Here is a 56807-nt window from a genome sequence, read left to right as displayed (position 1 = left end):
GCGACCGGCTCAGGCATCGGTCGACTCCCGGGCGGCTCCGTCCCCGGCGTCGTTCCCCGCGGTGTCCGCACCGTCCTCGGCGAGGACGAGGCTGATCGAGTTGATGCAGTAGCGCTGATCGGTGGGGGTGTCGTAGCCCTCGCCCTCGAACACGTGCCCCAGGTGGGAGTCGCAGGCCGCGCAGCGCACCTCGATGCGCTGCATGCCGAGCGAGTCGTCGCGGATGTAGCGCACCCGGTCCTCGGCGAGCGGGGCGTAGAAGCTCGGCCAGCCGCAGTGGGAGCCGAACTTCGTCTCGCTGCGGAACAGCTCGGCGCCGCAGGCCCGGCACCGGTAGGAGCCGGCGGTCGTGGTGTCGGTGTACTCCCCGGTGAACGGGCGCTCGGTGCCGGCCTGCCGGAGCACCGCGTACTCCTCCGGGCTGAGGATCTCACGCCATTCGGCGTCGGTCCGCTGCACGGTGGGTGCTGCGTTCTGTTCGCTGCTCATGAGCCTTCTCCTCCGCTGTCGGTTCGCTGCGCCCCATGCTACTCCGGTGACCCGGACAGTAGACTGTCCGCATGACACCCCTGGTGATGAGGAGGTTCCCGTGACGTCGTCCCCTGATCCTGTCGCGCACCCCAAGCGGCGCGCCGTGCGCATCGCCGCCGCCGGCCTCGGCGTCGGGGCCGGGATCGGCCTGCTCGCCTCCGTCGCGACCTCCGGTCTCGCGGCCTATTTCGCCCGCCGGGTCGTGATCCCCGAGCAGGCGCCGGAGGAGCTCGAGATCCTCCACGTCGACGGCTTCGACGACGACATGCACGTCCACCTCGCCGCCGACGACGAGACGCTCGTCAACGGCCGGTACGGCCTGCACTTCGATTCGGGGGCCGGGCACGCGCAGATCGGCGACATCGTCGAGTACGACCCGGTGTCGCGCACCGTGTCCCGCGAGGTGCTCGCCGTGACCGCGGGAGACCTCCGCACCGCCCGCCGCGGCCGCTGGACGGGCGTGTTCTACCCTCACCCGGACGCCACCGGCCTGCCGTACGAGGACGTCACCCTCGAATCCGACGTCGGCGACCTGCCGGCCTGGTTCTTCCCGACCACCGCCGACACCCCGCTCGACACCTGGGCGATCCTCGTCCACGGTCGCGGCGGCTCCCGGGCCGAGGGCCTCAAGGCGGCCCCGGTGCTCAACGACCTGCGGATCCCCGCGCTCGCGATCTCCTACCGCAACGACCCCGAGGTGCCGGTCGGCTCGACGGCCCGCTACGGTCTCGGCGACACCGAGTGGATCGACGTCGACGTCGCGATCGACCACGCGCTCGCCCAGGGGGCGAAGAAGGTGGTGGTGTTCGGCTGGTCGATGGGTGCCGCGATCGCCTTCCAGGCCGCCTCCCGCGGCCGCAATCGGGAGCACATCGCGGCACTCGTCCTCGACGGCCCGGTCGTCGACTGGTACGACGTGCTCGACCATCAGGCGCGCATCAACTTCCTGCCCACCCCGGTCGCCCGGCTCGCGCTCGACATGCTCACCCGCCCGTGGGCGCGGCGCATCACCGGCCTGGAGACCCCGCTCGACCTCAACCGGATGGACTGGGTGCGCCGGGCCGCCGAGCTCGACACGCGCGTCCTCCTCATCCATTCCGACGACGACGACTTCGTGCCCTCGGGTCCCTCGCACGCGCTCGCCAACGTGCGCCGCGACCTCGTGACGATGCCGCACTACGAGAAGGCGCGCCACACCAAGGAGTGGAACGTCGACCCCGACCGCTGGAACGACGACGTCGCGAACTTCATCGAGACGCACGTCCTCGACCTCGCCGAGATCACCCGCTGAGACCGATCACCCGCTGATCGGAGCGGGCCGGCGCCCGGTGTCAGGCCGGTTCAGAGCAGTCCGAGCGCGCGGGTGGCCTCGCGCTCCTCGGCGAGCTCCCGGACCGAGGCGTCGATCCGCGCACGGGAGAACGCGTCGATCTCGAGTCCCTCGACGATCCGGTGCTCCCCGCCGTCCACCGTGCACGGGAACGAGCTGATGAGGCCCTCGGGCACGCCGTACTCGCCGTTCGAGGGCACCGCCATCGACACCCACTGCCCGCTGGTGCCGTGCACCCAGTCGCGCAGGTGCTCGATCGTCGCGTTCGCCGCCGAGGCCGCCGAGGACGATCCGCGGGCGGCGATGATCGCCGCCCCGCGCTGCGCGACCGTCGGGATGAAGTCCTCGCGCACCCACGCCTCGTCGTCGATGATGTCGAGGACGCGGCGGCCGTCCGCAGTGGCGCGGGTGGCATCCGGGTACTGGCTGGCGGAGTGGTTGCCCCAGATCGCCAGGTGCTCGATGGTGCTCACCGGCACCTGCGCGCGGGCCGCGAGCTGCGCGAGCGCCCGGTTGTGGTCGAGCCGGGTGAGCGCGGTGAACCGCGCGGCGGGGATGTCCGGGGCGTGCGTGGAGGCGATGAGGGCGTTCGTGTTCGCCGGGTTGCCGGTGACGACGACCCGGATGTCGGAGCCTGCGACCTCGCCCAGCGCCTTCCCCTGGGCGGAGAAGATCGCGCCGTTGGCCTCGAGGAGGTCCGCACGCTCCATGCCCTTCGCCCGCGGGCGGGCGCCGACGAGCAGCGCCGCGTCCGCACCGTCGAAGGCGGTACGCGGGTCGTCGGTGATGTCGACTGCGGCGAGCGTGTTGAAGGCGCAGTCGTCGAGCTCCATGACCACACCCTCGAGCGCCGGCAGCGCCGGCGGGATCTCGAGCAGGCGCAGCCGCACGGGCTCGTCACCGTACACCGCGCCGGCGGCGAGCCGGAACAGCAGCGCATAGCCGATCTGTCCGGCGGCTCCGGTGACTGCGATCGTCTTCGTCATGGGGATTCTCCTTCTGCGGCCGCAGCGGCCGCGGGTCCGGCCGGCAGGGCCAGGCGGTGGATGTACGTCGATGAATCGGTGAGCAGGCTGAGCGGGGTCGCGGGCACCGGCGCGGGCAGGCGCACCGTCCCGAGCAGACCGGGATGATCCTCGGTACCGCTGCCGGCGAGCAGCGGGGAGACGGTGAGGCACAGCTCGTCGACGAGCCCGGCCGACACCCAGCTGCCGAGCAGCGTCGGCCCGCCCTCGCACAGCACCCGGCGCGCGCCCCGGACGGCGAGGTCGGCGAGCACCGCCTGCGGGGTGATGTCCCCGTGGACGACGACGTTGTCGGTGCCGCAGAACCCACGGAGCCCGGCGAGCGTCTCCGGGTCGTCCGTCGCGGTGTGGACCACGATCGGGGAGGTGCCCTGCTCGGCGAGTCGGGCGGTGTCGATGCTGCCCGTCCCGGATACGATGACGAGGAGCGGGACGGGCTCCTGGCCGCGGGCCGCCCGCTGTGCCCGGTAGGCGGTCTTCTCCGTGAGCCGGGTGTAGCGCTCGATGCGGGTGGTCTGCGCCCCGACGACGACGGCGTCGGCGAGCGAGCGGAGCACGGAGAACACCCGCATGTCCGCAGGGGTCGAGATCGTCGACGAGCGGCCGTCGGCACCGGCGATCGCCCCGTCCACGGTGGTCACCATGTTCGCCTGCACGCGCATCCCGGGGGTGTGCCCGGACAGCGGGCCGGAGTCGTAGAGCTCGACGAGCCGCGGTTCGGGCCCGGCGGGGTCGGCGCTCGATTCCGCGGTGGCCCGCCGCGGCGGCAGCACCTCGGGGGAGGGGAGGAGGACGCGGAGCTCAGCGGGCCCGGCCGCCGCCGCGGACGCGTCAGCGGGCGAGGTCATCGGCGGGTCCCATGATGATGTGCGGATGCGCGGCGGGGTCGAGGGTCCGCAGCAGGTGCACCATGTCCTCGGCGTCGACGGTGATGCGGCCCCGGGTGGGGGAGTCGTGGTCGACGTGGAGCCAGATCTTGCCGCCGGCGTCCCAGCCGAGCGGGCGGGTGTCGTCGTTCGGCGGGGTGCCCGGCTGCCGGTTGTAGTCGATGGCGATGACGCGGTCGAACACCGCCGCGTAGTCCTCGCCGTAGGCGGCCGCCGCACCGGTGCGCAGCGCCGGCTCGTGCGTGTAGGGCAGGAGCGAGCCCGGGTCCGGGAGGGAGCCGCCGGCATCGCTGAGCGAGAACACCCCGATCGGCGAGGTGCGGTCGCCCTCGCGCCGGTCGCGCTTCCAGCCCGCGCCCCCGTTGTGGCCGGCGTACTCGCCGGTGCGCTCCCAGCCGTCGCCGGCGCGCTCGAACAGCACCGTCGTCGCGGTCGTGTCCGCGGGCCCCGGGGTCGAGGAGATGAGCACCTGGCGGGTGTCGGCCGGGACCTCGGCGAGCGTCTCCGGCCCGATGCCGGGCAGCGGGGGCAGCGAGGGACCGGCGGGCGCCTCGGCCCCGGCGGGTGTGCGCAGGGCGGGGCGGGGAGGTCGCGCGGTGCGCTCTGGGCCGGTGCACGGAGACCCGATGCGGCGGCGGCCACGGCGTCGCCACCGGCAGGACGCGCACAGCCGGTGGCGAGCAGCGCCACGAGCAGGAGCGGTGCGGCGGACCGGACGGCGGGATGGACCATGCGTCCATCGTGCCATGGGCGCTCCCCGCCGGGCCCGACGACACGGCCCGGGTCCGGCCGACGCCACGGCCCAGGACCGGCCGGGGCCGCCTGACCGACGGCTGACCGCGCGCTCCGGGGCGGGTGTCTACACTGGATTCCCATGAGCATTCCTCCTCCGCCCGACCGTCGTCCGCCGCGCCGGCGGCCGACCCCCGGGACGCCGCCGGAAGACTCCCTGACCACGCAGCTGTTCGTGGGCCAGGCGAAGCCCGCCGCCCCGACGGACGACACCCAGGCACTCAGCGCCGAGGAGGTCGCGCAGCTCCGTGCCGCGGATGCCGCGCCGGAGGGCGAATCGACCCGCGTGCTCAGCCTCGAGGAGCTCCAGCAGATCGCGGCGGAGACCCATGACGACCGCCTCGACGGCCCGCGTGAACGGCCCGAGGCGCACGACGGCCCCAGGGCGACCGCCGCCCACTCCGCATGGGCCGAGCGCCAGGCCCCGCCGAGCCGCTGGCCCGGCCGCGATCCGGCCCCCGTCGCCGCCCCGACCGTGGGCGGTGCCCCGGTCCCGCCCCGCCTCCCGTGCCCCCCCGATGGTCGGAGGCGGCGCGGGTGCGTCGCAGCCGCCGCACGGTGCCCAGCACTACGGTGCCGGGCGGCCGGCGCAGCGGAAGCGGGGCATGCCGGGAGCGGCGATCGCCGTCATCGTCATCGCCGTGCTGCTCGTCCTCGGCATCATCGGCTACATCCTGTTCGACATGTTCAGCGGGCAGGACCGGGGCGACGACGCCGCGATGCCCGCCCCGCCGCCGCCCGCTGGGGCACCGGAATCGCCCGGGGAGGAGGACTCGGAGGCACCGAGCACCCCGGCCTCCGAGGTCCGCTCCTTCGCTGCCCCCTCGGGCAACATCAGCTGCACGATCGACGCCGAGCGCGCCCGCTGCACGATCGCGAGCTTCGACTACGAGCCGCCGGAGAAGCCGGCCGACTGCGAGATCGACAACTGGGGCGGGATCGTCGTCGCCAACGACGACGGCTCCGGGTTCTCCTGCGCCCCGGCCCCGGAGGCCCCGGAGGCCGAGCCGCTCGACTACGGCGAGTCGATCGAGGCGCACGGGATGACGTGCACCTCCGCCCGCGACGGCATGTCGTGCACCTCGGACGCCACCGGCAAGGGCTTCACCGTCGCCCGCGCCGGCGTGGACTTCGTCAACTGAGACCACGGCATCGTCGTCCCACATGGTGGGCGCGCCGGGTGACCTCGACGGCGGTTGCGCATACAGTGAGGAGCATGAATAGGCAGGCGCTCCTTCTTCTTCTTCAGTGCCGCGGCGAGGCCTGACTCAGGCCGCATCCTCGCTGCGGAGTCGATGCTGTCGGTCGAAACCCGTCGAGATCAAGGACCCTGAAGTGACCCACCTGCAGAAGCCCAGCCCCATGCCGTTCGCCAAGTACAAGTCGTTCTTCGACCGCATCCGGATCGACATGCACGACCGGACCTGGCCCGACCAACGCATCACCCGCGCTCCCCGCTGGCTCAGCACCGACCTGCGCGACGGCAACCAGGCGCTCATCGACCCGATGACCCCGGGTCGCAAGCGCCGCATGTTCGATCTCCTCGTCAAGCTCGGCTTCAAGGAGATCGAGGTCGGCTTCCCGGCGGCCAGCCAGCCCGACTTCGACTTCGTCCGGCAGATCATCGAAGAGGACGCGATCCCCGACGACGTGCGGATCTCCGTCCTCACCCAGGCCCGCGAGGACCTCATCGAGCGCACCGTGGAGAGTCTCGTCGGCGCGAAGATGCCGACCGTCCACCTCTACAACGCGACCGCACCGGTGTTCCGCAAGGTCGTGTTCGGCTTCGACGGCGACGGCTTCGACGAGACCCGCGACATCGCGATGCGCGGCACCCAGGCCGTGATGAAGCACGCCGAGAGCCTGCTCGGCGACGCCGACTTCGGCTACGAGTACTCCCCGGAGATCTTCGTCGACACCGAACCGGAGTTCGCGCTCGACGTCGTCGGCAACGTCCTCGACATGTGGCAGCCGGCCGCCGGCCGGGAGACCGTCGTCAACCTGCCGGCCACGGTGGAGCGCGGCACCCCGAACACCTATGCCGACCAGATCGAGTGGTTCTGCCGCCACATGCCCTACCGCGAGGACGTCGCCGTCTCCCTCCACCCGCACAACGACCGCGGCACCGGCGTGGCCGCCGCGGAGCTGGGCATCATGGCCGGCGCGGACCGCATCGAGGGCTGCCTGTTCGGCAACGGCGAGCGGACCGGCAACCTCGACCTCGTCACCGTCGCCCTCAACCTGTACTCGCAGGGCATCGACCCGGAGCTCGACTTCTCCGACATCGACGAGGTCATCCGCACCGTCACCCACTGCAACCAGATCGGCGTGCACGAGCGCCATCCCTACGGCGGCGACCTCGTCTTCACCTCCTTCTCCGGCTCCCACCAGGACGCGATCAACAAGGCGTTCGTCGACCGGGAGAAGCGGGCGCAGGCCGCCGGCGTACCCATCGAGCAGATGGAATGGGACATGCCCTACCTGCCGGTCGACCCCAAGGACCTGGGCCGCTCCTACGAGGCGGTCATCCGCGTGAACTCGCAGTCCGGCAAGGGCGGAGTGTCCTACCTGCTCAAGACCGAGCACGGACTCGACCTGCCGCGCCGCCTCCAGGTCGAGTTCTCGCAGGTCGTGCAGGGCCGCTCGGAGTCCGGCGGCGAGGTCTCCGCACCGGAGATCTGGCGGATCTTCAACGACGAGTACCTGCCGTCGGACGGCGACGCCGAGGCCTGGGGCCGGTTCAAGATCATGGGCCTGCGCACCGCGTCGGCGAACATCGCCGACGAGCCGACGACGAAGAACTCCGAGACCATCGAGGTCGACCTCCTCGTCGACGGCCAGGAGCGCACCTACGAGAGCCGCGGCAACGGCCCGATCAACGCCCTCGTCAACCTCCTCACCGAGCAGTTCGACCTCGACATCCGGCTGCAGGACTACACCGAGCACGCAGTGGGCACCGGTGCGGACACCGTCGCGGCGTCCTACGTCGAGCTCGCCGTCGGCGACCGGGTGCTGTGGGGTGCGGGTCTCCACCCGAACATCACCAAGTCCTCGCTCAAGGCCGTGATCAGCGCCGTCAACCGCGCCGTGCGCCAGGGCTGAGCCGCCGGCCCGAGCTCCCGCCCCGCCGTCAGGTGGTCGCAGATCCACGATTCCCCCGCCGGGATCATGGTTCTGCGACCACCTGCGGTGCTTCCGGCGGTGCGTCCCCGGCGTGTGCGTCAGCCGCCTCCCAGGCCGGGCGACGATAATGGAGGGATGAAGCAGTACCGGGACGAGGGGATCGTGGTCGGCGGCCACAAGCTCGGCGAGGCCGACCGCATCGTCCTCATCCTCACCCGCAACCACGGGCTCGTCCGGGCGGTGGCCAAGGGGATCCGACGCACGAAGTCCCGGTTCGGCTCCCGGCTCGAGCCATTCATGCTCGTCGACGTCCAGTGCCACGTGGGACGCAGCCTCGACGTCGTCACCCAGGTCGAGCTCATCGAGCCCTTCGCCCGCGCGATCGGCGCCGACTACAGCACGTACTCCGCGGCGAACGTCATGGCCGAGACCTGCACCCGGCTCACCGAGGCCGAACCCCGCTCCCGCGCCCAGTACCTCCTCCTCGTGTCCGCGATCCGCTCCCTGTGCAGGGGCGAGCACCCACCCCGGCTCGCACTCGATGCCTACCTGCTGCGCGCGATGGCCGTCGCCGGCTGGGCGCCGAGCCTGTGGAACTGCGCCCAGTGCGGCGAACCCGGCCCGCACCGGGCGTTCTCCCCGGCGCTCGGCGGGGCCGTGTGCTCGGCCTGCCGCCAGCACGGCACCGCGCTGCCGACCACGGAGACCGTCCTCCACCTCGCCGCCCTGCTGTCCGGGGACTGGGCCCGGGCCGAGGCGACCGCACCCCACCATGCCGCCGAGGCCTCCCGCCTCGTCACGCTGTACGTCCAGTGGCACCTCGAGCGCCACGTCAAGTCCTTCACGGTCCTGGAGAACGCATGAGCCCCCGTCGCCCCGATCCCGCTCCGACCGCCGGCGGGCACCCCGCAGTGCCGCCGCCGCACCCGTCCGGAGCGCGCCCGCCGGAGATCCCGCGGAAGTTCGTGCCCAGGCACGTCGCGGTCGTCATGGACGGCAACGGGCGCTGGGCGAACGACCGGGGCCTGCCGCGCACCGAGGGGCACAAGGCCGGGGAGTTCGCGCTCCTCGAGGTCATCCACGGGGCGATCGAGGCCGGCGTCGACCACCTCTCCGCCTACGCCTTCTCCACCGAGAACTGGAAGCGCTCCCCGGAGGAGGTCCGGTTCCTCATGGGCTTCAACCGCGATGTCATCCGCCGCCGCCGCGACGAGCTCCACGCCCTCGGGGTGCGGATCGTGTGGGCCGGTCGGCGCGGTCGCCTGTGGCGCTCCGTCATCGCCGAGCTCGAGGCGGCCGAGGAGATGACGCGGCACAACACCGGGCTCGTCCTCCAGTTCTGCGTGAACTACGGGGGGCGCGCGGAGATCCTCGATGCGGTCAACGCGATCACCGAAGAGGTCGCCGCCGGCCGGCTGACCCCGGGGAAGGTGACGGAGAAGGCGCTCGCCTCCCGCTTCTACGCTCCCGGGGTGCCCGATGTCGACCTGTTCCTCCGGTCCTCGGGTGAGCTGCGCACCTCGAACTTCCTCCTCTGGCAGTCGGCCTACGCCGAGCTCGTGTTCCAGGACGTGCTGTGGCCCGACGTCGACCGCCGCACCCTGTGGGCAGCGATCGAGGAGTACGCGCGCCGCGACCGGCGCTTCGGCGGAGCGGTCGACACCGCAGCCGGGCGCTGAGGCGGTCCGGCCCGGCTCCGCACCGCGGAACGGAGCCCTCGCCGTGCCCGAGGTGGGTGCGGCTCACTCGTCGAGGGTGAGCTCGACATCCCCGACCGGGACTGCCGAGCACGTGATGACCTCGTCGTCGTCGAAGGCCGCCGCCGGCTCCACCGGATAGGCGACCTGGCCGGACACGAGGCGCAGCGCGCAGGTGCCGCACGAGCCGCCCCGGCACGAGCTCGCCACGTCGATCCCGCGGGCCTCGAGCGCATCGAGGAGGAATCCCGCGGCCGGGGTCCAGGCGACCTCGGGACCTGTCGATCCGTCGGCGGTCAGCGTGCGCACCGTCGCCGGCTCCCACGCGGTGAGGTCGACCGTGCCGCCGGCGTCGATCGGTGCCGGCGAGGAGAAGATCTCGCGGTGGACGTGTGCGGCCGGGACCCCGACGCGGTGGGCGGCCTCGGCGGCCGCGGCGAGGAAGCCGGGCGGGCCGCACAGCACGACATCGACAGCAGCGCCGCCACGGTCCGCTGAACTCGGGGCGGCCGGTTCCCCGGGACCCGTGCGCACTGCGTCCGCACACGCATCCTGGTCCCGGCCGAGCATCTCGGTGAGCACTGCGCTGAGCGCATCAGCATCCGGCCGGCCGCGCTCCTGCGTCGACCAGCGCCGCACGCACGCCGCGGGGAGTGCGCCGGCGGTGTCGACGAGTGCGTGGAAGAAGCCGCTCGGGGTCCGCCCGCGTTCGACGTGGAGGACATCGACCGACCGATCGCCCAGGCCGGGCAGCAGCCCGAGCGCCGGGGTGATACCGATCCCGGCGGTGAGCACGAGGGTGCGCGGGGCGCGCAGCGTGTCCGCGGTGACCCGTCCGAACGGGCCGGAGACGAGCACCTGCGCCCCCGGCGGCAGTGCGGTGAGGGTGCGGGAGCCGACGCCGTCGACCCCGACGCCGAGCTCGAACGTGCTCCCGGTGGCGGCGGTGACGGTGTACGTGCGCCACAGCGGCCCCGCCTCGGTGAGGAGGTGGACGCGCGCATGCATGCCGGGTCGGTGGAGGGCGGCGAACCAGCCGAGCTCGTCGCGCAGGCGCACTCGGACGCGCCCCGGGTCGATCTCCGCGGAGTCGAGGACCGTGGCCGGGCGCGGGGTGGTGAGCGGGGACTTCACCCGCGGGTCGAGGGCCGCGGGCGCTCCGGCGTCGTGGTGGTGCTCTTCGGTTCCGGGCCCGTGCTCAGCGCACGATCCGCCCTCGATGAGGAGCGCGTCGCCCACGCCCACCGTGCCGGGCTCGAGCACGATCCCGTAGACGCCCAGATGGAGATGCCCGAACACCCCGGCGAGCAGCCGGGGCACGTTGACGTCGTCCTCCGCGGTCCGGGGATTCACCCGGGTGGCGGGGCAGCGTTCGATCGAGGCGCGGATGAGCAGACGCGCCGAGCCAACGCGCACCACCCGCCCGATGAGTCCGAACTCCTCCCACGGAGCCAGGCCGCTGAGGTGGACGTTGCCGCGGAAGCGGAGCGGGTCGAGGTCGACGCCCGCGGCCTCCCCGAGCATCTCGACCGTTGCCGGGTTGATGAGCGACACGCCCGAGGCGCGGGAGTCGAACATCCCCTGGCCTGCGACGACGAGGCGGCGCGGGTGCTCGCCCTGGGGGCGCAGGCGCGCGGCGAGGAACGTCGAGGCGGCCGCGAGGGAGTCGGCGTCATCGGTGCGGAACCCGGTGCGCTCACCGTCCGGGGCGCGCAGCGTGATCGCCCGGGCCGGGGCGCCGGGGGAGCCGCCGACCATCCCGGGGTCGCCGCCCGATGCGGACCCGGCGGGCGCCTCGGCGGCGGTCGAGCTCACCTGCCAGGCCTCGAGGCTCATGTCGGTCTTGAGGACGGCGAAGCCGCGGTAGGGACTCCACGAGTCCGCCGGCACGGGCAGGCGCCCGCTGCTGAAGGCCGCCGCCCGGTCGCCGTCGAAGCCCGTGCCGGCGCGCACCGTGCCGGAGTCGAGCGGCTCGGCCGGGAAGCCCTTGACCGGGTAGCGGAAGAGCGCGGAGACGCGAACGGACATGCCGCCCATCCTATGACGGGCGGCATGTCCGGTACCGGGCGGCGCGGCGGTCGGCCGGGACAGCCCGGCGGGTGTGCTCAGCCGCGCGGCGGCCGTGTGCGGGTGGGGCTCAGCGGCCCTTGCCCCCACGGTAGAAGCCCTTCTTGCCGTCGCGCTCCTGGCGGAACTTGCGGCCCTCGCCCGGACCCTTGTCGAAGTTCTTCTTGGGGAACGAGCGGCCCGGGCGGCCGGTGTCCGGGCGCAGATCGATCCGCTTGCCCTGGACACGGGTGCCGGACAGGCGGTCGAACACCGACTGCGGCAGGTCGTCGGGCAGGTCGACGAGCGAGTGGTTCGAGCGGATGTCGATGTGGCCGATCTGACCCGAGGTCAGGCCGCCCTCGTTCGCGAGCGCCCCGACGATGCCGCCGGGCTGGACGCGCTCGTTGCGGCCCACGGCCAGCCGGTAGGTGCGCATGCCCTCACGCGACCGCGGACCGCGCGGCCCGCGCTCGCCGCGCTCGCCCCGGTCCTCGCGCTGCTTGCGCTTGGGCTCGGGGAGCGGCTGCGCGGTGAGCGACTCGCCGTCGAGGAGCAGCACCGCGAGTGCGGCGGCGATCTCCTTGGCGGGCACGTCGTGGACCTGCTCGTACTGCTCGATGACAGGGCGCACCTCGGACAGGTCGAGCCCGGAGAGCGCCTCGGTGATGCGGTTCTGGAAGCGCTCGATGCGGGTCGAGGTCAGCTGCTCGACGGTCGGCAGGGTGAGCTGCTCGACGCGCTGGCGGGTGGCCTTCTCGATCTGGCGCAGCAGGTGGTTCTCGCGCGGGGTGACGAACAGGATCGCCTCGCCGGAGCGGCCGGCACGGCCGGTCCGGCCGATCCGGTGGACGTAGGACTCGGTGTCGTGCGGGATGTCGTAGTTGACGACGAGCGAGATCCGCTCGACGTCGAGGCCGCGGGCGGCGACATCGGTGGCGACGAGGATGTCGATCGCGCCGCTGCGGAGCTGCTCGACCGTCCGCTCGCGCGCCTGCTGCGGGATGTCGCCGTTGATCGCCGCGGCGGACAGCCCGCGGGCGCGCAGCTTGTCGGCGAGCTCCTCGGTGGCCTGCTTGGTGCGGACGAACATGATGATGCCGTCGTACTCCTCGACCTCGAGGATGCGGGTGAGCGCGTCGAGCTTGTGGGAGTGCATGACGGTGAGGAACCGCTGGCGGATGTTCGCGCCCGTCGTGGTCTTCGACTTGACCCGCACCTCGGCCGGGTCGTTGAGGTACTGGCCGGTGATCCGGTGGATCGACTTCGGCATGGTCGCGGAGAACAGCGCCACCTGGCGGGCGGTGCCGGCCTGCGCGAAGATCTCCTCGATGTCCTCCTGGAAGCCCATCTTGAGCATCTCGTCGGCCTCGTCGAGCACGAGGTGGCGGAGGTCGCCGAGCTTGAGGGAGCCGCGCTTGAGATGGTCGATGACGCGCCCGGGGGTGCCGACGACCACCTGCGCGCCGCGGCGCAGGCCGCCGAGCTGCGGGCCGTAGGACTGGCCGCCGTAGATCGGCAGCACGGAGAAGTCCGGGAGGTGGGCGGCGAAGCTTGTGAAGGCCTCGGCCACCTGGAGCGCGAGCTCGCGGGTGGGGGTGAGGACGAGGGCGAACGGGCCCTCGGAGGCGCGGCCGGCGTGCGCGAGGTGGCTGAGCACGGGCAGGGCGAACGCGGCGGTCTTGCCGGTGCCGGTCTGCGCCAGGCCGATGACGTCGCGGCCGGAGGTCAGCAGCGGGATCGTCTGCGCCTGGATCTGGGACGGGGTCTCGTAGCCGAGGTCCTTGACCGCGGCGAGCACGGCGGGATCGAGGTCGAAGGCGTCGAACGGCGGCAGCTCGTCGGCGGGCGCTGCCGGAGCGGCGGCGGACCCGGCCTCGGCCGGTGCGGCCTGGGCGGGAGCGGTGCTCTCGGGGGTCTTCTCGGTGGAGACGGGGGCAGGGGTGGTCATATCCTCAGCGGACATCAAAGGCTCTCTTCGCGGATCGGCACACACTTGATCGCAGTGGACGGGTTTGGCGATCGACCCATGCGCAGCCGCACTGCAACGGTGGTGAGCAGATCGGCCGGTGCCGTCGAATCGAGGACGCGTGACGCGCAACGAACGCAATGTGCCGGGCGGCACGCGGTGCGTCGAGCAGTGCTCGCTGCCCGGGGCAGTCGAACTCCTGGCACCATGACGGCGGTGAAAGGTTTGGGTGTCCGGCCAGTCTACATGCCGCGGTGCCCGAGCCGGGCGGTTCGGCGCCGAGGGTGAGGGAAGACACAGCCGCGCCCTGGGCGGCTGCGCGGCCGCGCACCGGGACGCGGGTCCGAACCGGGCGCGCATTCGATACGCTGGATCCGCATGCGGACGACAGCCAGCCGTTCGCCCCCGAACCGAGGAGACATCTGTGGCATCGACATTGGATTCCGTCATCACCCTGGCCAAGCGGCGCGGCTTCGTGTTCCAGGCGGGTGAGATCTACGGCGGATCCCGTTCGGCCTGGGACTACGGTCCGCTGGGCGTCGAGCTCAAGGAGAACATCAAGGCCCTGTGGTGGCAGAACTTCGTGCGCGGCCGCGAGGACATGGTCGGGCTCGATTCCTCGATCATCCTGCCGCGCGCGGTGTGGGAGGCCTCCGGGCACGTCGAGACCTTCGTCGACCCGCTCGTCGAATCCCTCCACACCCACAAGCGCTACCGCGCCGACCACCTCATCGAGGCCTACGTCGCCAAGCACGGGCGCGAGCCGGAGAACGGGCTCGCCGACATCCGCGATCCGGAGACCGGGCAGGAGGGCGCGTGGACCGAGCCCCAGCAGTTCTCCGGCCTCATGAAGACCTACCTCGGCGCCGTCGACAACGAGGAGGGCCTCCACTACCTCCGCCCGGAGACCGCGCAGGGCATCTTCGTCAACTTCGCCAACGTCGTCACCGCCAACCGGAAGAAGCCCCCGTTCGGCATCGGCCAGATCGGCAAGGCGTTCCGCAACGAGATCACCCCCGGCAACTTCATCTTCCGCACCCGCGAGTTCGAGCAGATGGAGATCGAGTACTTCACCCACCCCGACGACGCGGAGAAGTACTACCACGAGTGGGTCGAGGCCTGCTGGGACTGGTTCGTCGACCTCGGCATCGACCCGGACAACATGCGCCGCTTCGACGTGCCCGACGGCGAGCGCGCCCACTACTCGGCGGCGACCGTCGACATCGAGTACAAGTTCGGGTTCCAGGGCAGCACCTGGGGCGAGCTCATGGGCATCGCCAACCGCACCGATTTCGACCTCGGCAATCACACCGAGCACTCCGGACACAAGATGCAGTACTTCGACCAGGCGGCGAACACCCGCTACACGCCCTACGTCATCGAGCCGTCCTTCGGACTCACCCGCTCGATGATGGCGTTCCTCGTCGATGCCTACACCGAGGACGAGGCACCCAACACCAAGGGCGGCGTCGACAAGCGGATCGTGCTCAAGCTCGACCCGCGGCTCGCCCCGGTCAAGGCCGCGGTGCTGCCGCTGAGCCGCAACGAGAAGCTCTCGCCCAAGGCCAAGGAGCTCGCCGCGGACCTGCGGAAGCGCTGGAACGTCGACTTCGACGACGCCGGGGCGATCGGCCGCCGCTACCGCCGCCAGGACGAGATCGGCACCCCGTTCTGCATCACCGTCGACTTCGACACGCTCGACGACGACGCGGTGACCATCCGGCGTCGCGACGACATGTCGCAGGAGCGGATCCCGCTCGACGAGGTCGTCGCGTACCTCGCGACCGACCTCGCCGGCTGACCCGCCGCGCATGCACCTCATCGCCGGGAGCCGGGCTCCGCGGGCGTCGAGGCGCGCCTGGACCGTCATGCTGGGACTCCTCGTCCCGCTGGCGGTCCTCGCCGTCTCCGGGCTCGTGCTCCTGTGGCCGGCCGCGGGCGAGGACGGCGGCTGGGATCCGACGGCGCTCGGGGAGGGGACGACGTACGTGTCCGGGACGGTGACGATGGTCGACCTCCGGGCGTGTCCGGATGCGGAGTCCTCCGGGTGCGCGGCGATCGCGGTCGAGGTCGACGGCGCCGAGGGCTCGCTGTTCGTCCCGCCCGAGGCGATGCGCGCCGGCCTCGCGCCGGGAGACCGGGTCAAGGCGATCGGGATGGACGCCGAGGCGGCCTCCGATCCCGCCGCCGAGGCGATCACCGGCGGGCCAGGCGAGGCCCCGCCCGGCGGGGCGGCCCCGGACCCGGGGGATCCGGGAGCGGCGGACTACGTGTTCGTCGACTTCGACCGGAACGTGTCCCTCACCGTGCTCGCCGCCGTCTACGGGCTGCTCGTCGTCCTCGTCGCGGGGCTGCGCGGGCTGCGTGCGCTCCTCGGGCTCGTGTTCGCCTTCGGCGTCATGCTCGTGTTCATGCTGCCGGCGCTGCTCGCCGGCTCCCCGGCGGTGCTCGTCGGGGTCGTGGCGGCGGCGGTGATCATGCTCGTCGTGCTCTACCTCGCGCACGGGTTCTCCGCCCGCACCACCACCGCCCTGCTCGGCACGCTCGCTGGGATCGCCGTGACCGGGGTGCTCGGCGCGCTGTGGACGCGCTGGGCCAAGCTCGCCGGGATCTACTCCGAGGAGACCTACCTGCTGTCGTGGTCGGCGGAGCTGTCGACCGGGGACCTCGTGGTGTGCGGCATCCTAATCGCCGGCCTCGGCGTCCTCAACGACGTGACGATCACCCAGGCGGCGGCGGTGTGGGAGCTCGCCCTCGCCCGCCCGCACGCCCGGGCCCGGGAGCTGTTCGCCTCGGCGATGCGGATCGGCCGGGACCACATCGCCTCGACCGTCTACACCATCGCCTTCGCGTTCGCCGGCGGCGGCCTCACCGTGCTGCTCCTCGTCGCATCGTCCTCCCGGTCCTTCCTCGAATCGCTCACCCTCGGCGACCTCGCGATCGAGGTGGTGAGCCTGCTCGTGTGCTCGATCGGACTCGTGCTCGCGATCCCCGCGACCACCGCCATCGCCGCACTCGTCGTCCGCTCGGGTGAGGGCGTGCGCCCGCGGGAGCGGGACCGCGGGGCGGCCGTTCCCGGCCGGAACGGCTAGAGCAGCGCAGCGAGGACGGCGAGCGGCACGGTCGCGGCGAGCACGCAGAGGACGGTGGCCCGCTGCACCCGGACGACGGCGCGCTCGAGCTCGGCCCGCTGCGCCGCCGGGTCGGTCCGGCATCCGTCTGCCGTGTCCTCCCCGCCGCCGGCCGGCGCCTCGTCCCCGGCGCCGACCTGCACCGCGAGCGCGACCCGGGGCGGGGTCGCGATGTTCGCGAACGCCGCGGCGGCGTTGCCGACCGCCACGAGTCCGAGCACCGAAGCGCCCGTCGACTCCGCCATCGAGGCCACCGTGCCTGCGAACATCGCGTTCGCCCCCGTGTTCGAACCGGCGACGATGCCGCCGAGCGCAAGCAGCAGCGGACCCGGCGCGTTGCCGAGCACCGCGAGCGCGGCCCCGATCGCCGCGCTCATCCCGGTCGCCGTCATGAGCCAGCCGAGCATCATGAACAGACCCGTCGCCACGCCCACCGGCACCCAGGCGCGCGCCGCCCGGGCCACCACCGCGGGCCCGTCGACGGGCCCCGGAGCGGCGGGCACCGCGACGAGGCACGCGGCGAGCAGCCACACCGGGGGAGACGCGAGGACGTCGAGCCAGACGGCGTCGAGGAGACCGGCGAGGGCCTGGGCGGCGAGCAGGCCGCAGGTGAGGACGAGGTAGGGCACCGCGGCGAGCACGGTGCGCCGGGTGCCGCGCAGCCGGGCACCGCGCAGGCGTGCGCTCAGCAGGAGCACCAGGATGACCGAGAGCGAACCGAGCACACCGGCCGGGGGCGTGCCGACGAGGATGTTCGCACCGAGCACACCCGCCCACAGGACCGCGCCGGCGGCGAATACGGGGACGGCCGCCCGGGGATCCCGGCGCGCCCCGCACAGCACCGCCACGGCGACCACCGCGACCGCGACCGGGAGCGCGTTGACCCACGCGGTGGCGACGCCGAGCTCGTCGAGCCCGAGCCCCGTGAGCGAGGCGGCCACCGCGGTGCCGGGTCCGAGCGCGCCCCAGGGGACCGCGGTGAGCCCGAGCAGCCCGAGCAGCGCTGCCGGTGCCGGACGGTGGCCCAGGCGCCGCAGGATCGGGATGCCGACGGTGATCCCGATCCCGAACCCGGTGACGGACTCCGCGAAGGGCACCACCCCGAACACGACGAGCGCGGTGCCGGCCGGGACGGAGGTCGAGGCGTCCTGCAGCCAGCGGGAGAGCAGCGCCATCGCGCCGGTCGCCTCGAGGAGCCGGGCGAGGATCATCCCGAAGAGGAGGATGAGCAGCACCTCGGCGAGGAGCGGCGCGTAGTCCGCACCGCTCGCGGCCAGCACTCCGGCCGGGGTGCGGAAGGCGAGGAGGGCGGCAGCTGCCGCGGTGACGAGGGCGGCTGCGGCCGCCCAGGTCGCGGGCCTGCCGAACACGAGCACGAGGACGGCGACGAGGATCGGCGTCGCAGCGAGCAGTGCGATCATGGTCCTCCTCGTGTGCACGGCGGTGCGGGCGATCCCGCATCCCGGTGCCAGGCTACGCCGCGGCGTGACAGACTGGGACGGACGAGATCCACCGCGTGTCGCGCGGCCCCGCGGGACACGGCGATCGCCGACGAAGGAGCACGCCATGGCCCACGGAACCGAGCGCACCATCGCCCAGAGCACCGCTGCAGAGCGCACCCGGGAACTCCGCACCCGGGCCGACCTCCTCGGCCTCGAGTCGCTGTTCAGCGCCGAGGAGCTCGCATTCCGCGACGAGGTGCGCGGCTTCGTCGACGAGGCGATCCGCCCGCATGTCGCCGATTGGTTCGAGCGCGCGGAGTTCCCCTGCGAGCTCGTGCGCGAGATGGGGGAACGGGGTTACCTCGGCATCCACCTCGACTCGCCGGGCTGCCCGGGACGCAGCGCCGTCGAGTACGGGCTCGCCTCCCTCGAGTTCGAGTCCGCCGACGCCGGCATCCGCACCTTCGTGTCCGTGCAGGGTTCGCTCGCGATGGGCGCGATCCACCACTGGGGGTCCGAGGAGCAGAAGGCCGAGCACCTGCCGGCGATGGCGCGCGGCGAGGTCATCGGCTGCTTCGGGCTCACGGAGCCGAACGCCGGCTCCGATCCCTCCTCGATGGAGACCGTGGCCCGCCGCGATGGCGGCGACTGGGTCATCAGCGGGCGCAAGCGGTGGATCGGGCTCGCCTCGATCGCGCAGCTCGCGGTGATCTGGGCCCGGACCGAGGACGGGGTGCGCGGCTTCGTCGTCCCCACCGACACCCCCGGCTTCACGGCGACGGTGATCGAGCCGAAGTTCGCGATGCGCGCCTCGATCCAGTGCGAGATCGAGCTCGCCGAGGTGCGGGTGCCCGACTCCGCCCGGCTGCCGGGCGCGGAGGGCCTGTCTGGTCCGTTCACCTGCCTCAACGACGCCCGCTACGGGATCATGTGGGGTGTGCTCGGCGCGGCCCGCGACTCGTACGAGACCGCGTGCTCCTACGCCCTGGACCGCGAGCAGTTCGGCGCGCCGATCGCGTCCTTCCAGCTCACCCAGCGCAAGCTCGTCGACATGGCGCTCGACATCCAGCGCGGGCTGCTCGTCGCCGAGCGCACCGGGCGCCTCAAGGACGCAGGAGAGCTCGACCCGGTGCAGATCTCCGTGGGCAAGCTGGCGAACACCCGGGACGCGATCGCGATCTGCCGTGAGGCGCGCACGATCCTCGGCGGCAACGGGGTGTCGGCGGAGTACTCGCCGCAGCGCCACGCGAACAACCTCGAGGCCGTCCGCACCTACGAGGGCACCGACGAGGTCCACACGCTCATCCTCGGCGCCCACCTCACCGGGATCCCCGCCTTCAACCCGCCGCGGGAGGGGTGAGTCCGGGCTCGCACCGGCGTGCGCGTCCCCGGTGCCGGGAGCTGTGGACACCGCACCCCGGTTTGACTCGTGGTGGGACAATGGTGCGGTGACTGCTGCATCCCTCCTCCACGCCCCTGCGCCCACCGCGAAGGAAGCCGCCCGGCCCGCCCTGCGGATCGGGCCGATCGAGCTGTCCTCGCCCGTCGTGCTCGCGCCGATGGCCGGGATCACGAACACCGCCTTCCGGCGGCTGTGCCGCGAGTACGGGGCCGGTCTCTACGTCACCGAGATGGTCACCAGCCGCGCTCTCGTCGAGCGCAGCCCCAAGAGCATGCGGATCATCCACCACGAGCCCTACGAGACCCCGCGCTCCGTGCAGCTCTACGGCGTCGACCCGGTGACGATCGGGCAGGCGGTGCGGATGCTCGTCGAGGAGGACCGCGCCGACCACATCGACCTCAACTTCGGCTGCCCGGTCCCCAAGGTCACCCGCAAGGGCGGGGGCTCCGCGCTGCCGTGGAAGACCGACCTGTTCACCGCGATCGTCACCACCGCGGTGCGCGGGGCCTCCCGCGGGGGCATCCCGCTGACCATCAAGATGCGCAAGGGCATCGACGCCGACCACCTCACCTACCTCGAGGCCGGCCGGATCGCCCGCGACGCCGGGGTCGCCGCGATCACCCTGCACGGCCGCACCACCGCGGACCTCTACTCCGGGCAGGCGGACTGGGACGCGATCGCCCGCCTCAAGGACCACCTCGGCGACACCGTCCCGGTGCTCGGCAACGGCGACATCTTCGCCGCCGAGGACGCCCTGGAGATGATGCGCACCACCGGCTGCGACGGGGTCGTGATCGGCCGCGGCTGCCAGGGTCGCCCGTGGCTGTTCGGGGACCTCGCGTACGCCTTCGCCGGCAGCGAGGAGCGGATCCGCCCGGATCTCGGCGCGGTGGCTGATGCCGTCCACACCCACGGGGTGTACCTCGCGGAGTACTACGGCGATGAGTTCTACGGCGTCCGCGACCTCCGCAAGCACATCGCCTGGTACTTCAAGGGCTATCCGGTCGGCGGCGAGGCGCGCCGCGCGCTCGCCATGGTGTCCTCGCTCGCCGAGCTCCGCGAGCACCTCGACGGGCTCGACCGCAGCGCGCCCTACCCCGGCCGCGACGCCGAGGGCTCCCGCGGGCGCACCACCCGGCCCAAGCGGCCCCACCTGCCCGAGGGCTGGCTCGACTCCCGCGTCATGGAGGAATCCCGGCGCGCCGACCTCGCGCTCGCTGAGCTCGACGTCTCGGGGGGGTGAGGATGACGGGGATCCCGGGCGGCCTCGCCGAGTACTCCGCCCACGACCAGGAGCGGTGGGTGCCCGAGGCCGCGAAGAACCCGCGCCGCTCGGCCTTCCAGCGCGACCGCGCCCGCGTGCTCCACTCCTCGGGCCTGCGCCGGCTCGGGGCGAAGACCCAGGTCGTGTCCCCGGGCAGCGACGACTTCGTGCGCACCCGGCTCACCCACTCCCTCGAGGTCGCCCAGGTGGGTCGTGAGCTCGCCCGCTACCTCGGCTGCGACCCCGACATCGTCGACACCGCGTGCCTGAGCCACGACCTCGGCCACCCGCCGTTCGGGCACAACGGGGAGACCGTGCTCGACGAGCTGTGCCGGGACATCGGCGGCTTCGAGGGCAATGCGCAGACACTGCGGATCCTCACCCGGCTCGAGCCCAAGGTCCTCACCGAGGACGGCGCCTCGGCCGGCCTCAACCTCACCCGCGCGACCCTCGACGCGTGCACGAAGTACCCCTGGTCGCGCGACGAGGCGCCGGTGAAGCCCACCACCGGGGCGCCGCTGCGGAAGTTCGGCGCCTACGCCGACGACCTGCCGGTGTTCGCGTTCTTCCGCGACGGGCGCACCGACACGCGCCGCTGCATCGAGGCGCAGCTCATGGACCTCGCCGACGACATCTCCTACTCCGTGCACGACGTCGAGGACGCGGTGTTCGCCGGCCACCTCGACCTCTTCGCCTACCACCACGACCACGCGCTCGGCGGGCTCATCGACATCACCCGCTCCTGGTACCTGCCGGAGGCGCGCGACGAGCAGATCATCTCCGCCCTCGACCGGCTCCAGTCGGCGGCCTACTGGCCGCGCGAGCGCTACGACGGCTCCCGTCGCTCGCAGGCCGGGCTCAAGCACATGACGAGCCAGCTCATCGGCCGCTTCGCCGGGGCCGCGGAGGCCGCGACGCGCGAGGAGTTCGGCTGGGAGCCGCTCGGCCGCTACGACGGCGACCTCGTCGTGCCGGAGGCCACCCGCCACGAGATCGCCGTCCTCAAAGGGCTGGCGACCGTCACCGTCATGGTCGCCGAGGACCGCCTGCGCCTGCAGCGCATCCAGGCCCGGGTGCTCACCACGCTCGGCGGGTACTTCAGCGAACGGCCCGAGGCGATGGACACGATGTTCCTCCTCGACCACCGCGCGGCGGACTCCGACGCCGAACGGCTGCGCGTCGTCGTCGACCAGGTCGCCTCGCTCACCGACCACTCCGCCTGGGCGGCCTACCACCGGATGCAGGCCGACGAAGCGAGCCTGCTCTAGTGGCCGGCCTGATCCGCCGCGAGGACATCGACGAGGTCCGGTCACGCGCCCGGATCGACGAGGTGGTGGGCGAGTACGTCACCCTCAAGAGCGCCGGCGTCGGCTCGAAGAAGGGCCTGTGCCCCTTCCACGACGAGCGCACCCCGTCCTTCCACGTCCGACCCCAGGTGGGGATGTACCACTGCTTCGGGTGCGGGGAGAGCGGGGACGTGTTCGCGTTCCTCCAGAAGATCGACGGGATGACCTTCGTCGAGGCCGTCGAGCGGCTCGCGGAGAAGACCGGGGTCGCACTCCAGTACGAGGAGGGCCGCGGGCCGGATCGGGAGGCCGCAGGCACCCGGCAGCGCCTCGTCGAGATGCACCAGGTCGCCGCGGACTTCTACCGCGAGCAGCTGCGCTCCCCGGCCGCGGAGATCGGGCGGACCTACCTCGCCGAGCGCGGCTTCGGCGAGGACGCGCAGCAGACCTTCGGGGTCGGCTTCGCCCCGCAGTCCTGGGACGCGCTGCTCGGCCACCTGCGCGGCCGCGGCTACGTCACCGAGGACATCATCGCCTCCGGGCTCGTCAGCCAGGGCCGGCGCGGCATCTACGACCGGTTCCGCGGGCGCCTCGTCTGGCCGATCCGCGACGTCACCGGCCGCACGATCGGGTTCGGCGCCCGGCGCCTGTTCGACGACGACCAGGGGCCCAAGTACCTCAACACCCCGGAGACCGTGCTCTACCGGAAGAACCAGGTGCTCTACGGCCTCGACCTCGCCAAGCGCGCGATCGCCCGCACCAAGCGGATCGTCATCGTCGAGGGGTACACCGACGTCATGGCCGCCCACCTCGCCGGGGTCGAGCAGGCGGTCGCGACCTGCGGCACCGCGTTCGGCGCAGAGCACATCAAGATCGCCCGCCGGCTGCTCGGCGACGACCAGACGCACGGCGGCGAGGTCGTCTTCACCTTCGACGGGGACGAGGCCGGTCGCAAGGCCGCGCTCAAGGCCTTCGAGGAGGACCAGCGCTTCGTCGCCCAGACCTACGTCGCCGTCGAGCGCTCCGGCATGGACCCCTGCGACCTGCGGCAGGCCCACGGGGACGCCGCGGTGCGCGAGCTCATCGACTCGCGCCGCCCGCTCTTCGAGTTCGCGCTGACCTCGAGCGTCGACCGCTTCGACCTCAGCACCGTCGAGGGCCGGGTGGGGGCGGTGCGCGCCGCCGCACCGGTCATCGCCCAGATCCGGGACGCCGCGATGCGTCCCGGCTACGAACGGTTCGTCGCCGGACATATCGGCATCGATCCCGCCGAGGTGGCCCAGGCCGTGCGTGCCGCGCAGCGCCGCGGCGACGGACGTCGCAATCCCGCTGCCGGGCGCAATCCGGCGGCCGGGCGCGGCCCGGGCGGTCCCGGACCGGCGGGACCGGGCGGACGGGATCAGCGCGGCGGACTGCCTGCACCCACCGAATCCCCGGCGGAGACCGCTGCGGCCGTCGACGCCTACGCCCAGGAGCTCGGCGGGGGACCGGTCGACGTCACCGGGCTGCGCGTCGAGCGCGGCGCGCTCCAGGTCGCCCTCCAGCAGCCGACCTTCGTCAACGCGACCCTGTTCGACGGGCTCAACGGCAAGGTGTTCACCGATCCCGCCCACCGCGGGGTCCATGACGCGATGCGCGCCGCCGGCGGCATCCGGGCCGGGCTCGCCGACCCGGAGAGCTGGCCGGAGAAGGTGCTCGAGGCCGCGCCGGAGCAGCTGCGCGGGCTCGTCGGGCGCCTCGCCGTCGAACCGCTCCCGGCCCAGGACGCCGCGGGTGTCGAGCGCTATGCGCGCGGGATCATCGCGCGTCTCTTCGACAAGGACATGGTGCGGATCGCCGACGAGCTCCACTCGCGGCTCCAGCGCGCCGATCCCGCCGACGCGGCGACGAGCGGCCGCCTGCTCGAGCAGCTGCAGATCCTCGAGCGGCAGCGCGCCCGCCTCCGCTCCCTCATGTGAGAGCGCAGGCGGGCGCGGGATCGCAATTCTCGGCGGAATCGCTCACAGATTCCTCCTGAAATTGCCGTTTCGGCTCAGCCGATGACGTGCTGCGGGGTCTCGCCCTCGGCGAGCGTGAGGACGTTCGCGAGCGCCTTGGTGAATACCCGCTTGACGGTGTCGCGCGTCTGCGCACCGGCGTGCGGGGTCGCGACGACGTTGGGCGCGTCGAGGAGCGGGTTGCCGGCGATGTCGGGCTCTCCGGAGAACACGTCGAAGCCGGCGCCGGCGATCGTGCCGGCCCGCAGCGCCTCGGCGAGCGCGGACTCGTCGACGATCCCCGGCCGGGACATGTTGAGCACGATCGCGGTGTCGCTCATGAGCGCGAGCTGCTCGGCCCCGATCATCCCGCGCGTGTCCGCGGTGAGCGGGACGTGGATCGAGAGCACGTCGGCACCGGGCAGGAGCTCGGCGAGCTCCGTGTACTCGATCCCGATCTCGCGCTCGACCTCCTCCGGCTGCCGGAACACGTCGTAGTAGGCGAGCGTCATGTCGAAGGCCTTCATCCGCCGGGCAAGCAGCTGCCCGATGTGGCCGAGCCCGATGATCGCGGCCTTCCGGCCGGCGAGCTCATAGCTCTGGTCGAGCCACTCGTTGGGGGTCCACTCGCCGCGGCGGGTGTTCGCGTCGAGGCCCGGCAGGTGCCGGGCGCAGGCGAGCAGCGAGGCCATCGCGAGCTCGGCGACGGCGACGGAATTGGCGCCCGGGAGGTTCGCAACGAGGACGTCCCGGGCGGCCGCGGCTGCGAAGTCGATGCCGTCGGTGCCGGCGCCCACGCGCTGGATGATGCGCAGCTTCGGGGCGCGGTCCATGAGCTCGGCGGAGATCGTGCCGGCGCCGTTGAGGATCGCCTCGGCCTCGGCGAGCTCGGTATCGGTGGGGGAGTCCCCGGCCGGGATCACGAGGGTGGCGCGCGGCTCCGCGGCGAACGCCTCGTCGAGGATGTCGAGGACCTGCCGGTCCTTCTCGCCGATCCAGATGACTGTGCTCACTGCGTCCTCCTGGGATGCTCCGCGGGTGCGGTCGCGCGATCGGCGACCCACCTCGATTATGCACTGCGCCACGCAGCCCGCGGACGCGGCGGTCCGCTGCGGCACAGGTGGGACAGATCACTGCACGACGTGCAAAGATGCACTTGAAGAAAACTTGCACACGGTGCAAACTTGTCGGGTGACCATCTCTCATGACACCGCCGCGCCCACCGCACCGGCGGAGGAATCGCTCCGCGACCGCAAGGCCCGCCTCACCCGGCGGGCCATCCACGTCGCCACCGTCAATCAGGTGCATGCGCACGGACTCGATCAGGCCACGATCGCTCAGATCGCGGCCGAGGCCGGGGTCTCGACGCGCACCTTCTTCAACTACTTCGCCTCGAAGGAGGACGCGATCGTCGGGATCGCCGACCGGCTGCTCGACGACGAGCAGATCGGCGACTTCCTCGTCGGGCCCGTCGACGGCGCGGGCCTCGCCTCCGAGGTCGCCCGGCTCCTCCACACCGCGTTCCTCCTCACCTTCAACGACGACGAGGTGGCGAGCGCGCGGCGGCGCATCTTCGCCCAGCATCCCGAGCTGCTCGGGCGCCAGTTCGAGAAGAACCGGCAGCTCGAATCGCAGGTCGCCGAGGTCGTCGCCACCCGCATCCGGCAGCACGACATCGAGTTCGACACCGCCGAGTCCCCGGAGGCGATCGCCGACATGATCGTCCTCGTGTGCAGCGCCCCGCTGCGCGCCGCGGCGCGCAGACTCGCCGAGCGCGACGACTCCGGCGCCGACACCGGCGATGACCCCGAACTCTTCGACCGCTCCGTCCAGCTGTTCCTCGACGTCATGAAGGGCCCGACCGCATGAAGCGCATCACCCGCGCCGGCCGCGCCGGCGCCGCACCCGGATCACCGACCGCATTCCGCCCCGCCGCGCAGCCCGCGGCTGGCGAGCAGATGTCGACCGCCGCGATCCTCCTGCTCTTCATCGGTCTCATGGTCGCGATGTTCATGTTCTCCCTCAACCAGACGATCCTCGCCACCGCGCTGCCGACGATCGTCGGCGAGCTCGACGGCGTCGACCTCATGCTCTGGGTGTCGACGGCGTTCATGCTCGCCTCCACCGTGATGATGCCGATCTACGGCAAGATCGGCGACCTGTTCGGCCGCAAGCCGCTCTTCGTCTTCGCGATCATCATGTTCATGGTCGGCTCGCTGCTCGCGATGATCGCCCAGGACATGACCCTGCTCATCCTCGGCCGCGTGTTACAGGGGATCGGCGGCGGCGGCATGATGATCCTCGCGCAGTCGATCATCGCCGCCGTGGTCCCTGCCCGCCAGCGCGGCAAGTACATGGGCTTCATGGGGTCGGTGTTCGCCGTGTCCTCCGTGGCCGGCCCGCTCATCGGCGGGTGGCTCACCGAAGGGCCCGGCTGGCGCTGGGCGTTCGCGATGAACTTCCCGCTCGGGATCTTCGCGATCATCTCCGCGCTCGTCTTCCTCCGCATCCCGCGCACCCACAACGCCGTCCGGCCCAAGGTCGACGGCGCAGGCATGGCGCTCGTCGCACTCTTCACCTCCGCGATCATCCTCGCCTCCGCATGGGGCGGCCACCAGTACGACTGGATCTCCCCGGAGATCATCGGGCTCGTCGGGATCGCCCTCGTCGCCGCGGTCGCGTTCGTGTTCGTCGAGCGCCGGGTGAGCGAACCGGTGATCCCGATGTGGCTGTTCAAGGACCGCAACTTCGTGCTCTGCACGGTCGCGGGTCTGACGATCGGCGTCGCGATGTTCGGGGTGCTGAGCTACATGCCCACCTATCTGCAGATGGTCCACGGGATCGACGCCACGGTCGCCGGTTTCATGATGGTGCCGATGATGGCGACGATGCTGGTGTTCGGCACCGCGATCGGGTTCGTCGTCGAGAAGACCGGGCGCTACAAGATCTACCCTGTCCTCGGCTTCCTCTGCGTCTTCGGCTCCCTCGTCCTCATGTCCTTCATGCAGGCCGACACGCCGGCCTACTGGTCGGTCGTCCACCTCGCGATGCTCGGCCTGGGCCTGGGACTGACCATGCAGCTCCTCGTGCTCATCGTGCAGAACTCGTTCCCGGTCACCGTCGTCGGCACCGCCACGGCCTCGAACAACTTCTTCCGCCAGATCGGGGCGACCCTCGGCATGGCCGTCATCGGCTCGATGTTCACCGAACGCCTCATAACCCAGCTCGCCACCTCGCTGCCGAGCACGGGCGCAGGCTCGGGGACCACGGCCAACCGGCTCACCCCGGAGGCCGTCTCCGGGCTGCCGGGACCGGTCCACGAGCTCGTCGTCACCGCCTACAACGACGCCCTCATGCCGCTCTTCCTGTGGGTCAGCCCGCTCGTCCTCATCGGCTTCGTCGCGGTGCTGTTCATCCAGGAGCGGCCGCTGGCGACGAAGATCGAGCGCGGCGACGACCGCAGCGTGGTCCCGCTCACCGAGCAGGCCGACGGCGCCGAACAGATCGACGGCACCGAGCAGACCGAGGCCGCGGACCCGGAGCGCGCTACCGTGGAGGGAGCTGACGACCCCCAGGAGGCCGACGATGACCGTGCTGACGATCCTCACCGCAGCCCACAGGCCGCGCCCGCCGGCGCTCGATCGCCTGAGTGACACCGCCGAGGTGCGCTGGACCGAGGCGTCCGGCCTCGCCGAGGCGCTGCCGGGCGCCGATGTCCTCCTCATGTGGGACTTCTTCTCCCCGGCACTCGTCGACGCCTTCACTGCCGCCGACCGGCTGCAGTGGATCCACGCCGCCTCCGCCGGGGTCGACTCCCTGATGTTCCCCGCACTGCGGGAATCCGGGGTGCGGGTGACGAACGCGCGCGGCGTGTTCGATCGGCCGATCGCGGAGTTCGTGCTCACGTTCATGCTCGGCTTCGCCAAGGACCTCCCCGGCTCGCTCGAGCTCCAGGCCGAGCGCACCTGGCAGTGGCGGGAGACGGAGAACCTCGCCGGCTCCCGCGCGCTCGTCGTGGGCACCGGCTCGATCGGCCGGGAGACCGCCCGGCTCCTCACCGCGCTCGGCGTCGAGGTGCGCGGAGCCGGCTCGCACGCCCGGTCCGGGGACCCGGACTTCGGCGAGGTGCTCGACTCCGCGGAGCTCCCGCGGCTCGTGGGCGACATCGACTGGCTCATCGACATCGCCCCGCTCACCCCGGCGACCACCGGGCTCATCGATGCCGAGGTGCTCGCCGCCCTGCCGCCGCACGCCCGGCTCATCAACGTGGGCCGGGGCGCGACCGTGGTGACCGACGACCTCGCCGCCGCGCTGCACAGCGGGGAGATCGCCGGAGCCGGGATCGATGTCGTCGACACCGAGCCGCTGCCGCCTGAGCACCCGCTGTGGTCGTGCCCGAACCTCATGATCACCGCGCACATGAGCGGTGACACGCACGGCTGGACCGACCGGCTGGCCGAGCAGTTCATGGCGAACTGGGACCGCTGGCTCGCAGGGGAGCCGCTGCTGAGCCCCGTCGATGTCGAGAAGGGCTACGCGGCCGGCTGAGGAGTCACTCGACCCAGCCGAGCGAGCGCTGCACCGCCTGGTCCCAGCGTGCGAGAACACGGGTGCGCTCGTCCGCGGTGATCTGCGGCGTCCACGACTCGCGGTGCACGGCGAATGCCGCGACCTCCGCGGTGCCCGAGTGCACCCCGGCGCCGATCCCGGCGGCGAAGGCGGCCCCGAGCGCGGTGGACTCGACGAGCTCGGGGCGGACGACCTCGCAGTCGGCGACATCGGCCTGGAACTGCATGAGGGCGTCGTTGACGCTCATCCCGCCGTCGGCGGCGATCCGGCGGATCGCGAACCCGGAGTCCTCCCGCATCGCGGTGAGCACCTCGGCGGTCTGGAAGGCGGTGGACTCGAGCGCAGCCCGGGCGATGTGCGCCTTCGTGGAGAAACGGGTGAGGCCGACGAGCGTGCCGCGGGCATCGGAGCGCCAGCGCGGGGAGAACAGGCCGGAGAACGCCGGCACGAAGTACACGTCCCCGCAGTCCTCGACGCTCGCCGCGAGCTCCTCGACCTCCTGCGAGGTGCGGATGATGCCGAGGGAGTCGCGCAGCCACTGGACGAGCGAGCCGGCGACGGCGATCGACCCCTCGAGCGCGTACACGGGGTCCTCACCGGCGATCTCGTAGGCGACGGTGCTCACGAGCCCGTGCTCGGACCGTCGGATGTCCCCGCCGGTGTTCGTCAGCAGGAAACAGCCGGTGCCGTAGGTGTTCTTCGTGTCGCCGGGGGAGAAGGCGCACTGCCCGAACGCGGCGGCCTGCTGGTCGCCGAGCACCCCGGTGATCGGCACCCCGCCGAGCAGCTGCCGGCCCGCGACCCGCCCGAACGCGCCCACCGAGGGCCGGATCTCCGGGAGCAGCGCCGCCGGGATCCCGGTGAGCTCGAGCATCCGGTCCGACCAGGTGCGGGTGCGCAGGTCCATGAGCATGGTGCGCGAGGCGTTCGTCGGGTCGGTGACGTGGATCCCGCCGTCGGTGCCCCCGGTGAGGTTCCAAATCAGCCAGGTGTCGACGGTGCCGAAGAGGAGCTCCCCGGCCTCGGCGCGCTCGCGGATCCCGGGGTCGGAGTCGAGCAGCCAGAGCAGCTTGATCGCGGAGAAGTACGTGTTCACCGGCAGCCCGGTGATCTGCTGGATCTCCTCGGCGTGCTCGGCGAGTGCGGCGACGTGCTCACCGCCGCGGGTGTCCTGCCAGACGAGCGCCCGGTGGACCGGGCGGCCGGTGCTCCGGTCCCACAGGATCGTCGTCTCGCGCTGGTTGGTGATGCCGAGCGCGGTGATATCGCCCTGCGTGAGCTGGGCGGACCCCATGACGCGGCCGATCACCTCACGGCTCGTGCGCCAGATCTCCGTGGCATCGTGCTCGACGTGCCCGGTGGCCGGGAAGTGCTGGGTGAACTCCTCGGTGTGAGACGCCGCCGTGCGGCCATCCTCGGAGAAGATGACCGCACGGGTGGACGTCGTGCCCTCGTCCAGCGCCAGGACGAAACCCATGGCTCAGGCGCGCGCGGGGTAGGACGGGGTGTCGACCCCGGCCATGTCGGCGATGCAGCGGACGACCTGGCAGGAGTACCCGAACTCGTTGTCGTACCAGACGTAGACGACGACCCGGTCGCCGTCGACGATCGTCGCCAGCCCGTCGACCACACCGGCGCGCTTGGAACCGACGAAGTCGCTCGACACGACCTCGGGGGAGGCGATGTAGTCGACCTGGTTGCGCAGCGGGGAGTGGAGCGAGGTCTCGCGCAGGAAGGTGTTGAGCTCCTCGACCGTGGTCTCGCGCGCGAGGTTGAGGTTGAGGATCGCCATCGACACGTTCGGGGTGGGGACGCGGATCGCGTTGCCCGACAGCTTCCCGGCGAGCTCCGGCAGCGCCTTCGCGACGGCCTTCGCCGCGCCGGTCTCGGTGAGCACCATGTTGAGGCCGGCGGCCCGGCCGCGACGCTCACCCTTGTGGAAGTTGTCGATGAGGTTCTGGTCGTTGGTGAAGGAGTGGACGGTCTCGACGTGGCCGTTGCGCACGCCGAACTCGTCGTTGAGCGCCTTGAGCACCGGGGTGATCGCGTTCGTCGTGCACGAGGCCGCGGACACGACGGTGTCCTCGGGCAGGATGTCGGCGTTGTTGACGCCGTAGACGATGTTCTTCACGTCGCCCTTGCCCGGTGCGGTGAGCAGCACCTTGGAGGCGCCCGGGCACGCGAGGTGCTTGCGGAGGCCGGCCTCGTCGCGCCACTTGCCGGTGTTGTCGACGATGATCGCGTCGGTGATGCCGTACTGCGTGTAGTCGACGGAGGAGGGGTCGTCGGAGTAGATCACCTGGATGAGCACGCCGTTGGCGAGGATGGTGTTCTTCTCCTGGTCGACGACGATGGTGCCGTCGAACTTGCCGTGCACCGAGTCGCGGCGGAGCAGGGAGGCGCGCTTGACGATGTCGTTGTCGCCGCCGCGGCGCACCACCACCGCGCGCAGGCGCATCCCGGTGCCGCCGGCGCGGTCGATGAGGATCCGGGCGAGCAGGCGGCCGATCCGGCCGAAGCCGTAGAGCACGACGTCGCGGGGAGCGGGCTCGTCCTCGGCCGCCCCGCCGATCGCATCCCCGAGCTGCTCACGGAGGAACGCGGTGAGGTCGGTGTCGCCGGCCTCGCGGTGGGCGGCGGCGAGCCGGCCGAGGTCGATCCCGCAGGAGCCGAGGTTGAGGCTCTCGAGACCCTCGATGATCGCGAGGGTCTGCTCGACGTCGAGGTCGGTGCCGTCGAAGTGGCGGGCGTAGCGGTGGGCCTTGATGATGCCGTTGACCGACTTGTTGAGCAGACTGCGGCCGTACACCGTGAGGAGCACATCGTTGTTGCGGTAGAGGCGGCCCACGACGGGGATCATCCTCTCTGCGGCGTCCTGCTTGGTCGCCCACTCCTGCATCTTCGCAGTGGTCTGGTCAGTCACCTGTCGGTCCCTTCAACGTCGAACAGAGGATACGCATCGATTTTACCCGGTGTGTCCAGGAATGCGGACCGCGCGGGTCCGCCCGGGCCCGCGGAGCGGTCGGGTGCGGCGAGCGGTCGCGCCGGAGCGGTTCAGCCGCCGATGCTCAGCGCCGGCACGAACTCGAGGAGCTGGGAGCCGGTGGCGACGGGTGCCGGCCGGTCGCCGCCGGAGTCGTGGGAGCGGGAGAAGGCCCGCGAGGCCTTCCAGCCCTCGTAGGCCTCCTCGTCGGCCCATTCGGTGAGCACGAACCACTGCTCGGAGCCGTCGGTGGGCTTGAGGAGCTGGAACCGGACGAACCCCTCAAGGTCCGGCAGCCGGCCGATCGCCGGCTCGAACCGGGCGACGATCTCGTCGCCGGTGTCCGCGGGGATGGTGAGGGCGTTGATCTTGATGACTGTCATGTCTTCCATCCTTTCATCTCAGGCGTAGCGCTCGGCGAGCCGGGCGGTGGACTCCCGGTAGCCGCCGCCGAACAGCACCGCATGGGCGGCGAGCCCGAACAGCTGGTGGAGGCCCAGGCGCTCGCGCCAATCGGCCCCGAGCTCCGCCGTGCCGTAGGCGTCCTCCCAGGCGGCGAGGATGTCCTGCAGGTGCGGGGCGCCGAACAGGGAGAGCATGGCGAGGTCGACGAGCGGGTGGCCGGCGATCGCGGCCGGGTCGATGAGCGTGCCGCCGGCCTCGGTGAAGAGGAGGTTGCCCGCCCACAGGTCGCCGTGGAGGCGGGCCGGCGGGGCATCGTCGTCGAACTGCCCGGCGGCGAGCCGGTCGATCACCGCACCGAGTGCGGGGATGCCGGGGTCCAGGAGGCGGGCGAGGGATGCGAGCCGCACGGCGCTCGCCTCGCCCATCGACTCCGAGATCGCGGTGTCGATGGGCAGCGGCTCGGACAGCGGGCCGAAGAAGTACTGCTCGACACCCGGCGGCAGGGTGCCGTGCGGCGGGCACGGCGCACGGTGGAGGGCGGCGAGCCCGGCACCGAAGGTGCGGGCGGCCTGAGGGGTGGGCGGCACCTCGGTGAGCCGTTCGAGGTCGAGCGCGTGGGCGTGGACCGCGCGCACCTCGACGACGGGCACGGTCCGGGTCTCGGCGAGCCAGCGGAGTCCGGCGGCCTCGGTGGCGAAGAACCCGTCGGGGACGTGGGAGGCGGACTTGCGGTACGTCATCGGCGGGCCTTCCTCCGGCCCGGGACGAACGCGGACACCGTGGGGTCGCCGGGGATCCGGAACCGCCAGGGGAACACCGCGGGATCGGCGCCGTCCCCGCTCACCCCCACGCGCGGGCCGGTGACATGCTCCACCGGCGCCGGCGGGGTCGCGAAGGTCCATTCGCCGCCGAACAGGTCCGCGCCATCGGTCTCCGGACCCGCCCCGAAGGCCTGGGCGACGCAGCCGGGCCCGCGCGCCAGGTCGCGGTTGCGCAGCGGGGTGCGGCGCCGCACGGAGCGGCGGGCGCGCACGAGCTCATGGCCAGCGGTGACCTCGCCGGCGCGCAGCAGCAGACCGGTCGGGGCGCCGGCGGCCTCGCACACCATGTTGAGCGAGTGGTGCATGCCGTAGATGAAGTAGCAGTAGAGGTGGCCGGGCGGGCCGAACATCGTGGCGTTGCGGCGGGTCCGACCGCGGTAGGCGTGGGAGGCGGGGTCGATCCGGCCGTCGTACGCCTCGACCTCGGTGATCCTGATCGACACCGGCTCGACACCGGGCTGCCGGCGGGTGAGGACCCCGCCGAGCACCTCCGGCGCGACCTCGAGGACCGGCCGGTCGAAGAAGGCCCGGTCGATCACGCGTCCTCGTCGTCGCTGATCCGCTTGAAGCCGAGGATGGTGAGCGCGATGAGGCCGGCGCCCGCGCCGAGCGCGAGGATCGAAGCACCGAGCTCGGATTCCTGCTTCTCCTCGTACTTCCGGGGCGCGGGCGGGATCTCGCCGAAGATCGGCTGGTCGTCGGCGGTGCCCATCCAGGCGGCGACGACGAGGATGATGCGGGCGAACACGTTCATCGACAGCATGATCGCGATGACGGGCCCGAACAGCGCGGCGGTGGGCGAGCCGGAGAACAGGTCGATGAGCAGGGTGGCGAGGTTGAGGAGAACGGTGAGGGCGACGGCGCCCATGAGGGAGCCGAGCATGCGGGTGCGCTTGGGGATCGGGGTGACCGGGATCATCGTGAACATGAACATGAAGATCAGCCACGACATCGCGAGCGTGATGAGGATCGGGGTGATGGTGAGGACCGGGGTGACCCAGCCGGGCAGGCCGAGCCAGTCGACGATCGTCGTCTGCAGGCCGGTGCCGATCACGGTGAGTCCGATGGTGATCGCGGCGCCGACGAGGACGCCGAGCAGGGTGACGATGTTGTTCACCGTGCGGACGATGAAGTTCTCCTGCGGCTTGGCACCCATCTCGCTGCGCAGCTGGGCGCGGATCGCGTCCTTGAGGTTGCCGATGAATCCCTGCGCGGTGTAGAGCGCCGACAGCACACCGACGAGGCCGACGGCCTGCCAGTTGTCGAGGAAGTTCTGGAGCATCTCGACGAGGGCGTCCTGCCCGGGTGCGGCGTCCTCGAGGAAATCGGTGATCGTGCCCACCCATTCGGGGCGCACGACGTCGAGCACGAAGCCGAGGGCGGCGAACGCGAACATCAGCGTGGGGATGAGGGCGAGGACGAGGAAGTACGTGATCGCCGCGCCGAACTGGTTGCCGAGCCGCAGGTTGAAGCGCTCGACCGTCGCCATGAGGTGGCGCACGGCAGGCTTGCGCATGAAGCCGCCGCCCGCCTTCGCGGCCGACTGCGAATTCGTCAGGAGGCGTTCGCTGGATTCCATGTCCTCAATATTCCTTGCTCGTCACTCGACATTCGGCATGCGGGGCTGCGGATCCGACTGTACTGCACCCACGATCGTACCCGGGGAGCCCCGTCGCCCTGGACGTGGCCTGGAGGGGGAGCTGTCACCGGGTCGTTAGGCTGTCGTGCATGACTGCAGACGTGACGACGATCGCGGCCGCCGGGTCCGGACAGGCGCTCACCGGCTTCACCGGCTGGGTGGTCTCGGTGATGGAGAGCCTCGGTGCCGTGGGCGTGGGCCTCATGGTGGCGCTCGAGAACATCTTCCCGCCGATCCCCAGCGAGCTCATCCTGCCGCTCGCCGGATTCACCGCCTCCCAGGGGTCGATGAACCTCGTCGCGGCGATCGTGTGGGCGACCATCGGCTCGCTCGTCGGCGCCATCGCGCTGTACTACATCGGCTACGTGTTCGGCCTCGACCGGCTGCGCCGCTGGGCCTCGAAGATCCCGCTCGTCGACATCGACGACATCGACAAGACCGTCGCGTGGTTCGAGCGCCACGGTCAGGCCGCGGTGTTCTTCGGTCGGATGGTGCCGATCTTCCGCTCCTTCATCTCCATCCCCGCCGGTGTGGAGAAGATGAACCTGTGGCTGTTCATGGCGCTGACCACCGCCGGCAGCGCGATCTGGAACACGATCTTCGTCGTCGCCGGCTACCTGCTCGGCGAGAACTGGCACGTGGTGGAGAACTACGCGGGCGTCTTCCAGAAGATCGTCATCGCGGTCATCGTCATCGCCGTCGTGTGGTGGGTGACCCGCCGCATCCGCCGCAACCGGAGGGAGAAGCACCTCACCGAGCAGATCGAGGCCGAGGGCCCCGAGGCGCGCTGAGCGGGATCGGACCACGGTCAGCGAGGATCGGGGACGGACGATGAGCACGCAGAGCTTCACAGCGATCGCGAGGTACGCCGCCCTGCTGGTCTCAGCGGTGGGCTACCTCGTGTGCAGAATCGTGCTGATCGGGTATATGGAGTCCGGAGTCGGCGTCGTGGAGACGGTACCGATTGGGATCGCTCTGGGAGTCCTCGCCGTGGCGGCGGGAGCTGTGGGAGCGTGGTTGCTCGTCCCGGAACCGCGAGTGGCGCTCGTTCTCGGATTCGTGTTCCTCCTCGTCGCGGGGCCCACTCTGCTCGGTGCGATCGTGAACCTCACCGATCTCCTGTCAGCGACCGGATACAACGCCTTCGGTGCGCTCATCATCATCATGATCGGCAACAGCGTCCTGCCGTTCGGAGCGGTCCTCGCGCTGCTGATCGCAGTGTGGTCCGCAGTCCGGCAGCTGCGTGCGCGACGCGCCGCTCGCACCCCGCCACCACCGAGCTGACGGGAACGGTACGACACACGTGGGGCCCGGCACCGGGAGTGCAGGGCCCCACGGTGAGTACGAGACCCAGGTGATGAGCGCGCGGCTCAGGTCCAGGCGGCCGCGGTGTGCGCCGGGTCCACGGTGTCGTGGGGGAGCGGCGCCTCGGGCGGGGTGCCGGTCCCGAACGGCGAGCCGCCGAACCGCTCGTCGCGGCCGTGCGGGCTGAGCCAATCGGAGAGGTCCGGGCCGATCGGCACGATCTGCGTGGGATTGATGTCGGTGTGGACGATGTAGTAGTGCTCCTTGATCTGCTCGAAGTCCACGGTGTCGCCGAAGCCCGGCGTCTGGTAGAGGTCCCGGGCGTAGCCCCAGAGGTTCTCGAAGTCGCTGAGCCGGTTGCGGTTGCACTTGAAGTGGGAGTAGTAGACCGGATCGAAGCGCACGAGCGTGGTGAACAGGCGGATGTCGACCTCGGTGATCGCATCCCCCATGAGGAAGCGCCGGTCGGCGAGCCGGTCCTCGAGCGTGTCGAGGGCGGTGAACAGTCGGTCGAAGGCCTTCTCGTAGGCCTCCTGCGAACCGGCGAAGCCGCACCGGTACACCCCGTTGTTGACCTCGGTGAAGATGAGCTTGATGAGCGGGTCCATCTCCGCACGCAGCGCCTCCGGGTAGAGGTCCGGTGCGCCCTCCCGCTGGAAGCCGCGCCACTGCGCGGAGAAGTCGAGCGTGATCTGGTTGTAGTCGTTCGTCACGACCTCGCCGCTGCGCACATCGACGATCGCCGGCACGGTGATGCCGCGCGGGTAGTCGGGGAACCGGGCGAAGTACGCCTGCTGGAGGCGTTCGATGCCGAGCACCGGGTCGCGCCCGTCCGGGTCGAGGTCGAAGGTCCACGAGCGCTTGTCGTGGGTGGGGCCGGGCATGCCGATCGAGATCGCGTCCTCGAGGCCGAGGAGTCGGCGGGCGATCATCGTGCGGTTCGCCCACGGGCAGGCGCGCGCGGCGATGAGCCGGTAGCGGCCGGCCTCGACCGGCCACTCGGCCTGCGGATCGTCGAGGATCCGGTCGGTGATGTAGTTCGTGTCCCGGTTGAACTCCTGGCCCTTGGTGACGTAGCTGCCCTTGGTGTCGTGCTCCGCGTCCACGGTGCCCTCCTGTCGCTGACTGGGGTGTTGGTGACTCCGGTGCCGCCTCGAGGGTGTCCCGGGCAGCGGTGCGCCGGTCTGCGTTCATCCTGTCATATGCACCCGGGGCCGCGGATGTGAGACGATCCGGTGCGGTGCGGGGCCGGGCTGGATGTGGCCGAGGTCGCTCGGCCGCCTCGACGTCGAGGCCGGGCTGCGCGCCGGGATCTGCGTGCTCGTGCCGCTGCTCGCCCTGCTGCTCGCCGGCGTCCCGCACCTGTCGGCCTATGTCGCCTTCGCCGCCTTCACCTCCCTCTACGGCCGCTCGGAGGCCTACCGCTCCCGCTGGGTCACGGTGAGCACCGCCGGCGCGACGTTCCTCCTCATCATCGCCGCGGCGATGCTCGTCGCGCTGCTCGGCGGCCCGCCGATCGCGACGGTGATCGGGCTCATCATCGTCTCCGGGCTCGGCGTCGTGCTGTCCTCCGTCATGGGCTGGGTGCCGTTCGGCTCGGTGTTCTTCGTCTTCGCCTTCGCGGTGATCTCCTCGATCCCGCTCACCGCGGGGGACTTCTGGCCCCGGTTCGCGCTGTCGGCGGGCACGGTGATCTTCTGCGTGCTCGTCGCGCTCCTCGGGTGGCTGCCGCGCAGAGTCCGGGGCGGGCACCGGCGGCACCTCCAGCAGCTGCGGAAGGTCACCCGCACACCGGCCGCGCTGCGCGATCCTGTCGTGTGGCTCCACGCGGGTGAGACCGTGCTCGGGGTGGTCACCGCACTCCTGCTCGCCGCGGGCCTCGGGCTCAGCCACTCCTACTGGGCTGCGGTCGCGGTCGCGGCGTGCATGCCCCGCCCGCACGCACCCCGGCAGGTCACCCGGATCGCGCACCGGGTCCTCGGCACCGCCGTCGGGGTGGTCGTCACCGGTCTGATCCTGCTCGCGGAGTCCTCGATCGCGGCCACCATCGTCGTCGCCGCGGTGTGCCAGGTGCTCGCGGAGCTCTTCGTCGGCCAGGTGTACTGGTTCGCGCTGCTGTTCATCACGCCGCTCGCGCTGCTCGTCGGGCAGCTCTCCGTCCCCGCGCCGGTGTCGCTCATCCTCAGCCACCGGGTGCTCGACACGACGATCGGCGGTGCCGTGGCCCTCGTGCTCGTCCTCGCCGGCACCGGTGCGGCGGTGACCTGGCAGGAGCCCCGACGGCGCAACGCCGACGGGGCGGCCGCGCGGATCTGAGTCCGTGCGGCCGCCCCGTGCGGGCGCAGATGGCTCCCGGCGTCAGGCGCCGGTGGTGCCGGGTCGCGTGTCGGTGGAGTAGATCGATTCGATGACCTCGGTGAAGTCGCGGTCGATGAGGTGGCGCTTGACCGACTGCTTGGCCGACAGGTAGCCGTTCTGCTCCGACAGCTCGTTCGGCACGATCCGGAACTCCTTGATCCCTTCGGCCTTGGACACCGTCTGATTGGCCCGCTCGATCGCGCGGGACACCGCCTGCTGCACGCGCTCGTGCCCGGCGGCCTCCTCGAGCGACATCGCCGGCAGGCCCTTGTTCTCGAGCCACGCCGGGAGCATCTCCGGGTCGAGGAACACCAGTGCGGAGATGAACTTCCGGTTGTCGCCGATGACCACCGGCTGAGCGATGATCGGGTGGCGGCGGAGCTGGTCCTCGAGCGGCGCCGGGGCGACGTTCTTGCCGCTCGAGGTGACGATGAGCTCCTTCTTGCGGCCGGTGATCCGGAGGTAGCCGTCGGCGTCGAGCTCGCCGATGTCACCGGTGGCGAACCAGCCGTCGACGAACGACTCCGCGGTGGCCTTCTCGTTCTTCCAGTACTCGCGGAACACGCTCACGCCCTTGGCGAGGATCTCGTTGTCCGGGGCGATCGCGATCGCGCAGCCCGGCAGCGGCACGCCGACGGTGCCGATCTTCGAGTTCGCGGTGATGTTCACGGTGATCGGCGCGGTGGTCTCGGTGAGCCCGTAGCCCTCGAGCACGGTGAGCCCGATGCCGCGGAAGAAGTGGCCGAGGTGCTCGCCGAGCGGCCCGCCCCCGGACACCGCGTGGGTGGCCTCGCCGCCCATGACCGCGCGGAGCTTCGAGTACACGAGGCGGTCGAACAGTGCGTGCTGGACCCGGATGCCGAGCGGCACGGAGCCGGTGTCGAGGGCGCGGGAGTAGGCGACGGCGACGGATTCGGCGCGGCGGAAGATCTTGCCCCTGCCGCCGGCCTCGGCCTTGGCGAGCGCGGAGTTGAAGACCTTCTCGAACACGCGCGGCACGCCGAGGATGAAGTTCGGCTTGAACGAGGCGAGCGAGTCGGTGAGCTTGGTGAGGTCCGCGCTGTGGGCGAGCACACCGCCGGTGCTGATGGTGAGCACCTGGATGAAGCGGGCGAACACGTGGGCGAGCGGGATGAAGAGCAGGCAGCGCGCACCGGGGCGGGCGACCTCGGGCAGCTGGTGGGCCGAGGCCTGCACGGTCTGCACGAAGTTGGCGTGGGTGAGGACGCAGCCCTTCGACTTGCCCGTGGTGCCCGAGGTGTAGATCAGAGTCGCGATGTCCTCGGAGGTGACGGAGGCGCGGCGCTCCTCGAGCTGCTGCTCGGACACCGAATCCCCGGCGGCGCGGAGCTCGGCGAGGCCGGCGCCGTCGTACACCCAGATCGTCGCCTCGCGGCCCTCGGTGGCCCGCACGATCCGCTGCGCGTGCTCCTGGGACTGGACGAAGCCGCAGGTGACCTCCGCGTCCTCGATCATCCACATGAGCTGGTCGTCCGACGAGGTCTCGTAGAACGGCACGGTGACGCCGCCGGCGTACCAGATCGCGTAGTCCGCCAGCGTCCACTCGTAGGCGGTCTGCCCGAACAGTCCCACCCGCTGGCCGCGCTCCACGCCCTTGGCGATGAGCCCGCGCGCGACGGACCTGACGTCGTCGAGGAACTCCTGCGCGGTGACCTCGGTCCAGCCGTCGCCGGCGGGCTTGGCGAGGAGCGGCGCCTGCGGGTCGACGGCGACCCGGGCGAGCAGGATGTCGGTGGTCGACGAGGTGGTGTCGAGGACGAATCCCTCGATCGGCGTGACCGACTGGACCATGGTGTTCGCTGTCATGTGCAAGTCTCCTTCGATTGCGACCGGTGCGGACGGCCACGGACTCGGCGTGCGGGCGTCCCCTCGATCCTAGTGCGGATCGCGGAGCCCGGTGGGAGTCCGGTGCGGAATCGTTGCCGTTTCTCCATACTTCCGCCCGGCTCGAACCGGGACCGCCGCCGAGACGCGCGGCTACTGACTGGTAGCCTACCGGCGATCGCCGCCGTGCCGTCGCCTCGCAGCCACGGGGGCCAGGGCGTACCATGGAGGGGCCCCTGATCCGCCTGTGAAAGGACACCCATGACCTCTGCCGCCGAGCAGCCCGATCCCGTCGATTTCCGCTACGACGCGGAGCTCGCCGGACGGATCGAGACGAAGTGGCAGCAGCGGTGGCAGGAGAACCGGACCTTCGCGGCGCCCAACCCCGTCGGCGATCTCACCGAGGTGCCCCGGGGCGTGCGCGCCGCCGACCTCGAGCCGGTGTACCTCATGGACATGTTCCCCTACCCCTCGGGCAAGGGGCTGCACGTCGGGCACCCGCTCGGCTACCTCGCCGTCGACGTCTATGCGCGATTCAACCGGATGCTCAGCAAGAACGTCATGCACTCGCTGGGCTACGACGCCTTCGGCCTGCCGGCGGAGCAGTACGCGGTGCAGACCGGCCAGCACCCGCGGGTCACCACCGAGGAGAACATCGCGAACATGCGCCGGCAGCTGCGGCGGCTCGGACTCGGGCACGACGACGCCCGCACCTTCGCGACGACCGACCCGGAGTTCGTCAAGTGGACGCAGTGGATCTTCCTGCAGATCTTCGACTCCTGGTACGACCCCGAGGCGCGCGACGGACAGGGCGGCGCGCGCCCGATCAGCGAGCTCGTCGCGCAGTTCGAGGCCGGCCGCGACACCGGCACCGGTTCACCCTGGTCGGAGCTCGACGCAGCGGCCCGTGAGGCCGTGCTCCAGCAGCACCGCCTCGCCTACATCTCCGAAGCCCCGGTCAACTGGTGCCCCGGCCTGGGCACCGTGCTCGCGAACGAGGAGGTCACCGCCGAGGGCCGCTCGGAGCGCGGCAACTTCCCCGTCTACACCCGCAGGCTCAAGCAGTGGAACATGCGGATCACCGCGTACGCCGACCGGCTGGCCGACGACCTCGACACCGTCGAGTGGCCGGCCGCGGTCAAGCACATGCAGCGCCACTGGATCGGCCGCTCGACCGGTGCCGTGCTCGCCTTCGACGGCCCCGGCGGCCTCCCGCTCGAGGTCTACACGACGCGCCCGGACACCCTGTTCGGCGCGACCTCGCTCGTGCTCAGCCCCGAGCACCCGCTCGTCGACGCGGTGACCGCGGAGTCCTACGCCGCGGACGTGCCGGAATCCTGGCGCGGGGGAGCGGCCACCCCGGCCGAGGCGGTCGCCGCCTACCAGCAGCGGGCCGCCCGCCTCACCCCGGTCGAGCGGCAGGAGAGCCGTGAGAAGTCCGGCGTGTTCACCGGCACCTCGGTGACCAACCCCGCGACGGGGGAGTCCATGCCGGTGTTCGTCGCCGACTACGTCCTCATGGGGTACGGCACCGGCGCGGTCATGGGCGTGCCGGCCGAGGACCAGCGCGACTGGGACTTCGCGCGCGCCTTCGGCCTGCCCTACATCCGCACCGTGCAGCCGGCCGAGGGTCACGACGAGGACTCCGCCTACACGGGCGAGGGCGCGAAGATCAACTCGCGGAACGCGGAGATCGACCTCGACGGCTCATCCGTCGACGAGGCCAAGGACCGCATGCTCGCCTGGCTCGAGGGCAAGGGCCTGGCCCGGGCGACCACGCAGTACCGCCTGCGCGACTGGCTGTTCTCCCGCCAGCGCTACTGGGGCGAGCCGTTCCCCATCGTCTACGACGAGGCCGGCACGCCGATCGCGCTGCCCGCCGACCAGCTGCCCGTCGACCTGCCCGAGGTGCCCGACTTCTCCCCGCGCACCTTCGACGCCGACGACCTCGACAGCGAGCCCGAGCCGCCGCTGGGACGCAATGCCGACTGGGTGAACGTCACGCTCGACCTCGGCGACGGCCCCAAGGTGTACCGCCGGGAGACGAACACCATGCCCAACTGGGCCGGCTCATCCTGGTACCAGCTGCGCTACGCGGACCCGCACAACGACGAGAAGCTCGTCGACCCGGCCAACGAGGCCTACTGGCTGGGACCGGACGCCCCGGGCGAGTCCGGCGGCGTCGACCTCTACGTCGGCGGCGTCGAGCATGCCGTGCTCCACCTGCTCTACGCCCGGTTCTGGCACAAGGTGCTGTTCGACCTCGGCCACGTGAGCTCCTTCGAGCCGTTCCACCGGCTCATCAACCAGGGCTACATCCAGGCCTACGCCTTCACCGACGAGCGCGGCGCCTATGTGCCCGCCGAGGAGGTCGAGGAGCGCGTCGAGGGCTCCGAGTCGACGTTCTGGTACGAGGGCAAGCAGGTCTCCCGCGAGTACGGGAAGATGGGCAAGTCGCTGAAGAACATGGTGACCCCGGACCAGATGTACGCCGAGTACGGCGCGGACACCTTCCGGGTGTACGAGATGTCGATGGGTCCGCTCGAGCAGTCCCGTGCCTGGGAGACCCGCGCGGTGAGCGGCGCGCAGCGCTTCCTGCAGCGCGTGTGGCGCCTCGTCGTCGATGAGGCGACCGGGGCCTCGCGCGTGACCGAGGAACCGGCCGACGATGCGACCCGGGCGGTCCTCCACCGCACGATCGCCGGGGTCCGCGAGGACATGGAGCACCTGCGGTTCAACACCGCGATCGCCAAGCTCATCGTGCTCACCAACCACCTGACCAAGGTGGGCGTCGCCCCGCGCGAGGTGATCGAGCCCCTCACCGTCATGCTCGCCCCGCTCGCCCCGCACCTCGGCGAGGAGATCTGGGAGCTGCTCGGCCACACCGGGACGATCACCTACGTGCCGTTCCCGGTGCACGACGAGCGCTATCTGGTGCCCGACACCGTGACCTGCGTCGTGCAGGTCAAGGGGAAGGTGCGCGAGCGGCTCGAGGTCGCCCCGGACATCGCCGCCGACGAGCTCGAGGCACTCGCGCTCGCCTCGAAGGGCGCGCAGCGCTCGCTCAACGGCGCGCGAGTCCGCAAGGTCATCGTGCGCGCCCCGAAGCTCGTCAACATCGTGCCCGACGCCTGACGCGGTAACACCGGTGTCACATCGAGTCGGTAGTCTGGGGGTATGAGCGCACTCTCCGACTCCATCCGACAGGCCCTGGGCGTCCAGCCCTCGATCGACCCCGCCGTGGAGGTCGAGCGGCGCGTGCAGTTCCTCGTCGAGTACTGCCTCACCGCCGGCGCCTCCGGGTTCGTGCTCGGGATCTCCGGCGGGCAGGACTCGACGCTCGCCGGGCGGCTCGCCCAGCTCGCCGCCGAGGAGCTGCGCCGCCGCCGGCACGAGGCCCGCTTCTGCGCCGTGCGCCTGCCCTACCGGGAGCAGCACGACGAGGCCGACGCCCGGACCGCGCTCGACTTCATCGGAGCCGACGAGGTGCTCACGGTGAACATCGCCGGCGGCACCGACGGCACGGCGGCGGATCTCGAGCAGGCGCTCGGCCACCCGATCAGCGACTTCAACAAGGGCAACGTCAAGGCCCGGATGCGCATGGTCGTGCAGTACGCGATCGGCGCGGAGAAGTCGCGGCTCGTCATCGGCACGGACCACGCCGCGGAAGCGGTCACCGGCTTCTACACCAAGCACGGGGACGGGGCGGCCGACATCGTGCCGCTGGCCGGTCTGACCAAGCGCCAGGGGAGGGCGCTGCTCGCCCACCTGGAGGCCCCGGAGAGCACCTATCTCAAGGCGCCCACCGCGGATCTCCTCGACGAGGCGCCGGGACAGACCGACGAGTCCTCGCTCGGGCTCACCTACGAGCAGATCGACGACTACCTCGAGGGCCGCGAGGTCGCAGCGGAGGTCGCTCAGCGGATCGAAGACCGCTACCGGTCGAGCGAGCACAAGCGGCAGATGCCGGTAGCCCCGAGCGACAGCTGGTGGATCCGGCACTGAGCTCGACGGCGTTGAGCGGGGTGGATCCGGCGCTGAGCTCGATGCCACCGACCAACCCGGCGTCGGGCCTGCCGGCAGCGGGGCACCTCGGCCACGTGCCCCTCACCACCCGCCGAGCGCGCACCCGGCCGCCGCGGCGGCGACGCTGAGCGCGAGGGTCGCCGCGCCGTAGAGCACCGCTGCGGCCCGGCGCCGCGCCAGGAGCAGACGGAGCACGTCGACGAAAGCGGTGGAGAAGGTCGTGAAGGCGCCGAGGAACCCTGCACCCGCGATGACCGGCACCGGCGCCGGATGCCCGGCGAGGACGCCGAGCAGACCGCTGCCGAGGACGTTGATGAGCAGGATCGACAGGGGCCGCCAGGCCTGCGGCAGGACCCGGGTGAGCACCGCATCGAGTTGCCAGCGGGTGAGCGCGCCCGCCGCTCCGGCGAGCCCCACGAGGACGATCATGGGCGCGGCCTGAGACGCCGGCCGGCCCACCAGCCCAGCCCCGCGCACAGCGTCCCGCCGACGGCGAACCCGGCGCCGGCGAGCAGCGCGGTCGCGGGATCCGTCCGGAGCAGTGCGATCCCGAGCGCGGAGCACGTGGTGAGCGAGCCGCACACGCCGGTCCCGGCGAACAGCCGCCAGCCGCTCGCGCGCGCCGAATCGATGCCGTGCAGGGCGCTGAGCAGGACGGCGAGGGCGAGGGTGCCGGCGCCGTTGACGAGGGCGAGCGCAGTGAGCTCGGAGACGGGGGACCCGGTGAGCGCGAACCGGCCGAGGGCGCCGAGGAGCCCGCCGGCGGCCACCGCGGCCGCGGCCGCACCGGGCGGCAGGCGCCGACTCATCCGAGGACGTCGTTCTCCAGGGCGGTGCGCTCGAAGGTCTGGCGGGTGGTGAGGAAGGCATCGATCCGACGCTGCCCGGCCTCGCGCGCCTCGGCGAAGCCGCGCCAGCCGCCCTCACGCACGTCACCGGGCACCATCTCGAGCTTCCCGGCGGTGTCCTGGGTCTGCGAGTCGAGCCACTCGGTGAGCGCGGTGCCGGCCCGGTAGAGGTCCATGAAGGCGAAATGCGAGGCGGGGTTCTCGAAGCTCGCGTGCGAGAACTCGTCGAGGAACTCCCGCAGCGGGGCCACGAGTGCGGTCGGCAGAGGGCTGAAGCCGGACTCCACCCGCAGCTCCTGGACGAGGCCCGAGCCCGTGGGGAAGAGCTCCCGGATGCGCTCGGCGCGCACGGTGTCGGCCGACGGCTCGTCCTCGGCGACCGGGCTCAGGCTGACCCCGCCGATCGCCGCGTGCGCCTTTGCCAGGCGGGCGTTGAGCTGGTCGATCCGGTCCTGGGTGCGCCGCCACTCGAGGAACCACAGCACGAGCACCCCGGCGAGCACGACGACGGCGAGCAGACCGATGATCCAGGCGATCGGATGGAGAGCGGGGATGAGGAAGAGGACGAGCAGCACGACCGTCGTCCCCCCGAGCTGCAGTGCGGCGGGGGAGTTGACGAGGAAATCACCGAATCGCTTCACGCCCCCAGGGTACTCAATGCGCAGCCTGCCCACGCGCATCCGACCCGCCGGCCGGTGAGCGGTGCGGCGGCGGGTCGCTCTATGCTGGGAGGCGGCGGGCCCCGCCGCCGCGACAGCGAACACAAGGACAGGTGGAACATGAGCACGATCTCGGTCATCGGATGCGGGTACCTCGGCGCGGTCCACGCCGCGGCCATGGCGTCGCTCGGACACCGCGTGGTCGGCGTCGACGTCGACGAGGCGAAGATCGAGTCCCTCTCCGCCGCGCGTGCGCCGTTCTTCGAGCCCGGCCTCGAGGAGCTGCTCGCCTCCGCGCAGAGCGACGACGCCGACGCCCCGGCCGTCCTCACCTTCACCACCGACATCGCGGCGGCCGCCGAGGCGACCGTCCACTTCGTGTGCGTGGGCACCCCGCAGCGCCGCGGCGAGTTCGCCGCCGACCTCACCTATGTCGACGCCGCCGTCGAATCGCTGCTCCCGGTCCTCAAGGCCGGGGACCTCGTCGTCGGCAAGTCGACCGTGCCGGTCGGCACCGCCGCCCGCCTCGCCGAGCTCATCCGACCCACCGGCGCCGAGCTCGCGTGGAACCCCGAGTTCCTCCGTGAGGGCCATGCGGTGGAGGACACCGTGACCCCGGACCGGCTCGTCTACGGCGTGCCCGAGGGCGCGGCCGGCGAGCAGGCGACCGCCGCGCTGGATGAGGTGTACGCGGCGACGCTCGCCGCCGGCACCCCGCGCCTCGTCGCCGACTACGCGACCGCCGAGCTCGTCAAGACCGCGGCGAACTCCTTCCTCGCCACGAAGATCTCCTTCATCAACGCGATGGCCGAGCTGTGCGAGGCCGCCGGGGCGGACGTCACGCTGCTCGCCGACGCGATCGGGATGGACGACCGGATCGGCCGCAAGTTCCTCAACGCCGGCCTCGGCTTCGGCGGCGGCTGCCTGCCCAAGGACATCCGGGCGTTCATGGCCCGGGCCGGGGAGCTCGGCGCGGACCAGGCGGTCGCGTTCCTCCGCGAGATCGACTCGATCAACATGCGCCGCCGGGTGCGCATGGTCGACCTCGCCCGCGAAGTCGTCCACGGCTCGTTCATCGGCAAGCACATCACCATCCTCGGAGCCGCCTTCAAGCCCGACTCCGACGACGTCCGGGACTCGCCGGCGCTCGCGGTCGCCGGCCTCATCAGCCTCCAGGGCGGCACCGTCACCGTCACCGACCCGCAGGCGATCGACAACGCACGCCGGATGTTCCCCGACCTCGGCTACGAGCCCGACCTCGACACGGCGCTGCGCGATGCCGACGCGGTGCTCCTCCTCACCGAATGGCCGCAGTACCGGCAGCTCGAGCCCGAGCACGCGGCGGACCTGGTGCGCGGCCGGGCGATCGTCGACGGCCGCAACGTCCTCGACCCCGTGCAGTGGCGCGCAGCCGGCTGGACGTATCGGGCGCTGGGTCGGCCATGAGCACCGCCGTCGTCGTCGACTCCACCGCCCAGCTGTCCGCCGCCCGGCGTGCGGAGCTCGAGGCGGCGCTCGGCGGTCTCTTCCGCGTCGTCGACCTCAGCGTGGAGGTGGGCGAGGAGATGCGCGCCGACGGCGGATGGTCGCCCGACGAGCTGTGCGAGCACATGCGCTCCGGCGCCCGTGTGCAGACGTCGATGCCGAGCGCGCAGGCGTTCTCCGCCGCGCTCGGCGAGCTCGCGGAGCGCGGTGCGGTCGAGGTGCTCGTCCTCACCCTGCCCGCGGTGCTCTCCGGCACGCACGGCTCGGCGGTCGCCGCTGCGGCCGAGCACCCCGAGCTCACCGTGCACCTCATCGACTCCCGCACCACCTCGGCCGGACTCGCCGGAGCGGTCGCGGTGGCCGTCGCCGGCATCGCCTCCGATCTGCCGCCGGCGGCCGTCACCGGGGAGGTCGCCGACTGGTGCGAGGCCGAGACCCGCACCTTCTTCGTCCCTGAGGATCTCGAGTACCTGCGGCGCGGCGGCCGGATCGGGCGGGCGGCCTCGCTGCTCGGGCGGGCGCTCGCGATCACCCCGGTGCTCGGGCTGCGCGAGGGCGCGGTGGTGCCGCTGGCCCGGGTGCGGACGATGGCGAAGGCCGAGGACCGGCTCGTCGCGCTCGTCGCGGAATCCTGTGCGGAGTACCGGGAGCGGGCGGCCGACGCCGCGCTCGAGGTCGTCCTCCTCCACCCCGAGTCGACCCCGGAGACCGCCGGGGCCGGGGTGCGGCGGATGCAGGAGAAGCTCGCCGCCGCGGATCTTCCCGCCGGCACGGTGGTGCGCACCGAGGTGCTCTCCACGGTGATCACCGCCCACGTGGGCCCCGGCGCGCTCGGCGTCGCCGTGCAGACGCGCCCCTGACACCGGCTGAGGGTCCGGCCCGTCCTCGGGTCACAGCCCCGGCCACGCCTGCGGTCGGTTGCGGTGGACGGCCGCGCGCTCATCCACAGGTCGTCGAGGGTCGGTGAACCGGGATGCCCGGGCACCTAGCCTCGGGCGCATGGCACCCTCACCGGACGACCGCTTCGCCCTCCTCGTCGGACGGAGCAGCACCCACGGCTGGCTGCCCGAGGACGAGGAGCCCGAGGAGGATCCCGCTCCGCGCTCCCGACCGGTGCCGGCGAAGCTCGCCGTCCTCGCCGTGCTCGGCGTCGTGCTCGCCGGGATCGTCGCCTTCGTGGTGCTGGCCCCCACGGAGGAGCCCGCGGACCTGCCGGCCGGCGAGCCGGTGGCGGCGAGCAGCACTGCCGAGTCCGGCCCGGCTGCCGCGACGAGCGCGCCGGTGGAGATCACCGTCCACGTCGTCGGCGCCGTCGCGCGCCCCGCGGTCGTGCGGCTGCCGCACGGCAGCCGGGTCGCCGACGCCCTGACCGCCGCCGGAGGCCCTACCGACGACGCCGACACGAGTGCGATCAACCTCGCCCGCGTGCTCACCGACGGCGAGCAGATCATTGTGCCCGCCCACGGCGAGAACCCACCGGGAGCCGCACCCGCGGCACCTGCTGCACCGCCTGCGGTCCCACCGACGCCCGGCGCACCGCCGGCCGGGCCGGGTCCCGGACCGCCCGGGCAGGCGCTCGTCAACATCAACACCGCCGATGCCGCCGGCCTCGACACGCTGCCCGGCGTGGGCCCGGCCACGGCGGAGGCGATCATCACCCACCGCACCGAGAACGGGCCCTTCGCCGCCGTCGACGACCTCATCGACGTGCCGGGGATCGGAGACGCGACCCTCGCACGCCTCCGTGACCTGGTGACGGTATGAGCGCCGTGAGGACCTGGCTCCTCGAACGGGCCGCGACCGCTCGGCTCGTCCTCGCCGCGACGTGCGCCTGGGTGGCTGCCGTGGTCCCCGTGCACGGCTGGGCGCCCGTCGTCGCCGCGCTCCTGTGCACCCTGGCCGCCGCGCTGCTCCTGTTGAGGCGCGCGGTCCGCGCACGCGGCCTGCTGGCCTGGGTGCTGTCGGTGGGACTGCTCGCCGCCGCGGTGAGCGCCGGGGTGTGGACCGCGCGCACCGTCGTGCCCGATGCACCGGGGGAGTACGCCGGCGAGGCGACGGTCCTCACCGATCCCGTCACCGGGCCCTCCGGTGCGCACCGGGCCCAGCTGCGCACCGCCGCCGGTCCGGTCACCGTGATCTCCCGCGAGCCGCTCCCGCCCGCCGGCTCCCGGGTGCACGTGACCGGACGGATCGAGCCCGAAGCGGCGTCCGCGGCCCTGTTCGCGAATGGGCCACTCACCGTCCTCGAGGAGCCGGGCCCGGCGTGGCGGCTGCGCGCAGAGGTGCGCGGCTTCCTCGCCCGCTGCGCGCTCGGTGAAGGGACGGACGGCGGAGCGGCGGCACTCGGTGGAGTCCGGGACCATGACGGGGCGGGGCTGCTCCCCGGGCTCGTCGTCGGCGACGTCGAGGGGCTCGCGCCCGGCCTCGAGGAGGACATGCGCACGGTGTCGCTCGCCCACCTCACCGCGGTGTCCGGCTCGAACATCTCCATCGTGGCCCTCGGCATCATGTGGACGGTGCGGCGCACCGGAGCGGGACGCGGCTGGGCGATCGGGGCCGCGGTGGTCGTCACCACCGGCTACGTGTTCGTCGTCGGACCCGAGCCGAGCGTCATCCGGGCCGCCGGGATGGGCCTCGTCGGTGCGATCGTGCTCCTGCGCGGCACCGGCACGCGGGGCCCGGCCGTCCTCGCGAGCGCCGTGATCGGGGTGATCGTGCTGCGGCCCGCTCTCGCCGGGGAACCGGGCTTCCACCTCTCCGTCGCCGCCACCGCGGCCCTCGTGCTCCTCGGCCCCGGGCTCACCGAGCTGCTGCAGGACCGGCGGGTGCCCTATCCGGTCGCCGCCGCCCTCGCGGTGCCGATCACCGCACAGATCGGGGTGACCCCGGTTCTCCTCGGCATCGGCGGCACCCTGAGCGCCTGGGCGGTCCCGGCGAACGTGCTCGCCGCCCCGCTCGTCGCACCGGCGACCCTGCTCGGGATGCTCGTCCTGGCATTCGGACTGCTCGCCGCAGCGGCCGCCGGACCCGTGCTCGCAGCCATCGAGCTGTGCGGTTCACTGCTCGCACTGCCGGCGACGGGGTGCGCGTGGTGGATCGCCCGGCTCGCCCGGGTGGGCGCAGAGCTGCCCGCCGCGGTGTGGCCGTGGCCCACCGGTGCCCTGGGGATCGTCCTGGCCGCCGGTGCCGCGCTCGGGCTCGCTCTCGCCGTCCTCCTCCGCCTCCGGGCCGGCCCCGCCATCGGCGCCGCGGTGCTCGTCCTCTGCCTGCTCGCCGGCACTCTCCTCCCGGTGGTGCACCGGCGGGTGCCGGCGGACTGGCAGGTCCTCGTCTGCGACGTCGGGCAGGGGAGCGCGACCCTCGTGCGGCTCGGAGCCGAGCAGGCCCTCCTCATCGACACCGGACCGGATTCCGCCGCCGTCGATTCCTGCCTGTCGGCGGCGGGGATCCGTGAAGTGCACCTGCTCGTCTCCCACTTCGATGCCGACCACGTCGCCGGGCACCCCGGCGTGGTGCGCGGCCGCAGCCTCACCGCGATCCAGTTCCCGGCCGGGGCCGGAGGACACCGGCGGGCCCGTGCGCTCCTCGGCGCGCACCCGGGCGTCCCCGTCACCGAGGTCGAGGCAGGAACGCAGTTCTCCGCGGGCCGGGCGAGCTGGGAGATCCTCTGGCCACCGGCGGGGTCAGCAGGCACGGGATCAGCAGGCACGGGGACGGCGCCGGACGGTAGTGCGAGAGCCGGCGGCACGGCGGACGACGACGCAGCGGAGGACACGAACGCCTCCTCCGCGGTCGTCCTCGTCACTGTGCCCGGCCTCACCGTGCTCGTCCCCGGGGACATCGGGGAGGCCGAGCAGCGCCGGCTCGCCCGCACCGTGCCGCCCGTCGACGTGCTGCTCGCCCCGCACCACGGTTCGAGCGATCTCAGCCCGGAGTTCTACGCCGCGGCCGCGCCGCGCCTGGGCGTCGTGTCGGTGGGGGAGGACAACGGCTACGGCCACCCGAGTGCCGGCAGCCTCGCGGCGTTCGGCTCCGCACCCGTGCTGCGCACCGACGAATGCGGCACGCTCGTGCTCGCCCCGGGCCCGCGGGTCGCGGCCGCCCGGGGAGGTGCGCGATGCCCGGTGTGAGGGAGTCCCGTGTCCGCGCCCACCGGTAGGGTGGAGCACGTGGCAGCCAAGAAGACCCTCGTGCCGTGGACCCGCGCCAAGCCGGCGCCCGTCGTCGTGATCTCCGGGGGTGAATCCGTGCTCGTGCGCAAGGCGCAGGACCGCATCGTCGCGGCCTGCCGCAAGCACAAGGACCTCGAGACCACGCACCTCGACGCCGTGCGCTACGAGGCCGGTGACCTCGCGATGGCCGCCGCCCCGTCGCTGTTCGCCACCCGCAAGCTCGTCATCGTCGACTCCGTCGCCCAGTGCGGCGACGACTTCCTCCAGGACGCGCTGGCCTACGTCGGCGAGGTCAACGAGGACGCCGTCGTCCTCCTCAAGCACTCCGGCGGCAACCGCGGCTCCAAGCTCCTCACCGCGATCGACAAGGCCGGCTACCCGCGCATCGACGCACAGGTGATGAAGAGCGAATCCGACCGCCAGGACTTCGCACTCGCGGAGTTCAAGCGCGCCGAGCGGACCATCGAGCCCCCGGCCCTCGCCGCGCTCATGAGCGCGCTCGGCGCGGACCTGTCCGAGCTCAACGCCGGGATCGAGCAGCTCCTCCAGGACACTACGGGGCCGATCACCGAGGCGATGGTCGATCGCTACTACGGCGGGCGGGTCGAGGCGACCGGCTTCAAGGTCGCCGACGCCGCGGTCGCCGGCCGCTCCGCGGAGGCCCTCACGCTGCTGCGTCACGCGCTCGCCACCGGCACCGACCCGGTGCCGCTCGTCGCCGCGCTCGCGCTCAAGCTGCGCACCATGGCCCGCGTCCAGGGGGTCTCCGGCAGTCCCGGCCAACTCGCCTCGGAGCTCAAGATGGCCCCCTGGCAGGTCGACCGCGCCCGCCGCGACCTCCGCTCCTGGAACGACCTCGCACTCGGCCAGGCGCTCCTCGCGGTCGCCCGCGCGGACGAGGAGGTCAAGGGCGCCGGCCGGGACCCGGTCTATGCCGTCGAACGGCTCGTCACCCGGGTGAGCGCGCAGGCCCGCCGGCACTGAGCCCAGCGTCGTGCCCGGTACCGTGCCCGACACTGAGCACAGTGCCCGCGGGCCCGGACATGACGAGAGCCGGCCCCCGCACTGCGGGAACCGGCTCTGCGCGTGGGATGCGGCTCAGAGACCGTTGACGAGCTTCGCGAGCTTCGACTTGCGGTTGGCTGCCGTGTTCTTGTGCAGCACGCCGTTCGACACGGCCTTGTCGAGCTTGCGCGAGGCCGCCTGGAGAGCGGTCTTCGCCTCATCGGCGTTGCCGGCCTCGACCTGCTCGCGCACGACGCGGGTGACGGACTTGACCTCGGTGCGCACCTGCTTGTTGCGCAGACGGGCCTTCTCGTTCGTCAGGTTCCGCTTGATCTGGGACTTGATGTTTGCCAACTTCGACACTCTTTCGTGTTCGTGTTCATGGATGGTCGTGAGGGCTGCCCGCCCACCGGTGGACGACATCGCGGGGAAACACGAGCGTCACTCAATGCTGAGCAGGTGTACGTCCACCCGACCAAGGTGAGACACACACCGTGGTGAACATACAGCACACCAGACTACACGGTTCAGGTGCCGGCGCGCACCTCGGACACGACGCGGGAGAACAGCTCCATCGGCATGATCGCCCCTTCGCGCCGCACGGCGTGGTCGTCGATCCGGATGACCCGATCGAGTCGCACCTCCGAGGGCCGGCCCTGGGAGTCCCAGTCGCCGCTCCCGATGTTGATCCAGCGCGACCGCCCGTCGGAGCGGACCTCGCCGACCCCGCCGGGCACATTGTCCTTGCTCGTGAGCATGAGGCCGAGCAGCCAGCGGCCCTCGTGGCCGATGATGAGCACCGGTCGGTCCTTGCCCTGCGTGTGGTCCTCCTCGTAGGGGACCCACCCCCACACGACCTCCCCGGGATCGGCGTCGCCGTCGAGGTCGGGGGCGTAGACGGGCCGGATCGGGCCGGTGTGGTCGCCCGGGTAGCCGCCGGCGGGACGCTGCGGGAAGCGCTGCCTGGGCCGGGAGCGGGGTGCCGGCTTGGCGCGGTCGAAGCCGTCGCGCGGTCCGGCGGGTGCGGGCGGGTTCGCTGCGGAGCCGGAGCGCTTCGTTCCGGCGCGGGCGCCGGTGGAGCGCGTGCGCCCGTCCGGTCGGTCGCGGTACTCCTCGAGGACCTGGGCGGGTTCGCGCCCGCCGAGCAGACCACCGAGTGCATTGCGGGCGGCCGGGTCCCGGAGCTTGCGGGTCGCATAGCGCACGCCGCTGCGCACCCCGGCGTTGACGGCGCGCCGAGCGAGATTCTTGAAGTTCATGCGTTCCACGATACCGGGCGGGCGCAGCTCACTCCCGGCTCAGGCGGGGACGAAGTCGGCTTCGATGGGGAAATGGTCCGAGGGGTACTGCTTCCCCCGGCCGAACAGGTTGACCGCGGTGCGCACCGGACGCAGCTCGCGGGAGTGGAGGATCCAGTCGATCCGATTCCCCTCCCGCTTCGGCCCTCGGTACGCGTGGAAGGTGTTGATGTCCGCGTCCGGCGAGGGCGCCCCGGTCACGGCGTCCGCGAGCCCGCCCTCGTCGAGCAGGCGGGCGTGGATCGCCGAATCCTGGGTCACGTTGAAGTCCCCGGTGAGGATGCACGCCCGTCCGCCGGCGCCGGCGATCGCGGCGAGCAGGGCGTCGGCGGAGTGCTCGCGGGCGCGCTCGGAGCGGTGGTCGAGGTGGGTGTTGAGGAAGCGCAGGTCGGTGCCGGTGAGCAGATCGGTGCAGTCGACGACGGTGTGGGTGCGGGGACTGCGCGCGCCCCAGGACACCGAGCCGGCGACCCGCGGCCGCTCGGACAGCCACTCGACGGAGACGTGGTCGATGCCGATCCGGCGGGAGTCGTAGATCACCGCGGTGAACTCACCGCGGTCCCCGCCCTCGCGCCCCTCGCCGAGCCATGCGTAGTGCTCCGGCAGGCCGTCGACGAGCTCGGTGAGCTGCCGGTGGACCCCCTCCTGGGAGCCGACGAGGTGCGGCGCGGACTCCCGGAGCATCGCCGCGGCGACCGGCCGGCGGCGGCGCCACGGATTCCGGTCGAGCGCCGGGTAGCGCAGGTTGTACGACATCACGGACAGCGGATCGGGTGCAGGCTCCTCGGTCGGCATGCCGCCAGTCTAGGACGGCGTCCCCGCGGCAGGCGCGGGCCCCGGTGCGAGTCGGCGCGGCGGTGCCGGTGTGGAACAATGAGTGTCCGGTCCAGAAGAAAGGGAACCCACGTCAATGGCACCTCAGGTGAGCGCGTCCGCAGTCCCCCAGATCGCGGTCGCCTCGACGCCGCCGGAGCTGATCCGCAACTTCTGCATCATCGCGCACATCGACCACGGCAAGTCGACGCTGGCCGACCGCATGCTGCAGATCACCGGCGTGGTGGAGCAGCGCGACATGCGCGCCCAGTACCTCGACCGGATGGACATCGAGCGGGAGCGCGGGATCACCATCAAGTCCCAGGCGGTGCGGATGCCCTGGGAGGTCGGCGGCACCCCGTACGCGCTCAACATGATCGACACCCCCGGCCACGTCGACTTCACCTACGAGGTGTCCCGCTCGCTCGCCGCCTGCGAGGGCGCGCTGCTGCTCGTCGACGCCGCGCAGGGGATCGAGGCGCAGACGCTGGCCAACCTCTACCTGGCGATGGAGAACGACCTCACGATCATCCCGGTGCTCAACAAGATCGACCTGCCGGCGGCGCAGCCGGAGAAATACGCCGCGGAGCTCGCGAACCTCATCGGCTGCGAGCCGGAGGAGGTCCTGCTCGTCTCCGGGAAGACCGGTGAGGGCGTCGAGGAGGTCCTCGACCGCATCATCGAGGAGATCCCGCCGCCGCAGGGCGATGCCGACGCACCTGCCCGCGCGATGATCTTCGACTCCGTCTACGACACCTACCGCGGTGTCGTCACCTACGTCCGCGTCGTCGACGGGCAGCTCTCGCCGCGGGAGAAGATCGTGATGATGTCGACGCAGGCCACCCACGAGCTCCTCGAGATCGGCGCCTCCACCCCCGAGCCCGCCCCGAGCAAGGGCCTGGGCGTCGGCGAGGTGGGCTACCTCATCACCGGCGTCAAGGACGTCCGCCAGTCGCGCGTCGGCGACACCGTGACGGCCGCCCGGAAGCCCGCCGAGGAGGCCCTCGGCGGCTACCGGGACCCCAAGCCCATGGTGTTCTCCGGACTGTTCCCGATCGACGGCTCCGACTACCCCGTGCTGCGCGACGCGCTCGACAAGCTCAAGCTCAACGACGCCGCGCTCGTCTACGAGCCGGAGACGTCGGCCGCGCTCGGCTTCGGCTTCCGCTGCGGGTACCTCGGGCTGCTCCACCTCGAGATCGTCCGCGAGCGGCTCGAGCGCGAGTTCGACCTCGACCTCATCTCCACCGCCCCGAGCGTCGTCTACCACGTCACCATGGAGGACGGCACCGAGCACGAGGTGACCAACCCCTCGGAGTACCCCGACGGCAAGGTCCGCGAGGTGCGCGAGCCGATGGTGCGCGCCACCGTCCTCCTGCCGAGCGACTACGTCGGCGCGGTGATGGAGCTGTGCCAGTCGAAGCGCGGGCAGATGCAGGGCATGGACTACCTGTCCGAGGACCGCGTCGAGCTGCGCTACCGGATGCCGCTGGCGGAGATCGTGTTCGACTTCTTCGACCAGCTCAAGTCCCGCACCAAGGGCTACGCCTCCCTCGACTACGACATGGACGGCGAGCAGGTCGCCGACCTCGTGCGCGTCGACGTGCTCCTCCACGGGGATCCCGTCGACGCCTTCTCCTCGATCGTGCACCGCGACAAGGCGTACTCCTACGGGGTGCTCATGGCCGGCAAGCTCAAGGACCTCATCCCGCGCCAGCAGTTCGAGGTGCCGATCCAGGCCGCCGTGGGTTCGCGCATCATCGCCCGCGAGACGATCCGCGCGATCCGCAAGGACGTGCTCTCCAAGTGCTACGGCGGCGACATCAGCCGCAAGCGCAAGCTGCTCGAGAAGCAGAAGGAGGGCAAGAAGCGGATGAAGATGGTCGGCCGGGTCGAGGTGCCGCAGGAGGCCTTCATCGCCGCGCTCTCCACCGACGACTCGAAGTCCGCCAAGAAGTAGCCGTCGGCCCCGCGGCCGGTCTCAGATGCGCCCGGCGAGCTGCTGGGCGTAGGCCCAGCGGGAGTGGATCTCCGCGCGTGCCCGCGCCGAGGCGATCGGCACCGAGGATGTGTAACTCACCCCGGCGCCGGTCACCGTGACGTCGACATAGCCCGTCGTCCGCTCGTCCTTGGCGAGCAGGAACAGCAGGCTGAAGAACGTCACCACGAAGAATCCGCCGATCGCCAGCGCGATCGCCCAGCCCGGGGTGCTGCGAGTGGTCCACGTCCGGTCGGCGAGGAAGAAGCGCGCCTGGTCGAGGGGGATCGTGCCGGCCGGTGTGTGCACGCCGGTGCTCGTCACCTCGATCCCGGGGAAGTCGACGAACCGGATCTCGCGCTCGGGCGGATGCGTCGAGGAGACCGGAGCGGGTGCCGCCGCCGGCGGGTGCTCGGACAGGCCCGCGGTGCGCCAGGTGCGCGGGGCGGATATCCCGCGGTCGTCGGCCGGCATCGGCTCTCCGGCGGGGGAGCGGTGCGGTTCGGACGACGGCGAGCTGTACGGGGCGGACATGCATTCCCTCCGGGTAGCGACGTACCCCACATCATAGGCGGCTGACCGGCCTGTGCACATGTGCCACGATGGGTGGATGCCCGCACAGCCCGAAGGGGACACCCCGCCGCTCGACGGCGCACTCCCGCCCGCAGCCGCATCCGGTGCCCGGGAGCGCTCCCTG

The 56807-nt window shown here is 71.9% G+C and carries 50 protein-coding genes (2 of these 50 only partly in view); 26 read left to right on the top strand and 24 right to left on the bottom strand.

Going from position 1 to position 56807, the window contains the following annotated elements; genetic code table 11:
• On the bottom strand, nt 1-17 hold the start of the coding sequence (locus FDF13_RS12345) for a GNAT family N-acetyltransferase (RefSeq protein ID WP_137319908.1). The gene continues 550 nt to the left of window position 1, outside the view; 17 of the gene's 567 nt are visible here — the first part of the coding sequence; it begins with the start codon at nt 15-17; its stop codon lies beyond the left edge, outside the window.
• A complete protein-coding gene (gene msrB, locus FDF13_RS12340; RefSeq protein ID WP_137319907.1) occupies nt 10-489 on the bottom strand; it encodes a peptide-methionine (R)-S-oxide reductase MsrB in 480 nt (159 codons plus the stop codon). Before msrB ends, FDF13_RS12345 begins: the two co-directional genes overlap by 8 nt.
• 100 nt (nt 490-589) lie before the next feature.
• Here msrB and FDF13_RS12335 point away from each other — a divergent pair, with 100 nt between their 5' ends.
• On the top strand, nt 590-1822 hold the full coding sequence (locus tag FDF13_RS12335) for an alpha/beta hydrolase (protein WP_254668797.1): 1233 nt from the start codon (nt 590-592) through the stop codon (nt 1820-1822).
• Nucleotides 1823-1872: 50 nt separating this feature from the next.
• Here the strand turns inward: FDF13_RS12335 and FDF13_RS12330 are convergent, their stop codons facing one another.
• Genes FDF13_RS12330 through FDF13_RS14860 form a run of 3 tightly spaced genes read right to left on the bottom strand, consistent with a single transcriptional unit; the run spans nt 1873 to nt 4521 of the window.
• Nucleotides 1873-2847 (bottom strand): malate dehydrogenase, encoded by a 975-nt coding sequence (locus FDF13_RS12330; protein ID WP_137319905.1) that lies wholly within the window; start codon nt 2845-2847, stop codon nt 1873-1875.
• On the bottom strand, nt 2844-3734 hold the full coding sequence (locus FDF13_RS12325; protein WP_175406970.1) for a dihydrofolate reductase family protein: 891 nt from the start codon (nt 3732-3734) through the stop codon (nt 2844-2846). Before FDF13_RS12325 ends, FDF13_RS12330 begins: the two co-directional genes overlap by 4 nt.
• On the bottom strand, nt 3718-4521 hold the full coding sequence (locus FDF13_RS14860; RefSeq protein ID WP_175406969.1) for a hypothetical protein: 804 nt from the start codon (nt 4519-4521) through the stop codon (nt 3718-3720). Before FDF13_RS14860 ends, FDF13_RS12325 begins: the two co-directional genes overlap by 17 nt.
• Nucleotides 4522-5170: 649 nt before the next feature.
• Between FDF13_RS14860 and FDF13_RS12320 the strand changes: the two genes are divergently transcribed.
• From FDF13_RS12320 to FDF13_RS12305, 4 genes are all read left to right on the top strand, one after another.
• The gene (locus tag FDF13_RS12320; RefSeq protein ID WP_137319903.1) at nt 5171-5707 is read left to right on the top strand and encodes a DUF6636 domain-containing protein; all 537 of its coding nucleotides are present in this window, start codon (nt 5171-5173) and stop codon (nt 5705-5707) included.
• 193 nt (nt 5708-5900) lie between these two features.
• Nucleotides 5901-7667 (top strand): 2-isopropylmalate synthase, encoded by a 1767-nt coding sequence (gene leuA, locus FDF13_RS12315; protein ID WP_137319902.1) that lies wholly within the window; start codon nt 5901-5903, stop codon nt 7665-7667.
• A 156-nt stretch (nt 7668-7823) separates the two neighbouring features.
• Nucleotides 7824-8552, top strand: coding sequence for a DNA repair protein RecO (gene recO, locus FDF13_RS12310; protein ID WP_137319901.1), 729 nt, complete (start codon nt 7824-7826; stop codon nt 8550-8552).
• On the top strand, nt 8549-9367 hold the full coding sequence (locus tag FDF13_RS12305) for an isoprenyl transferase (protein WP_137319900.1): 819 nt from the start codon (nt 8549-8551) through the stop codon (nt 9365-9367). The genes recO and FDF13_RS12305 overlap by 4 nt, the downstream gene beginning before the upstream one ends.
• Before the next feature lie 63 nt (nt 9368-9430).
• Here the strand turns inward: FDF13_RS12305 and FDF13_RS12300 are convergent, their stop codons facing one another.
• Together FDF13_RS12300 and FDF13_RS12295 are read right to left on the bottom strand one after the other, a co-directional pair.
• Nucleotides 9431-11413: a 2Fe-2S iron-sulfur cluster-binding protein gene (locus FDF13_RS12300; RefSeq protein WP_137319899.1), complete on the bottom strand. Its 1983-nt coding sequence runs from the start codon at nt 11411-11413 to the stop codon at nt 9431-9433.
• A gap of 109 nt (nt 11414-11522) precedes the next feature.
• Nucleotides 11523-13382 carry a DEAD/DEAH box helicase gene (locus FDF13_RS12295; RefSeq protein ID WP_137319898.1) on the bottom strand — a complete coding sequence of 620 codons (1860 nt, stop codon included), beginning with the start codon at nt 13380-13382 and terminating at the stop codon, nt 11523-11525.
• 442 nt (nt 13383-13824) lie between these two features.
• Between FDF13_RS12295 and FDF13_RS12290 the strand changes: the two genes are divergently transcribed.
• Together FDF13_RS12290 and FDF13_RS12285 are read left to right on the top strand one after the other, a co-directional pair.
• Entirely contained in the window at nt 13825-15201 is a 1377-nt protein-coding gene (locus FDF13_RS12290; RefSeq protein ID WP_137319897.1) for a glycine--tRNA ligase, read from the top strand.
• Between the two features lie 67 nt (nt 15202-15268).
• Nucleotides 15269-16492, top strand: a complete 1224-nt coding sequence (locus FDF13_RS12285) for a YibE/F family protein (RefSeq protein ID WP_175406968.1) — start codon at nt 15269-15271, stop codon at nt 16490-16492.
• Here FDF13_RS12285 and FDF13_RS12280 read toward each other — a convergent pair.
• Nucleotides 16489-17952, bottom strand: a complete 1464-nt coding sequence (locus tag FDF13_RS12280; protein WP_175406967.1) for an L-lactate permease — start codon at nt 17950-17952, stop codon at nt 16489-16491. The genes FDF13_RS12285 and FDF13_RS12280 overlap by 4 nt on opposite strands.
• Nucleotides 17953-18097: 145 nt before the next feature.
• On the opposite strand from FDF13_RS12280, the gene FDF13_RS12275 reads away from it, so the two are divergent.
• The 4 genes from FDF13_RS12275 to dnaG all read left to right on the top strand — a co-directional run bounded on the left by FDF13_RS12275 (nt 18098) and on the right by dnaG (nt 23883).
• Nucleotides 18098-19333, top strand: a complete 1236-nt coding sequence (locus FDF13_RS12275; RefSeq protein ID WP_137319894.1) for an acyl-CoA dehydrogenase family protein — start codon at nt 18098-18100, stop codon at nt 19331-19333.
• A 151-nt stretch (nt 19334-19484) separates the two neighbouring features.
• The gene (gene dusB / locus FDF13_RS12270; protein WP_254668979.1) at nt 19485-20618 is read left to right on the top strand and encodes a tRNA dihydrouridine synthase DusB; all 1134 of its coding nucleotides are present in this window, start codon (nt 19485-19487) and stop codon (nt 20616-20618) included.
• Between the two features lie 2 nt (nt 20619-20620).
• Nucleotides 20621-21907, top strand: a complete 1287-nt coding sequence (locus FDF13_RS12265; protein WP_137319892.1) for a deoxyguanosinetriphosphate triphosphohydrolase — start codon at nt 20621-20623, stop codon at nt 21905-21907.
• Complete coding sequence (gene dnaG / locus FDF13_RS12260; protein ID WP_137319891.1) at nt 21907-23883, top strand: DNA primase; 1977 nt, start codon at nt 21907-21909, stop codon at nt 23881-23883. Before FDF13_RS12265 ends, dnaG begins: the two co-directional genes overlap by 1 nt.
• A 74-nt stretch (nt 23884-23957) precedes the next feature.
• Here the strand turns inward: dnaG and FDF13_RS12255 are convergent, their stop codons facing one another.
• A complete protein-coding gene (locus FDF13_RS12255; protein WP_175406966.1) occupies nt 23958-24914 on the bottom strand; it encodes a 2-hydroxyacid dehydrogenase in 957 nt (318 codons plus the stop codon).
• 178 nt (nt 24915-25092) lie between these two features.
• On the opposite strand from FDF13_RS12255, the gene FDF13_RS14855 reads away from it, so the two are divergent.
• Genes FDF13_RS14855 through FDF13_RS12240 form a run of 3 tightly spaced genes read left to right on the top strand, consistent with a single transcriptional unit; the run spans nt 25093 to nt 28449 of the window.
• Nucleotides 25093-25770 carry a TetR/AcrR family transcriptional regulator gene (locus FDF13_RS14855; protein WP_175406965.1) on the top strand — a complete coding sequence of 226 codons (678 nt, stop codon included), beginning with the start codon at nt 25093-25095 and terminating at the stop codon, nt 25768-25770.
• Complete coding sequence (locus FDF13_RS12245) at nt 25767-27554, top strand: MDR family MFS transporter (protein ID WP_137319888.1); 1788 nt, start codon at nt 25767-25769, stop codon at nt 27552-27554. The genes FDF13_RS14855 and FDF13_RS12245 overlap by 4 nt, the downstream gene beginning before the upstream one ends.
• Nucleotides 27487-28449, top strand: a complete 963-nt coding sequence (locus FDF13_RS12240) for a D-2-hydroxyacid dehydrogenase (RefSeq protein WP_137319887.1) — start codon at nt 27487-27489, stop codon at nt 28447-28449. The genes FDF13_RS12245 and FDF13_RS12240 overlap by 68 nt, the downstream gene beginning before the upstream one ends.
• A gap of 4 nt (nt 28450-28453) precedes the next feature.
• Here the strand turns inward: FDF13_RS12240 and glpK are convergent, their stop codons facing one another.
• The 6 genes from glpK to FDF13_RS12210 all read right to left on the bottom strand — a co-directional run bounded on the left by glpK (nt 28454) and on the right by FDF13_RS12210 (nt 34258).
• Nucleotides 28454-29947, bottom strand: coding sequence for a glycerol kinase GlpK (gene glpK, locus FDF13_RS12235; protein ID WP_137319886.1), 1494 nt, complete (start codon nt 29945-29947; stop codon nt 28454-28456).
• Nucleotides 29948-29950: 3 nt separating this feature from the next.
• Entirely contained in the window at nt 29951-31393 is a 1443-nt protein-coding gene (locus FDF13_RS12230) for a glyceraldehyde-3-phosphate dehydrogenase (protein ID WP_137319885.1), read from the bottom strand.
• Between the two features lie 131 nt (nt 31394-31524).
• Nucleotides 31525-31836, bottom strand: a complete 312-nt coding sequence (locus FDF13_RS12225) for an antibiotic biosynthesis monooxygenase (RefSeq protein WP_137319884.1) — start codon at nt 31834-31836, stop codon at nt 31525-31527.
• Between the two features lie 18 nt (nt 31837-31854).
• Nucleotides 31855-32598, bottom strand: a complete 744-nt coding sequence (locus FDF13_RS12220; RefSeq protein ID WP_137319883.1) for a fructosamine kinase family protein — start codon at nt 32596-32598, stop codon at nt 31855-31857.
• Nucleotides 32595-33218, bottom strand: coding sequence for a DNA-3-methyladenine glycosylase (locus FDF13_RS12215; RefSeq protein WP_137319882.1), 624 nt, complete (start codon nt 33216-33218; stop codon nt 32595-32597). Before FDF13_RS12215 ends, FDF13_RS12220 begins: the two co-directional genes overlap by 4 nt.
• Entirely contained in the window at nt 33215-34258 is a 1044-nt protein-coding gene (locus tag FDF13_RS12210) for a YhjD/YihY/BrkB family envelope integrity protein (RefSeq protein ID WP_137319881.1), read from the bottom strand. The genes FDF13_RS12215 and FDF13_RS12210 overlap by 4 nt, the downstream gene beginning before the upstream one ends.
• A gap of 149 nt (nt 34259-34407) precedes the next feature.
• On the opposite strand from FDF13_RS12210, the gene FDF13_RS12205 reads away from it, so the two are divergent.
• Together FDF13_RS12205 and FDF13_RS12200 are read left to right on the top strand one after the other, a co-directional pair.
• Nucleotides 34408-35109, top strand: coding sequence for a DedA family protein (locus FDF13_RS12205; RefSeq protein ID WP_254668796.1), 702 nt, complete (start codon nt 34408-34410; stop codon nt 35107-35109).
• 40 nt (nt 35110-35149) lie between these two features.
• Nucleotides 35150-35602 carry a hypothetical protein gene (locus FDF13_RS12200; protein ID WP_137319880.1) on the top strand — a complete coding sequence of 151 codons (453 nt, stop codon included), beginning with the start codon at nt 35150-35152 and terminating at the stop codon, nt 35600-35602.
• Nucleotides 35603-35688: 86 nt separating this feature from the next.
• Here FDF13_RS12200 and FDF13_RS12195 read toward each other — a convergent pair whose 3' ends face one another.
• The gene (locus tag FDF13_RS12195) at nt 35689-36729 is read right to left on the bottom strand and encodes a glutathione S-transferase family protein (RefSeq protein ID WP_137319879.1); all 1041 of its coding nucleotides are present in this window, start codon (nt 36727-36729) and stop codon (nt 35689-35691) included.
• A gap of 151 nt (nt 36730-36880) precedes the next feature.
• Between FDF13_RS12195 and FDF13_RS12190 the strand changes: the two genes are divergently transcribed.
• Nucleotides 36881-37939, top strand: a complete 1059-nt coding sequence (locus tag FDF13_RS12190) for an FUSC family protein (protein ID WP_137319878.1) — start codon at nt 36881-36883, stop codon at nt 37937-37939.
• 42 nt (nt 37940-37981) lie between these two features.
• Here FDF13_RS12190 and FDF13_RS12185 read toward each other — a convergent pair whose 3' ends face one another.
• A complete protein-coding gene (locus tag FDF13_RS12185; protein ID WP_137319877.1) occupies nt 37982-39808 on the bottom strand; it encodes a long-chain fatty acid--CoA ligase in 1827 nt (608 codons plus the stop codon).
• 279 nt (nt 39809-40087) lie between these two features.
• On the opposite strand from FDF13_RS12185, the gene leuS reads away from it, so the two are divergent.
• On the top strand, nt 40088-42961 hold the full coding sequence (leuS, locus tag FDF13_RS12180) for a leucine--tRNA ligase (protein WP_137319876.1): 2874 nt from the start codon (nt 40088-40090) through the stop codon (nt 42959-42961).
• A gap of 42 nt (nt 42962-43003) precedes the next feature.
• Entirely contained in the window at nt 43004-43831 is an 828-nt protein-coding gene (gene nadE, locus FDF13_RS12175) for an ammonia-dependent NAD(+) synthetase (protein WP_137319875.1), read from the top strand.
• A 102-nt stretch (nt 43832-43933) separates the two neighbouring features.
• Here the strand turns inward: nadE and FDF13_RS12170 are convergent, their stop codons facing one another.
• The 3 genes from FDF13_RS12170 to FDF13_RS12160 are packed head-to-tail and all read right to left on the bottom strand — an operon-like array spanning nt 43934 to nt 45341.
• A complete protein-coding gene (locus tag FDF13_RS12170; protein ID WP_137319874.1) occupies nt 43934-44281 on the bottom strand; it encodes a CrcB family protein in 348 nt (115 codons plus the stop codon).
• On the bottom strand, nt 44278-44661 hold the full coding sequence (locus FDF13_RS12165; protein ID WP_137319873.1) for a CrcB family protein: 384 nt from the start codon (nt 44659-44661) through the stop codon (nt 44278-44280). The genes FDF13_RS12170 and FDF13_RS12165 overlap by 4 nt, the downstream gene beginning before the upstream one ends.
• Nucleotides 44658-45341 carry a hypothetical protein gene (locus tag FDF13_RS12160; protein WP_137319872.1) on the bottom strand — a complete coding sequence of 228 codons (684 nt, stop codon included), beginning with the start codon at nt 45339-45341 and terminating at the stop codon, nt 44658-44660. Before FDF13_RS12160 ends, FDF13_RS12165 begins: the two co-directional genes overlap by 4 nt.
• 138 nt (nt 45342-45479) lie before the next feature.
• On the opposite strand from FDF13_RS12160, the gene FDF13_RS12155 reads away from it, so the two are divergent.
• From FDF13_RS12155 to holA, 5 genes are all read left to right on the top strand, one after another.
• Nucleotides 45480-46805 (top strand): UDP-glucose/GDP-mannose dehydrogenase family protein, encoded by a 1326-nt coding sequence (locus FDF13_RS12155; RefSeq protein ID WP_137319871.1) that lies wholly within the window; start codon nt 45480-45482, stop codon nt 46803-46805.
• Entirely contained in the window at nt 46802-47704 is a 903-nt protein-coding gene (locus FDF13_RS12150) for a DegV family protein (RefSeq protein WP_137319870.1), read from the top strand. The genes FDF13_RS12155 and FDF13_RS12150 overlap by 4 nt, the downstream gene beginning before the upstream one ends.
• Nucleotides 47705-47843: 139 nt before the next feature.
• The gene (locus FDF13_RS12145) at nt 47844-48608 is read left to right on the top strand and encodes a ComEA family DNA-binding protein (RefSeq protein ID WP_137319869.1); all 765 of its coding nucleotides are present in this window, start codon (nt 47844-47846) and stop codon (nt 48606-48608) included.
• Nucleotides 48605-50974 (top strand): ComEC/Rec2 family competence protein, encoded by a 2370-nt coding sequence (locus FDF13_RS12140; protein ID WP_137319868.1) that lies wholly within the window; start codon nt 48605-48607, stop codon nt 50972-50974. Before FDF13_RS12145 ends, FDF13_RS12140 begins: the two co-directional genes overlap by 4 nt.
• 39 nt (nt 50975-51013) lie before the next feature.
• Nucleotides 51014-52000, top strand: coding sequence for a DNA polymerase III subunit delta (holA, locus tag FDF13_RS12135; RefSeq protein ID WP_137319867.1), 987 nt, complete (start codon nt 51014-51016; stop codon nt 51998-52000).
• A 114-nt stretch (nt 52001-52114) separates the two neighbouring features.
• Here the strand turns inward: holA and rpsT are convergent, their stop codons facing one another.
• From rpsT to FDF13_RS12120, 3 genes are all read right to left on the bottom strand, one after another.
• Nucleotides 52115-52375, bottom strand: coding sequence for a 30S ribosomal protein S20 (rpsT, locus tag FDF13_RS12130; RefSeq protein ID WP_137319866.1), 261 nt, complete (start codon nt 52373-52375; stop codon nt 52115-52117).
• A gap of 173 nt (nt 52376-52548) precedes the next feature.
• On the bottom strand, nt 52549-53280 hold the full coding sequence (locus tag FDF13_RS12125; protein ID WP_137319865.1) for a type II toxin-antitoxin system PemK/MazF family toxin: 732 nt from the start codon (nt 53278-53280) through the stop codon (nt 52549-52551).
• 39 nt (nt 53281-53319) lie between these two features.
• Nucleotides 53320-54114, bottom strand: a complete 795-nt coding sequence (locus FDF13_RS12120; RefSeq protein ID WP_137319864.1) for an endonuclease/exonuclease/phosphatase family protein — start codon at nt 54112-54114, stop codon at nt 53320-53322.
• Between the two features lie 115 nt (nt 54115-54229).
• Between FDF13_RS12120 and lepA the strand changes: the two genes are divergently transcribed.
• Nucleotides 54230-56092 (top strand): translation elongation factor 4, encoded by a 1863-nt coding sequence (lepA, locus tag FDF13_RS12115; protein WP_137319863.1) that lies wholly within the window; start codon nt 54230-54232, stop codon nt 56090-56092.
• A gap of 21 nt (nt 56093-56113) precedes the next feature.
• Here the strand turns inward: lepA and FDF13_RS12110 are convergent, their stop codons facing one another.
• Entirely contained in the window at nt 56114-56644 is a 531-nt protein-coding gene (locus tag FDF13_RS12110; RefSeq protein WP_137319862.1) for a hypothetical protein, read from the bottom strand.
• Nucleotides 56645-56720: 76 nt separating this feature from the next.
• On the opposite strand from FDF13_RS12110, the gene hemW reads away from it, so the two are divergent.
• Nucleotides 56721-56807 carry the 5' end (the start) of a radical SAM family heme chaperone HemW gene (gene hemW, locus FDF13_RS12105; protein WP_137319861.1) on the top strand. Its footprint extends 1146 nt past the window's final position, so 87 of the gene's 1233 nt are visible here — the first part of the coding sequence; its start codon is at nt 56721-56723; the stop codon falls past the right edge of the window.

It is taken from the genome of Brevibacterium sp. CS2, assembly GCF_005280295.1.
Lineage (GTDB): Bacteria > Actinomycetota > Actinomycetes > Actinomycetales > Brevibacteriaceae > Brevibacterium > Brevibacterium pityocampae.
Note: the sequence above shows the minus strand (reverse complement) of the source record. Positions and strands in the feature narration are given on the sequence as shown.

What these genes read in the sequence shown, in the direction of transcription:
- msrB (WP_137319907.1), bottom strand. Translation starts at nt 489, where the DNA reads ATGAGCAGCGAACAGAACGCAGCACCCACCGTGCAGCGGACCGACGCC.
- FDF13_RS12330 (WP_137319905.1), bottom strand. Translation starts at nt 2,847, where the DNA reads ATGACGAAGACGATCGCAGTCACCGGAGCCGCCGGACAGATCGGCTAT.
- FDF13_RS12325 (WP_175406970.1), bottom strand. Translation starts at nt 3,734, where the DNA reads ATGACCTCGCCCGCTGACGCGTCCGCGGCGGCGGCCGGGCCCGCTGAG.
- FDF13_RS14860 (WP_175406969.1), bottom strand. Translation starts at nt 4,521, where the DNA reads ATGGCACGATGGACGCATGGTCCATCCCGCCGTCCGGTCCGCCGCACC.
- FDF13_RS12320 (WP_137319903.1), top strand. Translation starts at nt 5,171, where the DNA reads ATGCCGGGAGCGGCGATCGCCGTCATCGTCATCGCCGTGCTGCTCGTC.
- recO (WP_137319901.1), top strand. Translation starts at nt 7,824, where the DNA reads ATGAAGCAGTACCGGGACGAGGGGATCGTGGTCGGCGGCCACAAGCTC.
- FDF13_RS12305 (WP_137319900.1), top strand. Translation starts at nt 8,549, where the DNA reads ATGAGCCCCCGTCGCCCCGATCCCGCTCCGACCGCCGGCGGGCACCCC.
- FDF13_RS12300 (WP_137319899.1), bottom strand. Translation starts at nt 11,413, where the DNA reads ATGTCCGTTCGCGTCTCCGCGCTCTTCCGCTACCCGGTCAAGGGCTTC.
- FDF13_RS12295 (WP_137319898.1), bottom strand. Translation starts at nt 13,382, where the DNA reads ATGACCACCCCTGCCCCCGTCTCCACCGAGAAGACCCCCGAGAGCACC.
- FDF13_RS12285 (WP_175406968.1), top strand. Translation starts at nt 15,269, where the DNA reads ATGCTGGGACTCCTCGTCCCGCTGGCGGTCCTCGCCGTCTCCGGGCTC.
- FDF13_RS12280 (WP_175406967.1), bottom strand. Translation starts at nt 17,952, where the DNA reads ATGATCGCACTGCTCGCTGCGACGCCGATCCTCGTCGCCGTCCTCGTG.
- FDF13_RS12275 (WP_137319894.1), top strand. Translation starts at nt 18,098, where the DNA reads ATGGCCCACGGAACCGAGCGCACCATCGCCCAGAGCACCGCTGCAGAG.
- FDF13_RS12265 (WP_137319892.1), top strand. Translation starts at nt 20,621, where the DNA reads ATGACGGGGATCCCGGGCGGCCTCGCCGAGTACTCCGCCCACGACCAG.
- FDF13_RS12245 (WP_137319888.1), top strand. Translation starts at nt 25,767, where the DNA reads ATGAAGCGCATCACCCGCGCCGGCCGCGCCGGCGCCGCACCCGGATCA.
- FDF13_RS12240 (WP_137319887.1), top strand. Translation starts at nt 27,487, where the DNA reads ATGACCGTGCTGACGATCCTCACCGCAGCCCACAGGCCGCGCCCGCCG.
- glpK (WP_137319886.1), bottom strand. Translation starts at nt 29,947, where the DNA reads ATGGGTTTCGTCCTGGCGCTGGACGAGGGCACGACGTCCACCCGTGCG.
- FDF13_RS12225 (WP_137319884.1), bottom strand. Translation starts at nt 31,836, where the DNA reads ATGACAGTCATCAAGATCAACGCCCTCACCATCCCCGCGGACACCGGC.
- FDF13_RS12220 (WP_137319883.1), bottom strand. Translation starts at nt 32,598, where the DNA reads ATGACGTACCGCAAGTCCGCCTCCCACGTCCCCGACGGGTTCTTCGCC.
- FDF13_RS12210 (WP_137319881.1), bottom strand. Translation starts at nt 34,258, where the DNA reads ATGGAATCCAGCGAACGCCTCCTGACGAATTCGCAGTCGGCCGCGAAG.
- FDF13_RS12205 (WP_254668796.1), top strand. Translation starts at nt 34,408, where the DNA reads ATGACTGCAGACGTGACGACGATCGCGGCCGCCGGGTCCGGACAGGCG.
- FDF13_RS12200 (WP_137319880.1), top strand. Translation starts at nt 35,150, where the DNA reads ATGAGCACGCAGAGCTTCACAGCGATCGCGAGGTACGCCGCCCTGCTG.
- FDF13_RS12190 (WP_137319878.1), top strand. Translation starts at nt 36,881, where the DNA reads ATGTGGCCGAGGTCGCTCGGCCGCCTCGACGTCGAGGCCGGGCTGCGC.
- FDF13_RS12185 (WP_137319877.1), bottom strand. Translation starts at nt 39,808, where the DNA reads ATGACAGCGAACACCATGGTCCAGTCGGTCACGCCGATCGAGGGATTC.
- leuS (WP_137319876.1), top strand. Translation starts at nt 40,088, where the DNA reads ATGACCTCTGCCGCCGAGCAGCCCGATCCCGTCGATTTCCGCTACGAC.
- nadE (WP_137319875.1), top strand. Translation starts at nt 43,004, where the DNA reads ATGAGCGCACTCTCCGACTCCATCCGACAGGCCCTGGGCGTCCAGCCC.
- FDF13_RS12170 (WP_137319874.1), bottom strand. Translation starts at nt 44,281, where the DNA reads ATGATCGTCCTCGTGGGGCTCGCCGGAGCGGCGGGCGCGCTCACCCGC.
- FDF13_RS12165 (WP_137319873.1), bottom strand. Translation starts at nt 44,661, where the DNA reads ATGAGTCGGCGCCTGCCGCCCGGTGCGGCCGCGGCCGCGGTGGCCGCC.
- FDF13_RS12155 (WP_137319871.1), top strand. Translation starts at nt 45,480, where the DNA reads ATGAGCACGATCTCGGTCATCGGATGCGGGTACCTCGGCGCGGTCCAC.
- FDF13_RS12150 (WP_137319870.1), top strand. Translation starts at nt 46,802, where the DNA reads ATGAGCACCGCCGTCGTCGTCGACTCCACCGCCCAGCTGTCCGCCGCC.
- FDF13_RS12145 (WP_137319869.1), top strand. Translation starts at nt 47,844, where the DNA reads ATGGCACCCTCACCGGACGACCGCTTCGCCCTCCTCGTCGGACGGAGC.
- FDF13_RS12140 (WP_137319868.1), top strand. Translation starts at nt 48,605, where the DNA reads ATGAGCGCCGTGAGGACCTGGCTCCTCGAACGGGCCGCGACCGCTCGG.
- FDF13_RS12125 (WP_137319865.1), bottom strand. Translation starts at nt 53,280, where the DNA reads ATGAACTTCAAGAATCTCGCTCGGCGCGCCGTCAACGCCGGGGTGCGC.
- FDF13_RS12120 (WP_137319864.1), bottom strand. Translation starts at nt 54,114, where the DNA reads ATGCCGACCGAGGAGCCTGCACCCGATCCGCTGTCCGTGATGTCGTAC.
- lepA (WP_137319863.1), top strand. Translation starts at nt 54,230, where the DNA reads ATGGCACCTCAGGTGAGCGCGTCCGCAGTCCCCCAGATCGCGGTCGCC.
- FDF13_RS12110 (WP_137319862.1), bottom strand. Translation starts at nt 56,644, where the DNA reads ATGTCCGCCCCGTACAGCTCGCCGTCGTCCGAACCGCACCGCTCCCCC.